49 protein-coding genes and 1 tRNA gene (1 of these 50 running past the window's edge) are annotated in these 56,666 nt (G+C 67.9%); 28 read left to right on the forward strand and 22 right to left on the reverse strand.

The window, feature by feature from the left end; genetic code table 11:
- Positions 1 to 350: 350 nt before the first annotated feature.
- The gene (locus G5V65_RS17115; protein ID WP_165052467.1) at positions 351 to 935 is read right to left on the reverse strand and encodes an NADPH-dependent FMN reductase; all 585 of its coding nucleotides are present in this window, start codon (positions 933 to 935) and stop codon (positions 351 to 353) included.
- A 224-nt stretch (positions 936 to 1,159) separates the two neighbouring features.
- Between G5V65_RS17115 and cobT the strand changes: the two genes are divergently transcribed.
- The 3 genes from cobT (at position 1,160) to G5V65_RS17130 (ending at position 5,341) form a co-directional block, all read left to right on the forward strand.
- Positions 1,160 to 3,028, forward strand: coding sequence for a cobaltochelatase subunit CobT (cobT, locus tag G5V65_RS17120; RefSeq protein WP_165052470.1), 1,869 nt, complete (start codon positions 1,160 to 1,162; stop codon positions 3,026 to 3,028).
- A gap of 74 nt (positions 3,029 to 3,102) precedes the next feature.
- Positions 3,103 to 4,899 carry an aminopeptidase P family protein gene (locus G5V65_RS17125; protein WP_165052472.1) on the forward strand — a complete coding sequence of 599 codons (1,797 nt, stop codon included), beginning with the start codon at positions 3,103 to 3,105 and terminating at the stop codon, positions 4,897 to 4,899.
- A gap of 100 nt (positions 4,900 to 4,999) precedes the next feature.
- Positions 5,000 to 5,341, forward strand: coding sequence for a DUF427 domain-containing protein (locus G5V65_RS17130; protein ID WP_165052474.1), 342 nt, complete (start codon positions 5,000 to 5,002; stop codon positions 5,339 to 5,341).
- On the opposite strand, the gene G5V65_RS17135 is transcribed toward G5V65_RS17130, so the two are convergent.
- Positions 5,338 to 5,751 carry a SufE family protein gene (locus G5V65_RS17135; protein WP_165052476.1) on the reverse strand — a complete coding sequence of 138 codons (414 nt, stop codon included), beginning with the start codon at positions 5,749 to 5,751 and terminating at the stop codon, positions 5,338 to 5,340. The genes G5V65_RS17130 and G5V65_RS17135 overlap by 4 nt on opposite strands.
- 124 nt (positions 5,752 to 5,875) lie before the next feature.
- Between G5V65_RS17135 and G5V65_RS17140 the strand changes: the two genes are divergently transcribed.
- The gene (locus G5V65_RS17140) at positions 5,876 to 6,328 is read left to right on the forward strand and encodes a hypothetical protein (protein ID WP_165052478.1); all 453 of its coding nucleotides are present in this window, start codon (positions 5,876 to 5,878) and stop codon (positions 6,326 to 6,328) included.
- Between the two features lie 46 nt (positions 6,329 to 6,374).
- Here G5V65_RS17140 and rnd read toward each other — a convergent pair whose 3' ends face one another.
- The 3 genes from rnd to purM form a co-directional block, all read right to left on the reverse strand.
- On the reverse strand, positions 6,375 to 7,532 hold the full coding sequence (rnd, locus tag G5V65_RS17145) for a ribonuclease D (protein WP_165052480.1): 1,158 nt from the start codon (positions 7,530 to 7,532) through the stop codon (positions 6,375 to 6,377).
- A 178-nt stretch (positions 7,533 to 7,710) separates the two neighbouring features.
- Positions 7,711 to 8,304, reverse strand: coding sequence for a phosphoribosylglycinamide formyltransferase (gene purN / locus G5V65_RS17150; RefSeq protein ID WP_165052482.1), 594 nt, complete (start codon positions 8,302 to 8,304; stop codon positions 7,711 to 7,713).
- A complete protein-coding gene (gene purM, locus G5V65_RS17155) occupies positions 8,301 to 9,341 on the reverse strand; it encodes a phosphoribosylformylglycinamidine cyclo-ligase (RefSeq protein ID WP_165052484.1) in 1,041 nt (346 codons plus the stop codon). Before purM ends, purN begins: the two co-directional genes overlap by 4 nt.
- A gap of 159 nt (positions 9,342 to 9,500) precedes the next feature.
- Between purM and G5V65_RS17160 the strand changes: the two genes are divergently transcribed.
- Both G5V65_RS17160 and G5V65_RS17165 read left to right on the forward strand, forming a co-directional pair.
- The gene (locus G5V65_RS17160; RefSeq protein WP_241250624.1) at positions 9,501 to 9,710 is read left to right on the forward strand and encodes a CTP synthetase; all 210 of its coding nucleotides are present in this window, start codon (positions 9,501 to 9,503) and stop codon (positions 9,708 to 9,710) included.
- 67 nt (positions 9,711 to 9,777) lie between these two features.
- Positions 9,778 to 9,850, forward strand: a tRNA-Ile gene (locus G5V65_RS17165).
- A gap of 56 nt (positions 9,851 to 9,906) precedes the next feature.
- Here G5V65_RS17165 and G5V65_RS17170 read toward each other — a convergent pair.
- From G5V65_RS17170 to G5V65_RS17200, 7 genes are read right to left on the reverse strand one after another with little or no spacing between them, the layout of a single operon-like run.
- Entirely contained in the window at positions 9,907 to 11,343 is a 1,437-nt protein-coding gene (locus tag G5V65_RS17170; protein WP_165052486.1) for an NAD-dependent succinate-semialdehyde dehydrogenase, read from the reverse strand.
- Entirely contained in the window at positions 11,340 to 13,280 is a 1,941-nt protein-coding gene (locus G5V65_RS17175) for a 3-hydroxyacyl-CoA dehydrogenase NAD-binding domain-containing protein (RefSeq protein ID WP_165052488.1), read from the reverse strand. The genes G5V65_RS17170 and G5V65_RS17175 overlap by 4 nt, the downstream gene beginning before the upstream one ends.
- 32 nt (positions 13,281 to 13,312) lie before the next feature.
- A complete protein-coding gene (locus tag G5V65_RS17180) occupies positions 13,313 to 14,563 on the reverse strand; it encodes a CaiB/BaiF CoA transferase family protein (RefSeq protein WP_165052490.1) in 1,251 nt (416 codons plus the stop codon).
- A 26-nt stretch (positions 14,564 to 14,589) separates the two neighbouring features.
- Positions 14,590 to 15,600: an ABC transporter ATP-binding protein gene (locus G5V65_RS17185; protein ID WP_165052492.1), complete on the reverse strand. Its 1,011-nt coding sequence runs from the start codon at positions 15,598 to 15,600 to the stop codon at positions 14,590 to 14,592.
- Positions 15,597 to 16,583, reverse strand: a complete 987-nt coding sequence (locus G5V65_RS17190) for an ABC transporter ATP-binding protein (RefSeq protein WP_165052494.1) — start codon at positions 16,581 to 16,583, stop codon at positions 15,597 to 15,599. Before G5V65_RS17190 ends, G5V65_RS17185 begins: the two co-directional genes overlap by 4 nt.
- Positions 16,580 to 17,416 carry an ABC transporter permease gene (locus G5V65_RS17195; protein WP_165052497.1) on the reverse strand — a complete coding sequence of 279 codons (837 nt, stop codon included), beginning with the start codon at positions 17,414 to 17,416 and terminating at the stop codon, positions 16,580 to 16,582. Before G5V65_RS17195 ends, G5V65_RS17190 begins: the two co-directional genes overlap by 4 nt.
- Before the next feature lie 3 nt (positions 17,417 to 17,419).
- Complete coding sequence (locus tag G5V65_RS17200) at positions 17,420 to 18,433, reverse strand: ABC transporter permease (RefSeq protein WP_165052499.1); 1,014 nt, start codon at positions 18,431 to 18,433, stop codon at positions 17,420 to 17,422.
- 163 nt (positions 18,434 to 18,596) lie between these two features.
- Between G5V65_RS17200 and G5V65_RS17205 the strand changes: the two genes are divergently transcribed.
- Together G5V65_RS17205 and G5V65_RS17210 are read left to right on the forward strand one after the other, a co-directional pair.
- The gene (locus G5V65_RS17205; RefSeq protein ID WP_165052501.1) at positions 18,597 to 19,415 is read left to right on the forward strand and encodes an IclR family transcriptional regulator; all 819 of its coding nucleotides are present in this window, start codon (positions 18,597 to 18,599) and stop codon (positions 19,413 to 19,415) included.
- Positions 19,416 to 19,440: 25 nt separating this feature from the next.
- The gene (locus tag G5V65_RS17210; RefSeq protein WP_165052503.1) at positions 19,441 to 20,736 is read left to right on the forward strand and encodes an acetoin dehydrogenase dihydrolipoyllysine-residue acetyltransferase subunit; all 1,296 of its coding nucleotides are present in this window, start codon (positions 19,441 to 19,443) and stop codon (positions 20,734 to 20,736) included.
- A 34-nt stretch (positions 20,737 to 20,770) separates the two neighbouring features.
- Here G5V65_RS17210 and G5V65_RS17215 read toward each other — a convergent pair whose 3' ends face one another.
- The 3 genes from G5V65_RS17215 to G5V65_RS17225 are packed head-to-tail and all read right to left on the reverse strand — an operon-like array spanning position 20,771 to position 23,817.
- Positions 20,771 to 21,415, reverse strand: a complete 645-nt coding sequence (locus G5V65_RS17215; protein WP_165052505.1) for a class II aldolase/adducin family protein — start codon at positions 21,413 to 21,415, stop codon at positions 20,771 to 20,773.
- Positions 21,412 to 22,671, reverse strand: a complete 1,260-nt coding sequence (locus G5V65_RS17220) for a four-carbon acid sugar kinase family protein (RefSeq protein WP_206526855.1) — start codon at positions 22,669 to 22,671, stop codon at positions 21,412 to 21,414. The genes G5V65_RS17215 and G5V65_RS17220 overlap by 4 nt, the downstream gene beginning before the upstream one ends.
- Before the next feature lie 3 nt (positions 22,672 to 22,674).
- Positions 22,675 to 23,817, reverse strand: coding sequence for an acyl-CoA dehydrogenase family protein (locus G5V65_RS17225; protein ID WP_165052508.1), 1,143 nt, complete (start codon positions 23,815 to 23,817; stop codon positions 22,675 to 22,677).
- 168 nt (positions 23,818 to 23,985) lie between these two features.
- Between G5V65_RS17225 and G5V65_RS17230 the strand changes: the two genes are divergently transcribed.
- The 5 genes from G5V65_RS17230 to pcaF are packed head-to-tail and all read left to right on the forward strand — an operon-like array spanning position 23,986 to position 31,297.
- Complete coding sequence (locus tag G5V65_RS17230; protein WP_165052510.1) at positions 23,986 to 26,160, forward strand: alpha-ketoacid dehydrogenase subunit alpha/beta; 2,175 nt, start codon at positions 23,986 to 23,988, stop codon at positions 26,158 to 26,160.
- Positions 26,161 to 26,202: 42 nt separating this feature from the next.
- Positions 26,203 to 27,801, forward strand: coding sequence for an ABC transporter substrate-binding protein (locus G5V65_RS17235; protein ID WP_165052512.1), 1,599 nt, complete (start codon positions 26,203 to 26,205; stop codon positions 27,799 to 27,801).
- 55 nt (positions 27,802 to 27,856) lie between these two features.
- Positions 27,857 to 29,101, forward strand: a complete 1,245-nt coding sequence (locus G5V65_RS17240) for an aminotransferase class III-fold pyridoxal phosphate-dependent enzyme (RefSeq protein ID WP_165052514.1) — start codon at positions 27,857 to 27,859, stop codon at positions 29,099 to 29,101.
- A gap of 14 nt (positions 29,102 to 29,115) precedes the next feature.
- Entirely contained in the window at positions 29,116 to 30,078 is a 963-nt protein-coding gene (locus G5V65_RS17245; RefSeq protein WP_165052516.1) for an aminotransferase class IV, read from the forward strand.
- A gap of 13 nt (positions 30,079 to 30,091) precedes the next feature.
- Positions 30,092 to 31,297, forward strand: a complete 1,206-nt coding sequence (pcaF, locus tag G5V65_RS17250) for a 3-oxoadipyl-CoA thiolase (protein WP_165052518.1) — start codon at positions 30,092 to 30,094, stop codon at positions 31,295 to 31,297.
- Positions 31,298 to 31,310: 13 nt separating this feature from the next.
- Here pcaF and G5V65_RS17255 read toward each other — a convergent pair whose 3' ends face one another.
- A complete protein-coding gene (locus G5V65_RS17255) occupies positions 31,311 to 32,204 on the reverse strand; it encodes a LysR substrate-binding domain-containing protein (protein WP_165052520.1) in 894 nt (297 codons plus the stop codon).
- Between the two features lie 157 nt (positions 32,205 to 32,361).
- Between G5V65_RS17255 and G5V65_RS17260 the strand changes: the two genes are divergently transcribed.
- From G5V65_RS17260 to gph, 5 genes are all read left to right on the forward strand, one after another.
- Complete coding sequence (locus tag G5V65_RS17260; RefSeq protein ID WP_165052522.1) at positions 32,362 to 33,585, forward strand: acyl-CoA dehydrogenase; 1,224 nt, start codon at positions 32,362 to 32,364, stop codon at positions 33,583 to 33,585.
- 196 nt (positions 33,586 to 33,781) lie between these two features.
- Positions 33,782 to 35,143 (forward strand): glutamine synthetase family protein, encoded by a 1,362-nt coding sequence (locus G5V65_RS17265; protein WP_165052523.1) that lies wholly within the window; start codon positions 33,782 to 33,784, stop codon positions 35,141 to 35,143.
- 7 nt (positions 35,144 to 35,150) lie between these two features.
- Positions 35,151 to 36,425, forward strand: a complete 1,275-nt coding sequence (locus G5V65_RS17270; RefSeq protein WP_165052525.1) for a flavin monoamine oxidase family protein — start codon at positions 35,151 to 35,153, stop codon at positions 36,423 to 36,425.
- Entirely contained in the window at positions 36,422 to 37,795 is a 1,374-nt protein-coding gene (locus tag G5V65_RS17275; RefSeq protein ID WP_165052527.1) for an NAD(P)/FAD-dependent oxidoreductase, read from the forward strand. The genes G5V65_RS17270 and G5V65_RS17275 overlap by 4 nt, the downstream gene beginning before the upstream one ends.
- Positions 37,795 to 38,460, forward strand: coding sequence for a phosphoglycolate phosphatase (gph, locus tag G5V65_RS17280; protein WP_165052529.1), 666 nt, complete (start codon positions 37,795 to 37,797; stop codon positions 38,458 to 38,460). The genes G5V65_RS17275 and gph overlap by 1 nt, the downstream gene beginning before the upstream one ends.
- A gap of 138 nt (positions 38,461 to 38,598) precedes the next feature.
- Here gph and G5V65_RS17285 read toward each other — a convergent pair whose 3' ends face one another.
- A complete protein-coding gene (locus G5V65_RS17285; RefSeq protein ID WP_165052531.1) occupies positions 38,599 to 39,279 on the reverse strand; it encodes a VOC family protein in 681 nt (226 codons plus the stop codon).
- A 244-nt stretch (positions 39,280 to 39,523) separates the two neighbouring features.
- On the opposite strand from G5V65_RS17285, the gene G5V65_RS17290 reads away from it, so the two are divergent.
- Positions 39,524 to 40,654: an efflux RND transporter periplasmic adaptor subunit gene (locus tag G5V65_RS17290; RefSeq protein ID WP_165052533.1), complete on the forward strand. Its 1,131-nt coding sequence runs from the start codon at positions 39,524 to 39,526 to the stop codon at positions 40,652 to 40,654.
- Positions 40,651 to 43,713: an efflux RND transporter permease subunit gene (locus tag G5V65_RS17295; protein WP_165052535.1), complete on the forward strand. Its 3,063-nt coding sequence runs from the start codon at positions 40,651 to 40,653 to the stop codon at positions 43,711 to 43,713. Before G5V65_RS17290 ends, G5V65_RS17295 begins: the two co-directional genes overlap by 4 nt.
- A gap of 171 nt (positions 43,714 to 43,884) precedes the next feature.
- On the opposite strand, the gene G5V65_RS17300 is transcribed toward G5V65_RS17295, so the two are convergent.
- Both G5V65_RS17300 and G5V65_RS17305 read right to left on the reverse strand, forming a co-directional pair.
- Positions 43,885 to 44,172, reverse strand: a complete 288-nt coding sequence (locus G5V65_RS17300; protein WP_206526856.1) for a DUF1330 domain-containing protein — start codon at positions 44,170 to 44,172, stop codon at positions 43,885 to 43,887.
- Positions 44,169 to 44,837 (reverse strand): GntR family transcriptional regulator, encoded by a 669-nt coding sequence (locus G5V65_RS17305; RefSeq protein ID WP_165052537.1) that lies wholly within the window; start codon positions 44,835 to 44,837, stop codon positions 44,169 to 44,171. The genes G5V65_RS17300 and G5V65_RS17305 overlap by 4 nt, the downstream gene beginning before the upstream one ends.
- A gap of 100 nt (positions 44,838 to 44,937) precedes the next feature.
- Between G5V65_RS17305 and G5V65_RS17310 the strand changes: the two genes are divergently transcribed.
- Genes G5V65_RS17310 through G5V65_RS17330 form a run of 5 tightly spaced genes read left to right on the forward strand, consistent with a single transcriptional unit; the run spans position 44,938 to position 49,793 of the window.
- Positions 44,938 to 45,540 (forward strand): amino acid synthesis family protein, encoded by a 603-nt coding sequence (locus tag G5V65_RS17310; protein ID WP_165052539.1) that lies wholly within the window; start codon positions 44,938 to 44,940, stop codon positions 45,538 to 45,540.
- Complete coding sequence (locus tag G5V65_RS17315; protein ID WP_165052540.1) at positions 45,512 to 46,342, forward strand: alpha/beta fold hydrolase; 831 nt, start codon at positions 45,512 to 45,514, stop codon at positions 46,340 to 46,342. Before G5V65_RS17310 ends, G5V65_RS17315 begins: the two co-directional genes overlap by 29 nt.
- Positions 46,339 to 47,271 carry a flavin reductase family protein gene (locus G5V65_RS17320; RefSeq protein WP_165052542.1) on the forward strand — a complete coding sequence of 311 codons (933 nt, stop codon included), beginning with the start codon at positions 46,339 to 46,341 and terminating at the stop codon, positions 47,269 to 47,271. Before G5V65_RS17315 ends, G5V65_RS17320 begins: the two co-directional genes overlap by 4 nt.
- Positions 47,268 to 48,305 (forward strand): LLM class flavin-dependent oxidoreductase, encoded by a 1,038-nt coding sequence (locus G5V65_RS17325; protein WP_165052545.1) that lies wholly within the window; start codon positions 47,268 to 47,270, stop codon positions 48,303 to 48,305. The genes G5V65_RS17320 and G5V65_RS17325 overlap by 4 nt, the downstream gene beginning before the upstream one ends.
- A gap of 21 nt (positions 48,306 to 48,326) precedes the next feature.
- Positions 48,327 to 49,793 carry an aldehyde dehydrogenase gene (locus tag G5V65_RS17330; protein WP_165052547.1) on the forward strand — a complete coding sequence of 489 codons (1,467 nt, stop codon included), beginning with the start codon at positions 48,327 to 48,329 and terminating at the stop codon, positions 49,791 to 49,793.
- Positions 49,794 to 49,961: 168 nt separating this feature from the next.
- Here the strand turns inward: G5V65_RS17330 and G5V65_RS17335 are convergent, their stop codons facing one another.
- Positions 49,962 to 50,588, reverse strand: a complete 627-nt coding sequence (locus G5V65_RS17335) for a response regulator transcription factor (protein ID WP_165052549.1) — start codon at positions 50,586 to 50,588, stop codon at positions 49,962 to 49,964.
- On the reverse strand, positions 50,585 to 52,555 hold the full coding sequence (locus G5V65_RS17340; RefSeq protein WP_343162860.1) for a PAS domain S-box protein: 1,971 nt from the start codon (positions 52,553 to 52,555) through the stop codon (positions 50,585 to 50,587). Before G5V65_RS17340 ends, G5V65_RS17335 begins: the two co-directional genes overlap by 4 nt.
- 204 nt (positions 52,556 to 52,759) lie before the next feature.
- On the opposite strand from G5V65_RS17340, the gene G5V65_RS17345 reads away from it, so the two are divergent.
- From G5V65_RS17345 to G5V65_RS17355, 3 genes are all read left to right on the forward strand, one after another.
- Positions 52,760 to 53,764 (forward strand): TRAP transporter substrate-binding protein, encoded by a 1,005-nt coding sequence (locus G5V65_RS17345; RefSeq protein WP_165052551.1) that lies wholly within the window; start codon positions 52,760 to 52,762, stop codon positions 53,762 to 53,764.
- A gap of 99 nt (positions 53,765 to 53,863) precedes the next feature.
- Positions 53,864 to 54,493 (forward strand): TRAP transporter small permease, encoded by a 630-nt coding sequence (locus G5V65_RS17350; RefSeq protein WP_165052553.1) that lies wholly within the window; start codon positions 53,864 to 53,866, stop codon positions 54,491 to 54,493.
- Positions 54,490 to 55,812, forward strand: a complete 1,323-nt coding sequence (locus tag G5V65_RS17355; protein ID WP_165052555.1) for a TRAP transporter large permease — start codon at positions 54,490 to 54,492, stop codon at positions 55,810 to 55,812. The genes G5V65_RS17350 and G5V65_RS17355 overlap by 4 nt, the downstream gene beginning before the upstream one ends.
- Before the next feature lie 51 nt (positions 55,813 to 55,863).
- On the opposite strand, the gene G5V65_RS17360 is transcribed toward G5V65_RS17355, so the two are convergent.
- Positions 55,864 to 56,666, reverse strand: partial view of a PfkB family carbohydrate kinase gene (locus G5V65_RS17360; protein WP_165052557.1) — the 3' portion only. Its footprint extends 70 nt past the window's final position; the window shows 803 of its 873 coding nt (coding positions 71-873); the start codon falls outside the window, past its right edge — the gene reads right to left on this strand; it ends in the stop codon at positions 55,864 to 55,866.

A 56,666-nucleotide genomic window follows, 5' to 3' on the forward strand; every position in this document is an offset into this window, starting at 1 on the left:
GCCGTCAACGCCATGATTTATATGCGAAATATCACGATTACGACAGCGAAATCAGCGACTTACTTGGAGAATGTGGGTTGAACCTGTGATCCCAGGCGGTCAAACCTTTCTTGGTTTTACGGCATCCAGATCGCACAGACTCACCCCCACCCCTTACCCAGACGTTAACCTTAACGCCACAACACCGTGCGCTGCGTGCATACGCCTGTCTGCACTGCACTGCTGCACTACGCTGCTGCACGCCCTTATCCGGCCAAACCCTTGTGTTAACAACGCAATTCCCGCGAAACAAAAAGAAAAGGGGCGGCCAGAAAGCCACCCCTTTCCCCGACAGGGAGATGTCGAAGATATCAGCCGCGCGCGGCCTTGGTGGCCTTCGCCCACCACACCAGATCGTCAAGCGAGGCTTGCGCGGCGGGCAGCAGGTTCGCCTCCACATCCGCCATATTCCCCGAACCGCCCATGCCCGGATGGACCTTGAAGAAATCGCCCATCCCCAGATGCACGGCGTTCCGGGTGGGAACCATCTGCAACTCCACCCCGATATTGCGCAGATGCTCCAGCGCGCGGGTGCCGCCGACCGAACCATAGGCCATTGCGGTGAAAGGCTTTTTCGCCCATTCGACATAGGCCTGATCCAGCGCGTTCTTCAGCGCGCCGGTGATCGACCGGTTGTATTCGGCGACGACAAATATATAACCGTCGAATTCGCCGATCTTCTTCTGCCACTTCACCGCCGCCGCCGATTGCGACGGTGCCCATGCGTTCGAGGCCACCTCGTTGAACAGCGGCAGGTCATAGTCGCGCAGGTCGACCAGTTCCACCTCCATGTCGGTGCGGGCCTTGGCCTGGGCCAGCATCCATTGGGCGGGAACATCGGCAAAGCGCGAGTCGCGGGTGGAACCGATGATAAGGGCGATTTTCGGGGTGCTCATGGGATTATCCAGTTCATTCAGGGGGTTGAATTCTGCCTTGCATAAATGGCCATCCCCCCCGATCTTGCAATTCGGCGCGCTCGCAAGGCCCTTGTGCGCCCATGCACGAAGTTTGCCCCAGCCCCCCATATTTCCTGCGCCCGCCCCCGCACCCGCCCTTGCCCCCGCCCCCCCGCGGTGACACTCTGGCGCAAATCTCTGGCCGCTGTTTCAGGCATGACCCGATGACCAAACCGAACGACAACCCCGCGGATCCCTTCAAGAAAGCGCTGGCCGAAGCCACGCGCACCATGGCCGACGATCCCGAAATGACGGTGCAATATTCCGTCGATCCGCCGGGCATGAACCGCGAAGGCGTCCGCCTGCCGCAGGTCTCCCGCCGCATGACGCGGGATGAGGTGATGCTCGCCCGCGGCACCGCCGATGCCTTCGCGCTGCGCCGCAAGTTCCACGATGACACCGTCGCCGCCCGCTATGCCCCGCAAGGCAACCTCGCGCGCGAGATATACGAGGCGATGGAAACCGCCCGGTGTGAGGCTGTGGGCGCAAGATCCATGCCCGGCACCGCCGTCAACATCGACGCCAAGATCGCGCATGAGGCTGATCGCAAAGGATATTCCCAGATCACCAGCATGCAGGACGCGCCGCTTTCGGTGGCGGCGGGCTATCTGGTGCGCCACCTTGCGACGGGCCGCGACATGCCCAAGGGCGCGGGCAATGTCATGGATCTCTGGCGCGGCTTCATCGAGGAACAGGCCGGCGGCACGCTGGAAAACATCGACCATGTGCTGGAAGATCAGGCCGCCTTCGCCCGCCTTGCGCGCAAGGTGATCTCCGATCTCGGCTATGGCGATCAGCTGGGCGACGACCCCGATCAGGACGATCCCGACGATCAGGAAGGCGAGGCCGAGGAAGATCAGGACAGCCCCGAAAGCGCGGGCGAAGACGAACAGGACAGCGACGAGTCCGAAGCCTCCCCCGAACGCAGCCAGGAGGAGCAGCAGGATCAAAGCCAGGCGCAGGTCACGATGGAAGACAGCGCCGACATGGAACAGGGCGACGAGGCGGAATTGCCCGAGGGCGAGGCCCCGCTGGAGCCCCCGCCCCCTGCCCCCTATTCCGACGCCGATCCGAACTACACCGTCTATACCACCGATTTCGATGAGGAAATCCGCGCCGAAGAACTGGCCGAGGCTGCCGAACTGGAACGCCTGCGCGCCTATCTCGATCAGCAACTGGAACCGCTGAAAGGCGCGGTCAGCCGTCTTGCCAACAAGCTGCAAAGGCGGCTTCAGGCCCAGCAGAACCGGTCCTGGCTCTTTGATCTCGAGGAAGGCACGCTCGATGCGGGCCGCCTTGCGCGTGTCGTGGCCAACCCCACGACGCCGCTTTCCTTCAAGCAGGAAAAGGACACCGAATTCCGCGATACCTGCGTGACGCTGCTTCTGGACAATTCCGGCTCCATGCGCGGCCGCCCCATCTCCATCGCCGCGATCTGCGCCGATGTGCTGGCCCGCACGCTGGAACGCTGCAGCGTCAAGGTGGAAATCCTCGGCTTCACCACCCGCGCCTGGAAGGGCGGTCAGTCGCGCGAACGCTGGCTGGCGCAGGGCCGCCCGCAAGGCCCCGGCCGCCTGAACGATCTGCGCCACATCATCTACAAGGGCGCCGATGCCCCCTGGCGGCGGGCGCGGCCGAACCTTGGGCTGATGATGAAGGAAGGGCTGCTCAAGGAAAACATCGACGGCGAGGCGCTGGAATGGGCGCATCGCCGCATGCTGGCCCGCCCCGAGGCGCGCAAGATCCTGATGGTGATTTCCGATGGCGCGCCGGTCGATGATTCAACATTGTCCGTCAACCCCGCGAATTTCCTGGAAAAACACCTCCGCGACGTGATCGCCATGGTGGAACGGCGGCGGCAGGTGGAACTGATCGCCATCGGCATCGGCCATGACGTGACGCGCTACTACCAGCGCGCCGTGACGATCACCGATGTGGAACAGCTTGCCGGTGCCATGACCGAACAGCTTGCAGGATTGTTCGAGCTTGATCCGAAGAAACGGGCCAAGGCAGGGCTGCGACGGGCGGGGTAAGGGGGGCCGCCGCCCCCCTTTTGGGCCAGCGGCCCATGCACCCCAGAGGGATATTTGAAGAACGGATGACGCCCATGTTCCAGAGCTTTGAGTCGACCTCGGACCCTTCCGCCGGGCCGGGGCGCCTTGCCCGCCTGCGCGATCACCTGCGGGCCGAGGGGCTGGCCGGTTTCCTCGTGCCGCGCGCGGATGTCCATCAGGGCGAATATGTCGCCGCCCGCGATGAACGGCTCCAATGGCTGACGGGTTTCACCGGATCGGCGGGCTTTGCCATCTTGCTGCCCGATGTCGCGGGCGTCTTCATCGACGGGCGCTACCGCGTGCAGGTCAAGCATCAGGTGGACCTGTCCGCCTTCACCCCCGTCCCCTGGCCCGAGGTGAAGCCCGGCCCCTGGATCGCCGAACATCTGGCCGAAGGCGTGCTGGGCTTCGATCCCTGGCTGCACAGCGCCGATGAGATCGCCCGCCTCACCGCCGCGCTGGAAGGCCACGCCGTCACCCTGCGCCCCGTCGCCAATGCGGTGGATGCGATCTGGCCCGACCAGCCCGCCCCGCCCATGGGCGCGGCCTTTGCCCATCCCGTCTCGCTGGCCGGCGAAAGCTCTACCGCCAAGCGCGACAGGCTCTCCGCCACCCTGCGCCGCGACGGCCAATCCGCCGCCATCATCACCCTGCCGGATTCGCTCTGCTGGCTTCTGAACCTGCGCGGCGCGGATGTGCCGCGCAACCCGATCCTGCATGGCTTTGCCATCCTGCGCGATGACGGCACGGTCGATGCCTTCATCGCCCCCGCCAAACTGGGCGAGGCCGCGCGCCGCGCGCTCGATGCCGGTATCCGCCTGCACCCGGTCGAGGATTTCGCCGCCGCGCTGAAATCCCTGTCGGGCAAGGTCCGCGTCGATCGCGCCACCGCCCCCCTTGCCGTGCAACACCTGATCGAAGAAGGTGGCGCCACCGTCGCCTGGGGCGATGATCCCTGCCGCTTGCCCAAGGCCGCCAAGAACGAGGCCGAGGTGCAGGGCATGCGCGAGGCGCATCTGCGCGACGGCGCGGCCATGGCAGAATTCCTCTGCTGGCTGTCCGAGGCCGCGCCGAAGGGTGGGCTGACAGAGATCGACGTCGTCACCGCGCTGGAAGGCCACCGCCGCGCCACCAACCACCTGCATGACATCAGCTTCGACACGATCTGCGGCGCGGGGCCGAACGGGGCCATCATGCATTACCGCGTGACGCAGGAAACCAACCGCCCCGTGGGACTGAACGAGCTTCTCCTTGTCGACAGCGGCGCGCAATATGCCGATGGCACCACCGACATCACCCGCACCATGGCGGTGGGCGATCCGGGCGACGAGGCGCGCGATTGCTATACCCGCGTGCTGCAGGGCCTCATCGCCATTTCCCGCGCCCGCTTTCCGCGCGGCATCGCCGGGCGCGATCTCGACGCGCTGGCGCGCTTCCCGCTCTGGGTCGCGGGGCAGGATTTCGATCACGGCACCGGCCATGGCGTGGGGGCCTTCCTGTCGGTGCATGAAGGCCCGCAGCGCATTTCCCGCATCTCCGAAGTGCCGCTGGAACCCGGCATGATCCTGTCGAACGAGCCGGGCTATTACCGCGAAGGCGCCTTCGGCATCCGCCTGGAAAACCTGATCGTGGTGCAGGTCGCCCCCGAACTGGGCGACAAGCGCGATCAGCTCTGCTTCGAAACCCTCACCTTCACCCCCTTCGACCGCAGCCTGATCCGCGCGGACCGGCTCTCGCCCGATGAACGCGCCTGGCTTGACGCCTATCACGCCGAGGTTCTGGCCCGGATCGGCCCCCGCCTGTCGGCCCCGGCCCTTGCCTGGCTGCAGGCGGCCTGTGCCCCGCTCTGACCGCGTCGCATTCGGGCGGATGCCTGCCGATAGCAGATGGATCCCTTGTCACAAAGCCGTGCGAGGATCATGCTCCATCATCCGTTTGGGGGATCAGACCATGAGCGTGACCATCGAGATCAGGCCCGTTCCGGGCCGCTACATCGTGCGTGCCAGTGGGGCGATCATCGGCGAAACCGATCGCGCCCTCGAACTCGTCGAAGGCAGCCGCGCGCCGGTGATCTATGTCCCGCGCGAGGATGTCGCCATGGCGCTTCTGGATGCGACCGACCGGCACACCACTTGCCCCTTCAAGGGCGAGGCGCGCTATTTCAGCGTCGTCACGCCCGAGGCCCGGCTGGAAAACGCCGTCTGGTCCTATGAACATCCCCGCGCCGGGGCCGAGGCCATCGCCGGACACCTGGCCTTCTTCGATGACAAGGTCCGGGTCGAGCCGCGCTAGGCCGCCGCCTCTGCCGCCACCTTGCGGATGCGCTCCACCATGGCGCGCAGCCCGTTCGACCTTTGCGACGACAGGTGATCGGTCAGCCCCAGCCGCGCCAGTTCCGCCGGTGCATCGACGCGCGCCACCTCGGCCAGCGTCAGCCCGGCATAAAGCGCATGCAGCACCGCGATCAGCCCCTTCACGATCATCGCGTCGCTGTCGCCCTGGAAATCGAAGCGCCCGCCCTCGATCACCGGCTGGATCCAGACCTGGCTCGCGCAGCCCTGCACCTTGGTCGCGGGCACCTTCAGCGCCTCGTCCATCGGGGCAAAGGCCTTGCCAAGTTCGATGACATGGCGATAGCGGTCTTCCCAGTCATCGAGGAATTCGAAGGTTTCGGCGATCTCTTCAAAGGCGGGGCTTGCCATCGCGCTCTCCTGTGCAACGCGCATGACCTAGGCCCTTCCCGCAAAAAGGTCCACCCCGCGCGGGGGGGTGCTTTTCAAATGCCACGCCATCGGATACCCAAGGATCAGCAGACGGGGGACCGGGATGAGAAAGACAGTTCTGGCGGCTTTGGGCATCGTGCTGATGGTGGCAGGATGCGGCGCGATCCGGGAATCGCGGCTCAATCCGTTCAACTGGTTCGGCCGGGCAGAGCCCCGCGAAACCGTCGCCACCGCCGCCCCGCAGGATGAACGCCTGCTTGTGGCGCAGGTGGTCAGCCTTTCGGTCGATCCCTACAGCACCGGCGCCATCGTGCGCGCGCGCGGCATCCCGCCCAGCCAGGGCTGGTGGGATGCCGAACTCGTCGCCCGGCCGCTGGATGAAAACGGCGTGCTGGTCTTCGATTTCCGGGTCTTCCCGCCGATCACCAACACGCCCGAAGGCACCCCCCGCTCGCGCGAGATCACTGTGGCCGCGGCGCTCTCGAACGTGAAGCTGGATCAGGTGCGCGAAATCGTCGTGCAGGGCGCGACCAACGCGCTCTCCTCGCGGCGCTGACGAAAGGCGCGGCGGCCGGCAACCGGCCGCAGCCGCGGGGGCTGCGTCACAGACGCACCACCCGCACCTCGTTCCCCTTGGCCGACAGGGCAATCTCGCCCTTGCACAGCCGCAGCGCATCCTCGCCAAAGGCTTCCAGCCGCCAGCCGCGCAGCGCCTCCACGCCCCGCTCGCCCGCCGCGATGGCATCCAGATCGGCGGCCGAGGCGATCAGCTTCGACGCAACCCCCAACTGTTCGGATTTCGCCTTCAGAAGCACCCGCAACAGATCGGCCAGCGCCGGGTTCACCTGCAACTGCTCGCGGCTCAGATCGGGCTTGGGCATGTCCTCGGGCCGCATCTCCAGCCCCGCCTTGATCGCGGCAAGGATGCCTTCGGCGATCTCGGGCTTGCGCCCCTCGCGCAACAGCAGGCGCGACCGGCCCAGCTCTTCCATCGTCGTGGGCCGGGTCGAGGCCAGCTCCAGCAGCGCATCATCCTTCATCACCCGCGACCGCGGCACGTTCAGCCGCTGGGCATAATCCTCGCGGAACTGCGCCAGCGTCTTGACGATGGCCAGGAACCGGCCCGAATTGGTGCGCGTCTTCACCCGCAGCCAGGCCTCTTCGGGCTTGACCGTATAGGTCGCCGGATCCGTCAGGATCGCCAGCTCCTCCTCGACCCAGCGGGTCCGGTCATTCTTCTGCAACTGCGCCGCCAGCCATTCATAGATCTCGCGCAGATGGGTCACATCGGCCAGGGCATATTCCTGCTGCGCCGTCGACAGCGGGCGGCGCGACCAATCGGTAAAGCGCGAGGTCTTGTCGAGGTTCTGCCGCGCGATCTTCTTCACCAGCGTCTCATAGCCCACCTGCTCGCCAAAGCCGCAGACCATGGCCGCAACCTGCGTGTCGAACAGCGGATCGGGAAAGGCATTGCCCTCGACGAAGAAGATCTCCAGATCCTGCCGCGCCGCGTGAAAGACCTTCACCGTCGCCTTGTGGCGGAACAGATCATAAAGCGGCTCAAGGCTCATCCCCTCGCCCAGGATCGGATCGACCAGCACCGCCTCGCCCGTCTTGCCCGGCAGGGCCATCTGGATCAGGCACAGCTTCGACCAATAGGTCCGCTCGCGCAGGAATTCGGTGTCGATGGTGACATAGGGCTGGGTCTTGGCGGCTTCGCAGAAGGCGGCAAGGTCTTCGGTCGTCGTAATCGTGCGCATCTTGCGATCCGTTCTGCCAAAGGGGGCACGGGGTCATCCCGCGCCTTCCGCTATAACGGTTTGTGACGGAAATGAAAGACCCCCGCCGGAAAGGCTGCGTTGCGCGCGGATTGCGCGGGGCGCAGCGGGGGCAGGCCCCCGCACCCCCGGGGTATTTGGACCGAAACGAAGAGGCAGGTCAGAGGAAGAGGGGCGTCCGGTCGCCCGCCGCAAAGCGGCGCAGCACGGCGGGGTAGAGGCGGTGTTCCTGTTGCAGCACCCGCGCGGCCAGGCTCTCGGCCGTGTCGCCCGGCAGGACGGGAACGCGGGCCTGGCCCAGGATCGTGCCGTCGTCCAGCACCGGCGTCACCTCATGCACGGTGCAGCCCGCCTCGGCATCGCCCGCTTCCAGCGCGCGCTGATGGGTATGCAGCCCGGGATATTTCGGCAGGAGCGAGGGATGGATGTTCAGCATCCGCCCGGCGAAACGGTCCACGAAACCGGGCGTCAGCACCCGCATGAAGCCCGCAAGGCAGAGGATATCCGGCGCCGCCGCCAGAAGGGGCTCCAGCAGCGCCCGCTCGAAGGCCGCGCGATCCTTGCCGAAGGGGCGGTGATCCACCGCCGCCACCGCCACGCCCATGGCCGCGGCCCGCGCCAGCCCCGCCGCCGCCGGATCGTTCGATGCCACCAGAACGGCCCGCGCGGGGTGATCCCCCGCCGCCATGTCGCGCAGCAAGGCCAGCATGTTGGAGCCACCCCCGGAAATCAGGATGGCGACCCGCTTCGTCACAGCAGGCGGCCCTTGTAGACAACCCCCTCGCCCGCGATCACGCGGCCCAGCGTGCAGACCGTCTCGCCCTGCCCGCGCAGCAGCGCCGTCAGCGCCTCGGCCCGGCCCGCTTCCACGACAAGGATCATCCCGATCCCGCAGTTGAAGGTCTTCAGCAGCTCCGCCTCGGCCATCCCGGCGGTCGTCGCCAGCCAGCGGAACACCGGCGGCAGGTCCCATGCCGACAGGTCGATCTCGCAGGCCAGCCCCTCGGGCAGCACGCGCGGCGGGTTCTCGGTCAGCCCGCCCCCGGTGATATGCGCCAGCCCATGCACGCCCCCCGCCCGGATCGCGGCCAGCGCCTGCTTCACATAAAGCCGCGTCGGCGCCAGCAGCGCTTCGCCCAGCGTGACACCTTCCGCAAAGGGGCAGGCCGCATCCCAGCCCAGCCCCGACATCTCCACCACCTTGCGCACGAAACTGTAGCCGTTGGAATGCACCCCGTCCGAGGCCAGCCCCAGCAACACATCGCCCTCGGCCACGCCCGCGGGCAGATCGCCCCCGCGTTCCATCGCGCCCACGGCGAAACCGGCAAGGTCGAAATCGCCCTTGTGATACATGCCCGGCATTTCCGCCGTTTCGCCCCCGATCAGCGCACAGCCCGACGCCGCGCATCCCGCGGCGATGCCTTCGATGATCCGCGTGGCCTGATCCACATCCAGCTTGCCGGTGGCGAAATAGTCCAGAAACAGCAGCGGCTCCGCCCCCTGACAGACCAGATCGTTCACGCACATGGCGACAAGGTCGATCCCGATCGTGTCCACATTGCCGGTGTCGATGGCGATGCGCAGCTTGGTTCCCACCCCGTCGGTCGCGGCCACCAGGATGGGGTCGCTGTAGCCCGCCGCCTTCAGATCGAACAGCGCGCCAAAGCCGCCCAAGCCGGACATGCTGCCCGCCCGCGCCGTGCGCTTGGCCGCGGGCTTGATCCGCTCGACCAGCGCATTGCCCGCGTCAATATCCACCCCCGCCTGCGCATAGGTAAGGCCCTTCGTCATCGCGCTCGCTCCGCCACTGTGCCGCCGTTGCGCGCAGGCCATATACCACCCCCCGCCCCATCGCAACGGCCCAGCGCCGCACAATCCGCCCGGCAAACCCTTTGCCGATTGATGCGGATCAAGGTCCGGCCCGCAGGAAGCGGCTATCCTTTACCCACCATGAAAGAGGATATCGTCATGTCCCGCCTGTTCTTCCTGCTCTATGCCCTGATCGGGCCCAGCCTTGCCGGTGTCGGTGTCGTGATCGTGCTGACCATGGGGCTCGATACGCTGCGCCCGATCCTGACCTCCGCCGCCGTGGGCTTCGCGCTTGGCGTCCCTGCGGCCTGGATCGTGATGCGCCAGCTTGCGGGCGGGCCCGGTTCCTGACCGCCCCACCCCGCCCGCGCGCGCCCGGCTTGACCTGCCCGGACGGAAGGCTTAGGCCCTGTTGCAGGGGGCTGTAGCTCAATGGTTAGAGCCGGGCGCTCATAACGCCTTGGTTGGGGGTTCGAGTCCCTCCGGCCCTACTCGATTCCTCCCGGATGACGGCCGCCCGATGCCCGGGTCGCCGCGCGCGGGCCGATCACTCCCGGCGCGTCACCAGCCGCGTTTCCAGATAGGCCTCCAGCGCCTCGGATCCGCCTTCCGTGCCATAGCCCGACTCCTTCATGCCACCGAAGGGGATCTCGGGCAGGGCAAGGCCCAGATGGTTGATCGACAGCATGCCCGCCTCCACCTCGGCCGACAGCCGCGTGCTGGTGGCCGTGCTGCGGGTAAAGGCAAAGGCCGCCAGCGCAAAGGGCAGACGGTTCGCCTCGGCGATCGCCTCGTCCAGCGCGGAAAAGCGGTTGACGATGGCGACCGGCCCGAAAGGTTCCTCGTTCATGATCCGCGCCGAAACCGGCACATCGGCCAGCACGGTGGGTTCAAAGAACCAGCCCTCGTTGCCGATGCGCCGCCCGCCTGTCAGCAGCCGCCCGCCCCGCTCCACCGCATCGGCCACCAGCGCCTCCAGCGCGGGGATGCGGCGTTCATTGGCCAGCGGCCCCATCTCTGTCTCGGGGTCAAGCCCGTGGCCCACCCGCAGCTTGCGCGCAGCGGCGACGAAACGGTCGGCAAAGGCATCGGCCAGCGCCTCCTGCACCAGAAACCGCGTCGGCGACACGCAGACCTGGCCCGCATTGCGGAACTTGTTCGGGATGATGGTGGCGGCGGCAAGATCCAGATCGGCATCCGCCGCGATGATCACCGGCGCATGCCCGCCCAGCTCCATCGTGGCCCGCTTCATGTGCAGCCCCGCCAGCGCGGCCAGCTGCTTGCCCACCGGGGTGGATCCGGTAAAGCTGATCTTGCGGATCACCGGATGCGGGATCAGATATTCCGATATCTCGGCCGGAATGCCGAAGACCAGATTGGCCACCCCGGCAGGCAGGCCCGCATCGGCAAAGGCGCGGATCAGTTCGGCAGGGCTTGCCGGCGTCTCCTCGGGGGCTTTCACGATGATGGAACAGCCCGCCGCCAGCGCGGCCGACAGCTTGCGCACCACCTGGTTGATGGGAAAGTTCCACGGCGTGAAGGCCGCCACCGGCCCGACCGGCAGCTTCATCGTCATCTGCACGATCTCGGGCGCGCGCGACGGGATCACCTGCCCATAGGCGCGCGGCGCCTCTCCCGCGAACCAGTCGATGATATCGGCCCCGGCCAGCGTCTCAAGCCGCGCCTGCGCCAGCGGCTTGCCATTCTCGCGCACCATCAGGCTGGCCACCTCCTCGGCGCGCGCGCGCAGGATGTCGGCGGCCTTGCGCATCAGTCTGGCCCGGTCATGGGCCGCCGTCCTGCGCCAAAGCTCAAAGCCCCGCGCGGCGGCGGCCAGCGCCTGATCCAGATCGTCGCGGCTGGCATGGGCCACCGTTCCGATGCGCTCCGCCGTGGCCGGATCGACGACGGGGATCACGCGCCCGTCCGATGCGGGCCGCCAGACGCCGTCAATGAAAAGCTGGACATCAGGGTAGGTGTTCATGGGTTCTGCTTCCTGTCCTTCTGGAACATGGGTCCGCCCCTGGCGCGCGGAAATCCGTAGCCATGGACCTGCACAAGGTCGATATCGGCAGGGCTGGCGGCGATGCCTTCCGCAAGGATCGCCGCGCCCTCGGCCGCCAGGGCGCCGGTCAGCCGCTCCACGATGACCTCTGCCGCAACCGGGCGGTCCGCGCCCGCCAGGGCCGCGATGATGCGCGCCGCCTCGGTCGAGTGGCGCGGGCTGCGATCCCCCGGCGCATAGTCATACCACCCCGCCCCGGTCTTGATCCCCTTGCGCCCCGCGCGCACCAGCAGATCGCCGGGCGCCTCAGGCACATCCTCGCCCCGCGCCCGCGCGGCCTCGCGGTTCAGAAAGCTGATATCCAGCCCCGCCATGTCCTGCATCTCGAACGGGCCCATCGCATAGCCAAAGCCGCGCATCGCCGCGTCGATATCCGCAAAAGGCACGCCCTCGCGCAGCAGGGCCTCGGCCTCGGCCCGGTAGCGGCGCAGGATGCGGTTGCCGATGAAGCCCTCGCAGATGCCCGACCGCACCGGCACCTTGCCCAGCCGCCGCGCCAGATCGAAGACCGTCGCCAGCACAGGGGCCGAGGTTTCGGGCAAGGGGATGATCTCGACCAGCTTCATGATCTGCGCCGGGCTGAAGAAATGCATCCCCACCACCCGGTCGCCCGACACGGACCCCGCCACAATCCCGCGCGGGTCGATGTATGAGGTGTTGGTGGCCAGGATCGCATCCGCACGGCACAACCCGCCCAGATCGGCAAAGACCGCGCGCTTGACCGCCAGATCCTCGAACACGGCCTCGACCACCAGATCGCAATCCGCCAGCCCCTCCAGCCCGACACAGCCGCTCAGACCCGCGCGGCGCGCCTCAGCCTCTTCTGACGTGATCAGCCCCCGGCGCTCGGCAGCCTCGAACAGGGCCCGAACCGTGCCAAGCCCCTTTTCAAGCGCGGTCGCGTCACGTTCCGACATCACGACGCGCAGTCCCGCATTGCGGAAGGCGGCGGCGATGCCGCTGCCCATGGTGCCCCCGCCGACAACCCCCACCAGGCCGATCTCGCGCGGGGCGACCCCGCGCAGGTCCGCGGGGCGCAGCGCCGCCCTTTCGGCACGGAACAGATAGCGCAGCGCGGCAGACTCTTCGGAAGCCTTCAGCGCAAGGAAGGTCTCGCGCTCGTGGCGCAGCCCTTCGCGGATCCCCTGCTCCACCCCCTGCCGCACCGCCCGCAACGCGGCCAGCGGCGCAGCCGCCCCCTTGGCCGCCTTGCCGATGCGCGCCTCCGCCCGGTCCCAGAATTCCACGCCGGGATCGGCCAAGGGCCGTTGGCTTGCCGGCGGGACGCAGTCCGTCAGCGCTGCGGCAAAGGCCACCGCGCCCTCGGTCAAGTCACCCTCGATGATGCGGTCCAGAAGCCCCATCCGCGCCGCCCGCGCACTGTCCAGCATGTCGCGCTCGGCAATCACCGGGACCGCCGCCTCGATCCCCACAAGGCGCGGCAGGCGCTGCGTCCCCCCCGCCCCGGGGATGAACCCCAGCGTCACCTCGGGCAGGCCCAGCGTCGCACCCGGCAGGGCCACGCGGTGATGACAGCCCAGCGCAAGTTCCAGACCACCGCCCAGCGCCGGGCCATGGATCGCCGCCACCCAGGGCTTCCCTGCCGCCTCGATCCGCCGGATCACCTCCGGCAGGGTCGGTTCCTCGGGCGGACGGTCGAATTCCGCAAGATCGGCCCCCCCGACAAACAGCTTGCCCGCCCCCCGCAGGACAACCGCGGTGATCGACGGATCCGCCTCCGTCTCTGCGACAAGCCCGACCAGCCGCGCGCGCACCGCGGTGTTCAAGGCATTCACCGGCGGATTGTCGATCGTCAGCACGGCCACGCTGCCGGATCGTTCAACTGTGACGGTCATTTCGCCCCTTCCGCATGAATGATGCCTGCAGGTCAGGCCGTGGCCCCGGCCCGCCTGGCCGCGACGGCTGACGCGATGTCATGGCAGGCGATGACGCCCTTCGCCACAAGCTCCTCGATCCGCGCGCCGTCCAGCCCCAGCACATCGCGCAGGATGGCGCGCGTGTCCTCGCCCAGCAGGGGCGGCGCCTTCGGCACATGTCCCTCCTGCGCCGCCAGCCCCTGCGCCGGCCGCACCAGCGAGATCGGGCCAAGCTCGGGATGCTGCAGGGTCTGGATCACCTCACGCTCCACCACGGATTTTGCCTGCAGCGCCTCGGAGACCGATTTCACCGGCCCCGCCGGCACATCCGCGGCAAGGCAGGCGTCAAGCCAATGCGCAGAACTGCGCGTGCCGACGATCTCCTGGATCGTGTCCAGCAGGTCCTGTCGGTGCAGCGCGCGCTGATGCGAGGTGACAAAGCGCGGATCCTCGGCCAGATCGGGCCGCAGGATCACCTGCCTGCAGAAATCGGCGAACATCCGGTCATTGCCCACGGCCAGCGCGAAATGCCCGTCCGAGGCGTCGAACAGCTGATAGGGCACCACGGTCGGATGGGCATTGCCATAGCGCGTGGCCTCCACCCCGGCATTCAGATAGGCCGTCCCGACATTGACCAGCAGGTTCAGCGCGGAATCGAGCAGCGCCACATCTATGTACTGCCCCTGCCCGCTGTCGCGCCGCTGATGCAGGGCTGCCAAAATGGACTGGGTCGCCACCATCCCCGCCACGACATCGGTAAAGGCCACGCCCAGCCGGTTGGGCGGCCCGTCGGCGGCCCCCGTGATGGACATCAGCCCGCTTTCCGCCTGCATGATGAAATCATAGCCGGGCCGCCGCGCCTCCGGCCCCGTCTGGCCATAGCCCGAGATCGAACAATAGACGATCCCGGGGTTGATCTCGCGGATCTGCCGATAGCCAAGTCCCAGCCGGTCCACCGTCCCGGCCCGGAAATTCTCCACCACCACATCCGCCCGCGCCGCAAGATCCAGCACGAGGGCAAGCCCCTCGGGCGATTTCAGATCCAGCGCGATGCTGTGCTTGCCGCGATTGGCGCAGAGGAAATAGGTGCTGACGCCCTTGTAATTCGGCACCGACCAGGCGCGCGTGTCGTCACCGCCCTTGATGTTCTCGATCTTCCAGACTTCGGCCCCCATGTCGGCCAGGCTCATGGTCGTCCAGGGTCCGGCAAGGACCCGCGTCAGGTCCAGCACCTTGATGCCTTCCAGCGGCAGGGTCTGCATCGTCTTGGTCCTCCCTCGTTTCGCTCTCAGCCCGTCGTCGCCAGGCCCGTTTCCCGGGCACTTGGAAAATGGCAGGCGACGGCATGCCCTTCGGCCGTTTCGGCAAGCGGCGGTTCCCTTTCGGCGCAGATCCCCCTGGCAATCGGGCAGCGCGTGCGGAAATGGCAGCCCGATGGCGGGTTCATCGGGCTTGGCACATCCCCCGTCAGCACGATGCGCCTGCGCGCCCTCTCGCGCGGGGGATCGGCCAGCGGCACCGCAGACATCAGCGCCTGCGTATAGGGATGCTGCGGCGAGGCGTAGAGGTGCCGCTTGTCGGCGATCTCCACGATCTTGCCCAGATACATCACCGCCACGCGATGCGAGATATGCTGCACCACCGACAGGTCATGCGCGATGAACAGGAAGGCCGTCGAAAACTCGCGCTGGATATCCTTCAGCAGGTTCAGAACCCCCGCCTGCACCGACACATCCAGCGCCGATACCGGCTCGTCCAGCACCAGAAGATCGGGTTGCAGCGCCAGCGCGCGCGCGATGACGACCCGCTGGCGCTGGCCGCCCGAAAGGGCATGGGGATAGCGGCTGCCATGTTCCGGGTTCAGCCGCACCAGATCCAGCATCTCGGCCACGCGCCGCCTGCGCGCATCGGCGTCAAGCTCGCTGATCCGCAGCGGCTCGGCGATGTTCTCGGCCACCGTCATGCGGGGATGCAACGAGGAATAGGGATCCTGGAAGACAAGCTGGATCTTCCGGCGCAGCATCCGCATCTCTTCCTTCGGCAGCGCGTTGATGTCCTGCCCGCGAAACAGCGTCTGCCCCTCCGACGGTTCGATCAGCCGCAGGATGCACCGGCCCAGCGTCGATTTCCCGCAGCCCGACTCTCCGACAAGGCCCAGCGTCTCGCCCAGGCCCAGATCGAAGGACACGCCCGCCACCGCATTCACATGGCCGACATCCCGCTCGATCAGCAGCCCCCCCTTGACGGCAAAGCGCTTGCCCAGATTGCGGACCGAAAGGATCGGGTCAGGCCGGGTCATGCGATGGTCTCCGATGGCGCAAAGGCGAAATGGCAGGCGGCGGCATGCCCGCCCTCTTCCCGCATCGACGGCGCCTCGCGGCGACAGATTTCGCCTGCCGCGATGCAACGGGGATGAAAGGCGCATCCTGCCGGAAGCTGGCCCAGCGCGGGCGGCGTGCCGTCGATGGAAAACAGCCGGTCATTCTGCACCGTCATGTCGGGGATCGAGGCGATCAGCCCGCGCGTATAGGGATGCCCGGGCCGCGCGAACAGATCGTCCACCCCCGCCTGCTCCACCACCTGCCCCGCATAGACCACCGCCACCCGGTCGGCATGTCCGGCCAGCACGCCCAGATCATGCGTGATCAGGATCAGCCCCAGCTTCAGCCGCGCCTGCAACTCGGCCAGCACCTCCATGATCTGCGCCTGCACCGTCACATCCAGCGCCGTCGTCGGCTCGTCGGCGATCAGCAGATCGGGGTCGTTCGCCACCGCCATGGCGATCATCACCCGCTGCCGCATCCCGCCGGAGAATTCGTGCGGATACTGCGCCAGCCGCCGGTCGGGCTGCGGTATGGCCACCAGCGCCAGCAGGTCGCGCGCCCGGTCCGCCGCCGCGTGGCGCGACATGTCGGGATTGTGCAGGCGCACCGCCTCGATGATCTGCTCGCCCACCGTCATCACCGGATTGAGCGAGGACAGCGGATCCTGAAAGATCATCGCGATCCGCGATCCGCGCAGCTTGCGCAATTCGCGCCGCGGCAGCCCGACCAGCTCGCGCCCGTCGAACCGCACCGATCCCGTCACCCGCGCCCCCTCGGGCTGCAGTCCCAGCGCCGCCAGCATCCCCACCGACTTGCCCGATCCGGATTCCCCCACGATCCCCAGCACCTCACCCGGATCCACATGCAGGGAAATGCCCCGCACCGCCTCGGCATAGGTTCCGTTGCGCCCGAAGGCCACGCGCAGGTCGCGCACCTCGAATAGCGGAGAAGCGCTCATCTGGACCTCGGGTCAAAGTAATCGTGCAGGCCGTCACCGATGAAGTTGAAGCCCAGGACGATGGTCAGGATGGCCAGCCCGGGGCCAAGGGCCACCCACCAGGAATAGAACTGCGACGCCCCGTCCGAGATCATGGATCCCCATTCCGGCGTCGGCGGCGTGGCCCCCAGCCCGATGAACGACAACGAGGCCGCCAGCAGGATCACCTGCCCCAGATCCATCGTCGCGCTGATCAGAACGGGCGTCCAGCACAGCGGCAGCACATGTTTCCCCAGCACCCGGCCCTGCGTCGCACCCGAAGCGATGGCCGCCTCGACATGCTCGCGCTCGCGCACCTCCAGAACCTGCGCCCGCATCAGCCGGGCATAGACAGGCCACCACACGATCACCATCGCGATGGCCGCATTCTCCAGCCCCGGCCCCAGCGAGGCCGCCACCGCCATCGCCAGCAGCATCGGCGGAAAGGACAGCGTCACATCCACCATCCGCATGATGACGGTATCCACGAACCCGCCCACGAACCCCGCCACCGCCCCGAGAGAGGCCCCGATCGCCACGGCAAAGGCCACCACCGTCACCGCGATGGGGATGGAATGGCGCGCGCCATGCAGCGTCCGGCTCAGCACGTCGCGCCCCAGCGCATCGGTGCCCAGCAGATGATCCCAGCTTGGCGGCTGCAACCGTCGCCCCACCATGTCCAGCGGCGCATGGGCCGACATCCACGGCGCGGCCACCGTCGCCACCAGCCAGAACAGGATCAGCACGGCCCCCACGATCAGGGGCGGGGTCAGCCAGCGCGGACGTGCGGAACGGGAAAGGAAAAGGACGCTCATGGATCAGCCAAGCCTCACGCGCGGGTTGGCGACGACATAGGCCACGTCCGTCAGCAGGTTGGTGAACAGAAAGACGATGCCGCCCACGATCGTCACGCCGATGATGGCGGGAAAATCCAGCCCCCGCGCCGCCTCCACGGCATAGGATCCCATGCCCGGCCAGGAAAAGATCGTCTCGGTCAGCACCGCGCCGGTCAGCAGATAGGCAAAGGAATAGCCGATCACCGTCAGCGTGGGCACCAGCGTGTTGCGCAGCGCATGCCGGATCACCACCCGAAACTCCCCCGCCCCCTTGGCACGCGCCGTCAGGATGAATTCCCGCGACAGCACCTCCACCATATTGGCGCGCACCAGCCGCGATATGGTGCCCGCCACCGCCCAGCCCAGCACGAAGGCCGGCAGCAACAGATGCCACAGCGCATCCAGAAACAGCCGGAAATCCCCCGCGAACAGCGTGTCGATGGTCATGAACCCCGTCACCATCGGCGGCGCCGTCGCCCGCGCGTCCAGCCGCCCGGGTCCGGGCAGGATGCCCCATTGCACCGAAAAGACGTAAAGCAGCGCCAGCCCCAGCCAGAACACCGGGATCGAGGATCCGAACAAGGCAAACAGCCGCGCCCCGTGGTCGATGGCCGTGTTGCGGAAATAGGCGGCCAGCACGCCCAGGCTGATGCCGATGGTCGCCCCGACGATCATCGCCGCCACCACCAGTTCCATCGTGGCGGGCAGGCGATACAGCACATCCTGCGCCACCGGGCGCCGCGTGATGAAGGACGTGCCCATGTCGCCCGACAGCAGGTTGCCCACATAGATCACATAACGCTCTGGCAGGCTGCGATCGAGCCCCCAGCGCGCCTTCGCGGCGGCCACCACCTCGGGGTTGTTCATCTGCCGGTCCGATACGATGGCCGTCAGCGGATCGCCCTTGGTGACACTCGTCAGCAGGAAGGCCAGCGTGACGATTCCCAGCACCAGAAAGGGCATGGCGATCAGGCGGCGCAGGATATAGCGGGTCATGGCCTTGTCCTTCCCGGGATGTCTTGCGGATGGAGCGGTCCGGCATTCCTCGATAGTATTGACAACCGGAGAGGGCGCAGTCAACATAATTGAAATTAAGTTTCAAATATTGGCGACGCCTCCCGTGACGGAACCGGATAAACAGTAGCAACGGGTAACGAAGATGAGAAAACGGGCACTCCCCGCCGAAGGGGCCGATGTCGTGGAAGCCAGCAATCCGGCGGCGTCGCTGACGCGCGGGCTGGAAATCCTGCGCGCCTTCACGGCGGATGACACGACCCTCGGCAATCAGGAACTGATCGAACGCACGGGCCTTCCCAAGGCCACCGTATCGCGCCTGACGGCCACGCTCGTTTCGCTGGGCTACCTGCATTACGACACCCAGCTTGGCCGCTACAGCATCGGCCCCGCCACCATCTCGCTTGGTTATTCCGCGCTCAGCTCCAGCGCCGTCGTCCATATGGCGCAGCCCTTGATGCAGGAACTGGCCGACAAGACGGGCGTCGCCGTGGCGCTTGGCACGCGGGACGGGCTGGAAATGGTCTATCTGGCGAACTGCCGCTCGCAAAGCCCGGTCTCGCTGCGCCTGAACGTGGGCTCGCGCCTGCCCATCTGGCGCACGGCGATGGGCCTTGCCTATCTCGCCGAAATGCGCCCCGAAATCCGCGACGAGGTGCTGGCCGCCCTCATCGCGCAGGAACCCGGACAGGAACAGCGCATCCGCACCACCCTGGACGAGGCACTAGACTCCCACGCCCGGCAGGGATTCGTCGCCACCTTCGGCTCCTGGTACAGCTATATCAACGCCGTCGGCGTCGCCTTCCGCCCCACCGACGGCTCGCCCCTCGTGGCCGTCACCTGCGGCGGCATCGTCGACATCATCCCCCGCGATGTCTGCCTGTCGCGCGTCGGCCCCGATCTGGTGGCCACGATCGGCCGCCTGCGCGCCCGCCTTTCCGGCCAGCCCGACACCACCCGATAGCCCCACCGCAGCCCAAGGATCCGCCATGCCCACACCCGTCCTCTACCCCAAGGTCAGCCTGGAACTGCAGACGGGTCGGATCGCGCGCTGGCTGGTCGAGGACGGCGCGATGGTGACCGCCGGGCAGGTGATCTTCGAGATCGACAACGACAAGGCCGCGGTCGAGGTCGAGGCCCCCGCCCCCGGCCGCCTGCATCACCTCGCCCCGGAAGGGGCCGAGGTCGATGTGGGTGCCGAAGTCGCCCGCATCACCGCGGATGACGAGGTCGCCGTGACACCGCCTCAGGCCGCCCCGAAACCTGCCCCCGCACAGGCCCCGGAACCCGCCCTGCAGGCCAGCGCGGCGCGCGGTCCCCTCTCCGCCGCCCCGCCCCGCGCCGAAGGCGCGCGCCTGCCCAATCCCACCCCGCTCGCCCGCCGCATCGCGCGGGAAACCGGCCTCGATCTGGCAGGTCTTTCCGGCACCGGGCCGCGCGGCCGTGTCCAGAAATCCGATGTCATGGCGCGCCTCTCCGCGCTGGCGGCAACGCCCACCACATCGCCCGCCCCCGGCTCGGATGGCGATCTGAACGCCCTCTGGCTGCGGCGTGGCGAAGGGATGCCGGTCGTCCTGCTGCATGGCTACAGCGCCGATCTGAACAACTGGCGCGGCCTGTTCGCGGGCGCCCGCCCCGCCTTTCCCGTGCTGGCACTCGATCTGCCCGCCCACGGCGCCTCGCCCCGCGCGGTTCCCCCGGATGCCGATGCGCTTTGCGCTATGGTCGAACGCAGCCTCGCCCGCCACGCCCCCGGCCCCATCCTTCTGGCAGGCCATTCCTTCGGTGCCGCCATCGCCGCCCGCCTCGCCGCGCGCGGCGTCGCCGATCTGCGGGGCCTCTGCCTCTTTGCGCCTGCCGGGCTTGGCCCCGAAATCGACGACGCCTTCACCCGCGGCATCCTGCGCGCCCGGACTGCGGCCAGCCTCCGCCCCTGGCTGGAACGCCTGGTGCATGACCCCGCCGTGATTTCCGATGCCTTCGTCAAGGCCGTCGCCGCCCAGCGCCAGGACGAGGCGCTCACCGCCGCCATGGCGGCCTTTGCCGACCGTTTCTTCCCCGATGGCACGCAAGCACTATCCGTCCGGTCCGATCTGGCGCGCCTGCGCATCCCGGCCCGCATCGTCTTCGGCAGGCAGGACCGCATCCTTCCCTTCGCCACGACGCGCGACCTGCCCGCCCCCGTCGCCCTGCACGCGGTCGAGGCCTGCGGACACCTGCCGCATCTGGAACATCCCGATCTTGCCCTGCGCATCCTGACCGAGGTCTGGCGCAGCGCGTCCTGACGCGCGACCCGACTCGCGGCCTGACCGGGGTGCCTCAGCCCGGCTGCCTGCCATAGCTCGTGTAGCGCGCGGCCACTTCGGCCATCTCTTCCTCTGTCAGAAGCGCGGGCTCCCCGCCCGCCTTCGCCAGCAGATACTGCCGCGCCAGCGTCTCCAGCTTCACCGCCCGCGCCAGCGTGGCATCCAGATCCGCCCCCAGCGCGACCATGCCGTGATTGGCCATCAGGCAGGCGGTCAGCGGGGCCACCAGCGTGGCCGCCACCACTTTGGCAAGCTCCGGGCTGCCGAAACAGGCATAGGGCGCGCAGGGCACCGTGCCGCCCCCGAACCCCGCCACCATGTAATGAAAGGGCGGGATCGCCTGCCGCAGGCAGGACAGGGCCACGCAATGATCGGGATGGGCATGCACCACCGCCGCCGCATCGGGCCGCGCGGCATAGAGCCGGGCATGGATCGCCCATTCCGACGAAGGCCGCCAGTCCCCGCTCCATTCCCCGTCCGCCCCGACCCGCACGATCTGCGCTTCCGTCATCCGTTCCGGCGCAATTCCCGTCGGCGTGATCAGCATCCCCTCCCCGTGCCGCAGGCTCAGATTGCCCGCCGTCCCGCTGTTCAGCCCCAGCCTGACCGTCTCCCGCGCCGCCCTGACCAGCGCTGCCCGCGCCGCCTCTTCCGTCATCTCGCCCGTCCCTCGCCATGGCAGATCGCCCGCAACAAGGCGTCTTCCCCGCCCAGTTTCCCGGGCTTCAGGAACAGCCAGACCGGCCCACCCCCCGCCTGCCCCAGACATTCCCCCAGCCCGAGCGGCCCCTCCGGCAAGGCCCGCGCCGATCCCAGCCCGATCGCCGCCACCACCGCGCCCGAGGTTTCGCCCCCCGCCACGGCAAAGCGCCGCAGGCCCCGCCCATGCAGCCCGCGCGCCACCTGCCCCAGCACCTCTTCCGCCCGCCGCGCCGCCCCCGCCGCGCCAAGCGCGCCCTGACTCAGCGCCAGCCCCGCCGCATCCGTCGCGGTCGAGATGGCAAAGGAACCGCCCTGCCCCGCCGCCCAGTCCAGCGCCCGCGCCACCAGCGCAGCGGGATCCCCCTCCGCCAGCAGGTCCAGCGTCAGGACGGGATGCGCCAGCGCCGCAAGCTGGGCCATGACCACCGGCCCCGTGCTGCCCGCCAGCACCGCCACCGGCCCATGCGGTGGCGCCGCCGGGGCCTCTGCCGTTCCCTTCGGGCAAAGGCGCAAGGCAAGCTCCACGATCAAGGGATCGCTCGCCACCACCGGCAGGTCGCGCCCCGCGGCCAGATCGGCCGACACCGCGACATCCCCGTCATCGGACGCATCCAGCAGCACATGCCCCACGCCCTCTGCCGCCAGCGCCGACAGCGCCTCTTCCGCCGCAACCACCCCCCGCCGCAGCACCAGATGCCCCACGAGCCCCACCCGATGCGGGGTCTGGCGGCCCAGATGGCGCACCAGATCGGGGTCTTCCATCGGGGTCAGCGGATCCAGCCGCTTGATCGAATCCGACACAAGCCGCTGGCGATAGAACAGATATCCCTGATGCACCGTCGCGCCAAAGCGCGGAAATCCCGCGCTCATCAGAACCGGGCGGCGCCCCGCCCGTTCCGCCAGCAGATCCGCCGCGGGGCCGATATTGCCTTGGGCGGTGGAATCGAAACTGGCACAGGCCTTGTAGGCAATCCGCGCACAACCGGCCGCCACCAGCCTGTCATGCCACAGCGCGATCTCGTCCAGCGCCACGGCCGGCGGCACCGTCCGGCTGCGCGCCGCCGCGATCAGCGCACCGGCCCCGTCGCCCGCCCCGGCCTCCGGCCGGAACAGCACCGGGCAGGACACCCCGCCCCCTTCCAGCATGCCCGCCACCATCACCGCTCCGGTGAAGTCATCCGCGATGATGCCGATGGCGGGGGTCCGGGCCAAGGTTCACCTCTGGGCGCACATTTCGCGCGCGATGATGATCTGCTGGATCTGCGATGTCCCCTCATACAGCCGGAACAGCCGCACGTCGCGATAGAAGTGTTCCACCGGATAGTCCTGCATGTAGCCCGCACCGCCATGAACCTGCAGCGCGCGGTCAGCCACGCGCCCCGCCATTTCCGAACAGAACAGCTTGCAACTGGCCGCCTGCTGCACGATCCGCTCGCCCGCATCGAACCGCCGCGCCGCATCCGTCACCATGCACAGCCCCGCATAGGTTTCCGTGGCGCAATCGGCCAGCATGGCCTGCACCAGCTGATGCTCCGCAATGGGCTTGCCGAACTGCACCCGGCTTCTTGCAAAGCCCACCGCCTCGTCGCACAGCCGCTGCGCCTGCCCGACACAGACCGCCGCGATATGCAGCCGCCCCCGGTTCAGCACCTTCATCGCGGTCTTGAACCCCTGCCCCTCCACCCCGCCGATCACGGCATCGGCAGGCACGCGGCACTCCCGCAGGATCACGTCGCAGGTCTTCGTCCCGCGCTGCCCCATCTTTCGGTCCGGCGGCCCAAGGCTCAGCCCCGGACTGTCGGCAGCCACCAGAAAGGCCGTCACGCCCCCCGGCCCGGCCTCGCCCGTCCGCGCCATCAGGGTAAAGACATCCGCCACCGGCGCATTGGTGATATAGCGTTTCGTGCCGTTCAGGATGTAGTGATCCCCCTCGCGCCGCGCCGTCGTCCTGACGGATCCCGCATCCGATCCCACATCCGGCTCGGTCAGGGCAAAGGACCCGATCACCTCGCCCGAGGCCATGCGCGGCAACCAATGCGCCTTCTGCGCCTCGGTCCCGTCCACGATGATGCCCTGCGACCCGATCCCGTTATTCGTCCCGATCACCGACCGGAAGGCCGCCGATGTATAGCCCAGTTCCAGGGCCACCATCACCTCTTCCTCCATGGTCAGGCCAAGGCCGCCATAGGCTTCGGGAATCGACAGGCCGAACAGGCCCAGCGCGCGCATCTCGTCGATGATGGCGGGCGGAATGGCGTTGGTTTCCTCAACCAGCGCTTCGGCGGGAACCAGCCTCTCGCGGACGAACCGCCGGACCGTTTCCACAAGCCCGCCAAGGATTTCGGCGTCCCGGATCATCGCGGCCCCTGCCCTTTCCCACCGGGCCGACCCCGGCACCAAGATTTCTGTTGCACGGAAAGGCTGGCACGGCTTAGTGTTCGTTTCAAGAGAAAACGGAATTAATTTCCACAAAAGCAGAACCCGCCCTCCAGCCGCCTGGAAACGCGGATCATCAAAGGACCGGACATGCCGCAACGGACCCCTCTCCAGCCCTCGGCCCCATGGTTCCGCCTCGATGTGGACATGGCCGACTGGCAGGCGGAAAAGCCGACGGATCTGCTGCACTGGTATGCCCAGATGCTGCTGATCCGGCGGTTCGAGGAAAAGTTGCTGGAACTGGAAAAGGCGGGCCTCATCCACGGCCCCGCCCATGCCAGCATCGGGCAAGAGGCGGGCGCCGTCGGCGCGATCTCGGTCCTCGGCCCCGAAGATCGCCTGAACGGCACCCACCGCGCCCATCATCAGGTCCTGCTGAAACTGGTCAGCGCCGTCACCCCCCCGGAATTCGACATCCTGAACGACGATTTCACCCCCGCCATGGACGAGGCGATCTTCCGCTTCATGGCCGAAATCATGGGCCTCACCCCCGGCTATTGCGGCGGGCGGGGCGGCTCCATGCACATGCGCAACGCCGCGGCAGGCATCATGGGCACCTCGGCCATCGTGGGCGGCAACCCGCCCCATGCCGTGGGCTATGCGCTCGCCGACAAAATGCTGGGCCGCGATCACGTCTCGGTCGCCTTCTTCGGCGACGGCGCCGCCCAGAACGGCGCGACATACGAGGCGATGAACATCGCCGCCGCCCAGCGCACCCCCACGATCTTCTTCATTGAAAACAACCTCTACGGCGTCTCGACCCGCCTGAACGAGATCACCCGCGAAACCCGCATCACCTCGCGCGGGGCGATGTTCGCCATTCCGGCGATAGAGGTGGACGGCATGGATGTCGTCGCCGTCCACCGCGCCATGGCCGAGGCCCGCCGCATCATCGCAACCGAAGGCGGCCCGGTCGTGGTCGAGGCGCTGCTCTACCGCCATTTCCACCAGTCCGGCAGCCGCAAGGGCAGCGATTTCGGTTACCGCGCCCCGGCCGAGGAAGAGGAATGGCTGGCCCGCGATCCGGTCACCACCGCCGCCGCCCGCCTGCGCGAGATGGGCATCGCGGGCACCGAAGACCTCGCCCGCATCGACGCTTGCGTCACCGGCCGCGTCGCCGCCGCCGCCGCGCAACTGACCGAAACCATCCCCGGCGGCAATGCCCTGCGCATCCCCGAACGGCTCTGGCCCGATCCGGCCAGCCGCGACGACGGCATCCTCGGCGATCTGTCGGAACTGGCCGATGCCCGCGTGATGGATCACGACGCCCTCGCCACCACGCAGACCGAGCGGGTGAAATTCGTCACCGCCGCCTCTGAAACGCTGGCCGCCGCCATGGAACGCGACCCCCGCATCATCGTGATGGGCGAAGATGTCCACCAGATGCGCGGCGGTGTCTCGGGCTTCACCAAGGGCGCGCTGGAACGCTGGCCGGGCCGCGTGCTGCCCATGCCCATCGCCGAGAACGGCTTTACCGGCGTCGCCCTCGGCGCCGCGCTCAACGGCCTGCGCCCGGTGGTGGAAATCATGTTCGGCGATTTCTGCTTCACCGCCGCCGACCAGATCGCCCATGGCCTGGGCAAGGTCCGCCACATGTTCGGCTCGGGCTTTCCCGTGCCGCTCGTCATGCGGGTGCGCGTCTCGCCCCATACCGGCTACGGCTCCCAGCATTCCGCCGATCCCTCGGCCCTCTTCGCCCTCTTTCCCGGCTGGCGCATCGTCAGCCCCGCCACGGCGCATGATTACATCGGCCTGATGAACGCCGCGCTCCGCTGCGACGATCCGGTTCTGGTCATCGAACATACCGAACTTTACCAGCGCGAATTCGACGTCCCCGCGGGCGACCGCGATTTCATCATCCCCTTCGGACGCGCCCATGTGGTGCGCCCCGGCACCGCCTGCACCGTGCTTGCCACCTCCGTCATGGTCGAGAACGCCGTGAAGGCCGCCTCTGATACCGGCATCGACGCCGAGGTGATCGACCTGCGCAACCTCGATCACCACGGCATCGACTGGGAAACGATCGGCGCCTCCATCGACCGCACGGGCCGCGTCATCATCGCCGAACAGACGGCCCGCAGCATGTCGATGGGCGCCCTCTGGGCCGATGGCATCCAGAGCCGCTTCTTCGACAGCCTCGACCACGAAATCCTGCGCGTGACGGGCGGCCTTGCCGCGCCCACCGTCTCGGCAGTCCTCAATCGCGCTGCCCTCGCTTCGGTGGCGGATATCCGCGATGCGCTCCTGCGCATCACCGGCAACTAGAAGACGGACCGGTCCCGGTCCACCAACAAGGAGGACGGACAAATGACACTCAAGGGGTTCAGACCCAAGGCGATGGTTCTGTCGCTTGCGGTCGCGGCGGCGGCCTACGGCCTTTACGTGCCGCAGGCTTCCGCGCAGGAAAAGGCGCTCGTGATCGCCCGCGACATGGATGTCAACGCGCTCGATCCGCACCGTGCCTGGTGCGACACCTGCCAGATCTACAACACCTCGGTCTATGAACAGCTTGTCACGCTGGACAAGGACAACAAGATCCAGCCGCTTCTGGCGACAAGCTGGTCGGCCAATGCGGATCAGACCGAATTCACCTTCACCCTCGATGCGGCGGCGAAATTCTCCGACGGCTCGCCGGTGGAATCGAAGGATGTCAAATGGTCCTTCGAACGGCTGAAGAACCTCAAGGGCAACGCGGCCTTCCTCGCCGATCCGATCACCGCCATCGACACGCCCGACGCGCAGACCGTCGTGGTCAAGCTGGCCTCGTCCAATTCCGAATTCCTCAACCAGGCGGCGGCGGGCTTTCTTGGCGTGATCAACAGCGATGTCGCCATGGCCAATGGCGCCGTGGCCGATGAAACCGCCGCCGAGGCAGACACCTCGGAAACCTGGTTCCTGTCGAACTCGGTCGGCAGCGGGCCTTTCGTTCTGACCACCTATGAACCCAATTCCGAACTGCGCCTGACCCGGAACGAGAATTACTGGCGCACCAAGCCTGCCCTGCCCGAGGTGATCTTCCGCCAGGTCAAGGATGCCGTGGCCCAGGCCCAGATGCTGCAATCGGGCGATGTCGACATCGCCATGCAGATCGACCCGGAAACCGCCAAGTCGCTGGAAGGCTCGCCCGCCATCGTGGAACGGGTGCCCTCCTACAACTTCGTCTACATCGCCCTGTCGCCGGGGGCCAAGGCCACCCCCATCGACATGACCCCCGAAGTGCGCGAGGCGATCTCCATCGCCATCGACCGCACCTCGCTGATCGACTTCACGCTGGGCGGGGCCGGCCGGCCGCTGGCCGCGCCCATCCCGCTGGGCTTCCCCGGCGGCGACGGGCACGCGGTGCCGGAATACAATCCCGACAAGGCCAAGGAGATGCTCGCAGCCGCCGGCCATCCCGACGGCTTCACCCTGCAGACGATCTATCCCGACATGAATGTCTACGGGGTGGACTTCAACCTGATGATGCAGAAGATCCAGCAGGATCTCTCCAAGGTCGGCGTCACGCTGGAACTGCAGCCCGTCCCCTTCGCCAACTGGCGCGAGGCCGCGAATGGCGATCACATCCCGCTGACCGCCGTCTTCTTCGCCCCCGATTTCTACGGCACCTCGCAATATGTCGATGTCTTCGGGATGCAGGAAGGCTCGGTCTGGGCCAATCGCGCGGGCGGCGACACCGTGCCGGGCATCATCAACCCCCGCCCCGGTGAGTTGAAGACCGCAGCCCTCGCCGCCTCCACCGTGGAAGAGGCCAACGCCCTCTGGAACGAGGCCGCGCAAGAGATGATCAACAACAAGATCATCATTCCGATGGTCAGCCCCGATCTGATCCTCGCCTATGGGCCGAATGTGAAGGGCGTGCGCTACAGCGCCTGCTGCAACCTGCCGCTTGCGGAAATCACCAACTGATGCCTTCGGCGGGGGCACGCTGGCGTGCCCCCGCCCCCAACCGGAAAGCCCGATCATGACAGCGACCCTTGCAAATTCCCGCGACATCGCCCTTCAGGACAGGGCGCGCCGGGTCATCCCCAACGGCATGTGGGGCCATATGGCCACCCGCTCCATCGCGCCGGGCTATCCGCAATTCTTCTCCCGCGCCGATGGCTGCCGCGTCTGGGATGCCGACGGGAACGAATACATAGATTTCATGTGCGCCTGGGGCCCGAATGTCCTGGGCTACCACCACGAGGCCGTCGATGCCGCCGCCCTCGCCCAGTTGCGGGTGGTGGATTCCGGCAATGGCCCGACCGAGACGCTGGTCGAACTGGCCGAGGAACTGACCGCCACCCTCGATCATGCCGACTGGTGCCTGTTCCAGAAGAACGGCACCGATGCCACCACCGCCTGCATCACCATCGCCCGCGCCGGAACCGGCCGCCGCAAGATCATCCATGCCCGCGGCGCCTATCACGGCGCGGTGCCCTGGTGTTCGCCCTCTGTCGTGGGCGTCACCGCCGAAGACCGCGCCCATCTGATCCCCTTCGACTGGGGCGATGCCGCCAGCCTCGATGCCGCCGTCGCCCAGGCGGGCGACGATCTGGCCGCCATCATCCTGACCGCCTTCCGCCATGACGTGGCCCGCGATCAAGAGCTTCCGACAACCGCCTTCCTGCAAGCCGCCCGCGCCCATTGCGACAGGACCGGCGCGATGCTGATCTGCGATGACGTGCGGGCGGGCTTCCGGCTCGATCTGCGCGGCAGCTGGGCGCGCCATGGCGTGAAACCCGACCTCGCCGCCTATTCCAAGGCCATCGCCAATGGCTGGCCGCTGGCCGCCATCGCAGGCGCCGACCGCGCCCGCGCCGGGGCCGAAAGCATCTTCACCACCGGCTCCTTCTGGTATGGCGCTGCCGCCATGGCAGCGGGCCTCGCCACCATCCGCATCCTGCGCGACACCGACGCCCTCGCCCATACCGAGGCGATGGGCAACCGCCTGAGGAAGGGCCTCGACGAGGCGGCCTCCCGCCACGGCTACCGCCTGCGCCAGACCGGCCCCGTGCAGATGCCCATGGTTCTTGTCGATGGCGACAGGGATCTGGCCATCGGCAACGCGCTCTGCCTCGCGGCCCTGCGCCACGGCGTCTACCTGCATCCAAGGCACAACATGTTCCTCTGCGCGGCGCATGGCCCGGCGGATATCGACCGCGCCGTCGAAGCCGTCGACCGCGCCTTCGCCGACATCGCCGCCGCGGGCCTCCGGCCCGCCTGACCACAGGAAATCCCATGTCCTACACGGATCACATCTTCCCCGCCTACCGGCGTCGCTGCGCCGAACTCGCGGCAAGCACCAACCCCTTCGCCCAGGGCATCGCCTGGGTCGGCGGCGATTACGTCCCTGTCGCCGAGGCGCGCATCCCGCTTCTCGACCAGGGCTTCCTGAAATCCGATCTCACCTATGACGTCCCCGCCGTCTGGGATGGCCGCTTCTTCCGGCTCGACGATCACCTCGACCGGTTCGAGGCCAGCATGAAGAAGCTGCGCATGACCAGCCCGATCCCGCGCCAGGAAATCCGCGACCGTCTGGTGGAGATGACGTCCCTCAGCGGCATCCGCGATGCCTATGTGATGATGTTCATGACCCGCGGCCTGCGCTACGTGCGCCAATACGCGCCCGAGGATTGCCCCAACCACTGCTATCTGATGGTCACGCCCTATCTCTGGGTCATGGGCGAAGAGGTGCAGAAGACCGGCGGTTCCGCCGTCATCGCCCGCGGCGTGCGCCGCGTCCCGCCCGGTGCCATCGACCCTACGGTGAAGAACCTGCAATGGGGCGATTTCACCCGCGCGATCTTCGAAGCCCGCGACCGCGGGGCGATGTATCCCATCCTCTCCGATGGCGACGGCAACCTGACCGAAGGCTCGGGCTTCAACGTCGTGCTGGTCAAGGACGGCCACCTCTACACCCCGCGCCGCGGCGTCCTCGAAGGCGTCACCCGCAAGACCGTCCTCACCCTGGCCGAACGGCTCGGCCATGCCTGGACGATCGACGACATCCCCGTATCGCTCGCCTATGACAGCGACGAGATCCTGTTCGTCACCACGGCAGGTGGCGTCATGCCGATCACCCTGCTGGACGGCGCGCCCGTCGGCAATGGCGAGGTCGGCCCCGTGACAAAGGCCCTCTGGCAGGCCTATTGGGACGCGCATTCCGACCCGGAATTCAGCTTCCCGATCAACTACCGCTGACCGGGGGCACGGCATGGCGACCCGGGCGGCCTATCTCTGCGACTATATCCGCACCCCCATCGGCCGCTTCGGCGGCGCGCTTGCTGCCGTCCGCCCCGACGACCTCGGCGCGATCCCGCTCCGCGCCCTCATGGCCCGCAACCCGGGCCTGGACTGGGACGCCGTCGATGACGTCATCCTCGGCTGCGCCAATCAGGCGGGCGAGGACAACCGCAACGTCGCCCGCATGTCCGCCCTGCTGGCAGGGCTTCCCGTCGCCGTCACCGGCACCACGATCAACCGCCTCTGCGGGTCCGGCATGGACGCGATCCTCACCGCCGCCCGCGCCATCGCGGCGGGCGAGGCCGATCTGATGATCGCAGGCGGCGTCGAATCCATGTCCCGCGCCCCCTTCGTCATCCCCAAGGCCGACAGCGCCTTCTCCCGCAACGCCGAAATATACGACACCACCATCGGCTGGCGCTTCATCAACCCCGCCATGGACAAGGCCTACGGCACCGACTCCATGCCCCAGACCGGCCAGAACGTCGCCGATGACTACGGCATCAGCCGCGACGCACAGGATGCCATGGCGCTCGCCTCTCAATCCAAGGCCGCCGCCGCCCAGTCCAATGGCCGCCTTGCCCGCGAAATCACCCCCGTCACGATCCCGCAGCGCAGGGGCGACCCCCTCACCATCGACCGCGACGAACACCCCCGCACCACCACGATGGAGGCGCTGGCCAAACTCAAACCCCTCTTCCCCGACGGCTCGGTCACCGCAGGCAACGCCTCGGGCGTGAACGACGGCGCGGCGGCCCTCCTCATCGCCTCCGAAACGGCGATAAAGCAGCACGGCCTGACCCCCATAGCCCGCATCCTCGGCGGGGCCACCGCCGGCGTGCCGCCCCGCATCATGGGCATCGGCCCCGCCCCCGCCAGCCAGAAACTCATGGCCCGCCTCAACCTCACCCCATCCGATTTCGACGTGATCGAGTTGAACGAGGCCTTCGCCGCCCAGGGCATCGCCACGCTCCGCCAATTGGGCATCAAGGACGATGACCCCCGCGTGAACCCCAATGGCGGGGCCATCGCGCTGGGCCACCCCCTCGGCATGTCCGGCGCGCGCCTCACCGGCACGGCGGCCCTCGAACTGGCCCTCACCGGCCGCCGCCGCGCGCTTGCCACCATGTGCATCGGCGTGGGCCAGGGCATCGCCATCGCGCTGGAACGCCCCTGATCACCCCCTCCCCCTACCGCTCCGCCCCCACCTGGCCCGCAATCCAGCCGTGAAAGGCCGCCAGCGCCGGGCGCTGCGGCAGGCCGCGCGGCCAGACCAGCCAATAGCTCGCCGCAGATCGCACCGCCCCGCCCCAGGCGGTCACCAGCCGCCCCGCCGCCAGATCCGCCTCGATCAGGAACCGCGGCAGCAGCGCCACCCCCAGCCCATGCACCGCCGCCTGCTGCATCGTGGCGAACTGGTCGAACATCATCCCCCCCGGCCGCTGCCCGGCCAGCCCCTGCCCCGCAAACCAGCGCCCCCAGTCGCCCCGACGGCTTTCGATCTGCAACAGCGGCAGCGACAACAGCGCCTCCGGCCCCGCCAGCGGCGCAGGCAACAGGCCCGGCGCGCAGACCGCCTGCACCTCTTCCTCCATCAGCAGCAGGTGATCGGCCCCCGGCCAGTCGGCCCGCCCGTAATGGATCGCCGCATCCACCCCCTCGGCCTCCATGTCGAAGGGCCTGAGCCGCGTTGTCAGCGTCAAGGCCACCTCAGGATGGCAGGCCCGGAAATCCGCCAGCCGGGGCGCCAGCCAATGCATCCCGAAGGCCGGCAGGATCGCCAGCGACAGGCTCCTGCCCCCGCCCCCCGCACGCAGCCGCAGCGCCGCCTGCCCCAACAGGCCCAGCGCCCGGCGAACCTCGGCCACGTAATCCCGCGCGGCAGGCGTCAGCCGCAACCGCTGCCGGTCGCGGATCAGCAGGGCCACGCCCAACTGCCCCTCCGCCTCCTGCAGGGCCCGGCTGATCGCGCCCGGCGTCAGGTTCAACTCCGCCGCCGCCGCCGTCGCCGTGCCCAGGCGCTCCACCGCCTCCAGCGCCAGCAGGCCGGAAATCCCAGGCAGATGCCGCCGCGTCGGGATCATGTGCGCTTTCCTCAAAACAGATGCAGTATATTTCGCTATTCAGTCACAAACCTTTGCGCCACACAAGGCCAGACGCGGCATGGCGCGACTCGCGCGGCGCTGCCACACTGATCCGAACCACGCCCCAACAACCGCCCGCCCCTTCAAAGGACCCGACATGAGCCTCGACAGCCCCAAACTCAAAGCCAAGGACGCCCCGGATCTGGGCCGCTTCGACTGGGAGGATCCCTTCCGCCTGAACGACCAGCTGACGGAAGAGGAACGCATGCTGCGCGACGCCGCGCGCGCCTATGCGCAGGAAAAGCTGCAACCCCGCGTCATCTCGGCCTATCGCGAGGAAACCACCGATCCCGGCATCTTCCGCGAGATGGGCGAAATGGGCCTTCTGGGTGTCACCATCCCGGAAGAATACGGCGGCCTCGGCGCCTCCTACGTCGCCTACGGCCTCGTCGCGCGCGAGGTGGAGCGGGTGGATAGCGGCTACCGCTCGATGATGTCGGTGCAAAGCTCCCTCGTCATGTATCCGATCTACGCCTACGGGACCGAGGCGCAGCGCGCGAAATACCTGCCCAAGCTGGCAAGCGGCGAATGGATCGGCTGCTTCGGCCTGACCGAACCCGATGCCGGGTCGGACCCTGCGGGGATGAAGACCGTCGCGAAGAAGACCGCCAACGGTTATGTGCTGAACGGCGCAAAGATGTGGATCTCCAACGCCCCCATCGCCGATGTCTTCGTCGTCTGGGCGAAATCCGAGGCGCATGGCGGCAAGATCAAGGGCTTCGTGCTGGACAAGGGCACCAAGGGCCTGTCGGCCCCCAAGGTCGGCGGCAAGCTCAGCTTGCGCGCCTCGATCACGGGCGAGATCGTGCTGCAGGATGTGGAAGTGGGAGAAGACGCCCTGCTTCCCAATGTCGAAGGCCTGAAAGGCCCCTTCGGCTGCCTCAACCGCGCGCGCTATGGTATTTCCTGGGGGGTTATGGGGGCTGCGGAATTCTGCATGCAGGCCGCCCGCCAATACGGCCTCGACCGCAAGCAGTTCGGCAAGCCCATCGCGGGAACCCAGCTTTTCCAGCTGAAACTCGCCAACATGATGACCGAAATCTCGCTCGGCCTGCAGGCCAGCCTGCGCGTCGGCCGCCTGATGGATGAGGCCAATGCCGCGCCCGAGATGATCTCGATCATCAAGCGCAACAATTGCGGCAAGGCGCTGGAGGCGGCCCGCTGGGCCCGCGACATGCATGGCGGCAACGGGATCCAGGAAGATTTCCAGATCATGCGCCACATGGTGAACCTCGAAACGGTCAATACCTACGAAGGCACGCATGACATCCATGCCCTGATCCTCGGCCGCGCCATCACCGGCGTCCAGGCCTTCTTCTGACCCCAGCCAAGGCGGGAAAACTTTTCCAGAAAAGTTTTCCCGCCACCTTCCACAAAACTCTTCAAGAAGAGTTTTGTGGTCATCTGGCCGAAAATTCTTTGCAAAGAATTTTCGGCCTCTCCCGTCACGACATTCCGGACAGACCTCCGTCGTTTTCGGGGATGACAGGGCGATTTTGCCCGCTACGCTCGTGCCCATGACACATGCGCCCCTTCCGCCCGAACTCGACGCCTATCTGACAGCCCATCCCGGCACGCGCTTCCTGGATGCCGTGATGTTCGATCTCTGCGGCACCGCCATCGGCAAGCGCTTTCCCATCCGCGATGCCGCCAAGGTCTGGTCCTCCGGCGTGGCCTTCTGCGCGGGCATCACCACGCTCGATGCGCTGGGGGCCTGCTGGGATGTCGAAGGCATCGGCTTTTCCGACGGCGACCCGGATGCCGTCTCCTATCCGATCCCCGGCACGCTGGCCCTCGTGCCATGGCTGCCTGACACTGCGCAGGTCCTCATCGCGCCCGCCCCGCCCGAAGGGCTGGCGCAATGGTGGTTCGACCCGCGCAGCATCCTGGCCTCCGTTGTCGCCCGTTTCGCCGAACTGGGCCTGACCCCCGTCACCGCCTGCGAGCTTGAATTCTACCTCGTGGATCCCGCGCGGGACGCGGCGGGCCGCGTCGCCCCCGCCCGTCCCGCAAGGTCCGGCCGCGCGCCCGAGGCGCCGCGCGTGCTGGCCTTCGACAAGCTGGACGAATGGGCCGGGATCCTGGCCGAAATCGACGCGGCCTGCCTCGCGCAGGGCGTCCCCGCCGGGGCCGCGACGGCAGAATATGGCGGCGCGCAATTCGAGGTGAATCTCGGCCACCTGCCCGATCCCGTCCGCGCCGCAGACCATGCGCTGATGCTGCGCCGCATCGTCAAGGGCGTGGCGAACCGCAATGGGCTGGACGCCACCTTCATGTCGAAACCCTTCGCTGATCAGTCCGGCTCCGGCCTGCACATCCATCTCAGCGTCCTCGACGCGGACGGCCGCAACATCTTCGACGACCGCCTTCCCACCGGCGATGCCATGCTCGGCCATGCCATCGCAGGGCTGCAGGCGACGACGCATGACGCCATGGCGATCTTCGCGCCCAACCTCAATGCCTATCGCCGCTTCGCCCCCAACCAGTTCGTCCCCGTCAACACCTCATGGGGGACCAACAACCGCTCCGTCAGTTTCCGCATCCCGGCGGGCGGCGGCGCCGCGCGGCGGATCGAACACCGCATCGCCGGGGCCGAGGCGAACCCCTATCTCGTCATGGCCGCCATCCTTGCGGGCCTCCATCACGGGCTGTCGCAGCGCCTGACGCCCACGCCCCCCTCCACCGGCAATGCTGGCGAAGAGGCCGATCCCGCCATGCCCCTCAAACTCTGGACCGCGCTTGACCGGCTGGAAGCCTCCACCCTCATGGCCCGCTATCTCGGTCCCCGCTACCCCGCCGCCTATGCCACCATCAAGCGGGCAGAGTTCGAGGCCTTCATGGCCGATGTCCTGCCGCGCGAATATGACTGGTATCTCTGAGACCCCGATGACGGATGTCCTCATCATCGGGGCGGGTCTGGCCGGAACGGCGGCGGCGCTCTGGCTCGGCGATCACGGCCATGACACAACCCTTGTCGAAGCGCGCCCCCGCATCGGCGGGCGCGCCCTCTCCCGCCCCTGGGGCGCGGGCGACCCGGTGGAATTCGGCGGCGGCTGGCTCCGCGCCGATCATGCCCGCATGATCGCACTTGCCGCACGGCTGGGCGTGCCCCTGATCCCCCGCGCCCCCGCCATCACAGGCCAGCGCTGGTTTCAGGACGGCAAGCCCCTGCCCGCACCCTCGCCCGACATGGCCACCCATGAGGGCGGCATGGCCCGCCTGCGGGTCGACGCCGCCCTCATGGCCCGGGGCGGAGAGGAAGCCACCCAGCTTTCCACCCTCACCGCCGCCGCCTATCTCGATGATCGCCGCATGCCCCCCTCCGTCCGCCGCGAATTCCTCGCCTGGTGGGCGATCTCGGGCTCGGGCGATCCCGCGCGGATCGGCGTCACCGAACTCCTCACCCCGAAACTCGCAGGCGGGCTGCAGGTCAAGCTGGACGAACTCGCCCTCACGGTTCAGGGCGGCGCCTCCCGCCTGGTCGAGGCCGCAGCTCGGGAAAGCCGCGCCGCCCTCCTCACCGGCGATCCGGTCGAACGGCTGGAGGATTGCCCCGATGGCGTGCAGGCCATCCTTGCCAGCGGGCGCGTCCTGTCGGCCCGCGCGGCCCTCGTCACGGCGCCCCTCAACACGCTCTCGCAGATCCGCTTCACCCCGCCCCTTGCCCCGCCACAGGCCGCCCTGCGCGCCGCGGGCCACCAGGGGCAGGCGATCAAGCTCCTCATCCGCGCGCGGGGCGTCCCCCCCGGCCTTCTCGCTACAGGCGAAACGGCGGGCCTGCGCTGGCTTTATGCCGATCACCTCTGCCCCGATGGCAGCACGCTGATCGTGGCCTTCGGCCTTTTCGCGGAAACCGGCGAACCGTCCGAGGCCGCAATCCGCTCAGCCCTCGCCGCCGCCTTCCCCGAAGCGCGGTTCGAAGGCTTCGACTGGCATGATTGGGTGAACGACCCCTTCGCCCGCGGCACCTGGGTCTCGCCCGCCCTCGCCACCCTGCCCCTTTACGATCCGGCCCATTGGACGGCCCATCCCCGCATCGCCTTCGCGGGCTCCGATCATGCCAGCGCCGAACAGGGCTGGTTCGAAGGCGCCCTCCTCTCCGCCGAGGCCGCCGTCGCCTCCCTGCACCGCCACCTCACCCAAGGATTCCCCGCACCATGACGACGATCGGCGACATCTCCTTCTGGTATGCCGATATCGGCCTGCCGCAAACCCGCCGCGCCCCCCTGCCCGGCGACACAACCGCCGATATCTGCATCATCGGCGCGGGCTATACCGGCCTCTGGTCGGCCTTTTACCTGAAAAAGGCCGATCCCTCCCTGCGAATCGTGATCTGCGAAAAGACCTTCGCAGGCTTCGGCGCCTCGGGCCGCAATGGCGGCTGGCTGACCGGGGGCTTCGCCTGGAACCACGACCGCTACCTCGCCACCTCCACCGAATCCGCCGTCCGCGCCATGGTGCAGGCGATGAACGGCACGGTGGATGAAATCATCCGCGTGGCCGAGGCCGAAGGGATCAGCGCCGACATCCTGCGCACCGACGAACTCATGGTCGCCACCACCCCCGCCCAGCTTGCCCGCTGCGAGGCCGAAACCGCCCATCGCCGCCATTGGGGCGAGGATCGCGTCCACATGATCGGCGCAGGCCAGACCGCCTCCCGCGTCAACATCCCCGGCGTCCTCGGCGCGATGGTGGTGGAAGGCGTGGCCCGCATCCAGCCCGCCAAACTGGTGCGCGGCCTCGCACAGGTGGTGGAGGCGATGGGGGTCACGATCCATGAGGAGACCGAGGTCACCGCCCTCGCCCCCGGCCGCGTCACCACCCATCGCGGCACCGTCACCGCCCATACCATCCTGCGCTGCACCGAAGGCTTCACCGCCACCCTGCCGGGGCTGAAACGCGAATGGCTGCCCCTCAACTCGGCCCAGATCGCGACCGAACCCCTCCCGCCCGAGGTCTGGGCGCAGATCGGCTGGCAGGGCCATGAAATCCTTGGCGATTTCGCCAATGCCTATTGCTATTGCCAGCGCACGCGCGAAGGCCGCATCACCGTGGGCGCGCGCGGCGTGCCCTACCGCTTCGGCTCGGCCATCGACACGTCCGGCATCCCCGATCCCGAAACCATCCGCCGCCTGACCGCCATCCTTCACACCCATTTCCCCGCCGCGAAACCCTACCGCATCGACCATGCCTGGTGCGGCGTCATCGGCGTGCCGCGCGACTGGTGCGCCACGGCGGGGCTCGATCCCGTCACCCGCATCGGCTGGGCGGGGGGCTATGTCGGCGTCGGCGTCTCCACCTCCAACCTCTCGGGGCGCACGCTGGCCGATCTCACGCTGGGCCGCCAGACCGATCTCACCCGCCTTCCCTGGGTCAACCGCCGCGTCCGCAAATGGGAACCCGAACCCCTGCGCTGGCTGGGCGTGCATAGCATGTATGGCCTCTACGGCATGGCCGACCGGCGCGAGACCGCCCGCCGCGGCCCGCCCTCGCGGCTGGCCAAATTCGGCAACTGGCTGACGGGGCGCTGATGGTCTCCGCGCTCATTTTCGATCTCGACGGCACGCTCGTCGACAGCGCCCCCGAAATCCACGCGGGCGTCACGCAACTCCTGGCGGAAGAGGGCCTGCCCCCCCTTCCCTTCGCCACCGTGCGCGGCTTCATCGGCGGCGGCGTCCCCACGCTCATCACCCGCGTCATGCGCGCGCTCGCCCTGCCCGAGGATCCCGCCCGCCACGCCGATCTCTGCGCCCGCTTCGAACGCCGGTATGAGGACAGCCCCGATGATCTCACCCGCCCCTATCCCGGGGTCGAAGCCGCGCTCGATGCGCTCGACCTGCCGCTCGCCCTCTGCACGAACAAACCCGAAGGCCCGACCCGCGCGCTGCTCGCCCGGCTCGGCTGGTCGGCGCGCTTCCCCGTCCTCGTCTGCGGCGACAGCCTGCCCAGCCGCAAACCCGATCCCGCCATGCTGCACCATGCCATCGCCGCCACGGGCGGCGGCCCGGTGCTTTTCGTGGGCGACAGCGAGGTGGATGCCGAAACCGCCGCCCGCGCCGGGCAGCCGCTCCTGCTCTACACGCAAGGCTACCGCAAGACGCCGCTGGCAGACCTGCCCCATCTTGCCGCCTTCGATCACTGGGACGCCCTGCCCGCCCTCGTCAGCCACCACCGAAAGGGGCACCCCCCCGCCTGACCCGCGCCAGAACCCCGCGCGCGCCAGGCCCCCCAGGGGCCTGCCCCGATTTTTCGCAGAAAAATCGCCCTCCGCCGCCCGATACCCGCGCAACGGTTCCCAAAGGCCACCGCCCCGATTTTTCGCAGAAAAATCGCCCTATTCCACCGTCACGCGCAGCCCGTCCGGCCCGCTGCGCAGCCCGGCCTCCAGCCCGCTGCCCCAAAGCCGCAGCCCGCGCCACAGGCCCTCGGCGGCAAAGGGCGCGGGGCGGCCGCGCAATTCGGGCGGCTCATAAAGCTCCACCACGCTTTCGCCCAGGCGCAGGAACCGCACCAGCGTCATCCCCTCGGGCCGCTGCAGATCGACCGCCGCCAAGGGCTGCAACCCGAAACCCTTCAGATAATCCTCGGTGGCCGAGATGTTGCTGCAGGGGATGCCGATATGGTCATGCCCCGCCCCCGCCACCCGCGCCGGGCCCGCGCGCCGCGCGCAAAGCTCGATCCGCGCCCCCTCCGGCCCCGAGAGAAAGACATAGCGCACGCCTCCCTCCCAGAATTCGGCAATCTCGCGCGGCCCCTCGGGCGTCGTCGCCTCCAGCCGCGCCCCGCGCGCCAGAAACCCGGCCAGCGCCACATCCACATCCGCCACCGCCAGCGCCAGATGGTCGATCTTGCCATGCCCCGCCGGCCGCTCGGCCTGCACCAGCGCGACCGCCTGATCGCCCAGATGCATCACATCGCCCTCGGCCGCAAAGCCGAAGACCTCCGCCAGCATCGCCGCCGCCGCCGCCCGGTCGGTCACGGCCAGTTCCGGCACGATCCCTGTCGCTCTGGCCATGATGCGCGCCCGTTCCCTGCCTGCCCGTCCTGCCACAGCCTGTGGCAGAAGCCCGTCCCGCAATCAACCCGGCAATGCGGCCCCCGCCCCCGGATGCCGCCACTTTCCGCTGCGGCAGGCCGGATGCACAGCCCCCTGTGCGGCCCGTTCTGCCGCCCCCTTCCTTGACTTTGCCTCAACAGAGGTGAATTCAGGACACAGCATTTAAGCCAGCCCGTCCGTTCATTCGAGGAAGACCCTTCCCATGGTCAAACGCTTCATCATCGCCATTCTTCTTCTCGGCCTTGTCGGCGGCGGTCTCGTCGGCTTCAACCTCTTCCGCGACAACATGATCGCGCAGATCTTCGCCAACATGCCCCAGCAGCCCGCCACCGTCTCCACGGTCGAGGCGCAGCCCGCCACCTGGACCCCGGCGATCGAGGCGATCGGAACGGTCAACGCCGCCCAGGGCGTGGATCTGACCGTGGAAACCGCAGGCGTGGTGAAGGAAATCCTCTTCCAGCCCAACACCCAGGTCGCCGCAGGCGCGCTGCTTCTGCGGCTCGATGACGTGGTGCAATCCGCCGATGTCGAGGCCGCGCGCACCCAGGCGGAACTGGAACGCTCCAACCTCGTCCGCGCGCAGGATCTCACCCGCCGCGGCGTCACCACCAATGTCTCGCTCGATCAGGCCCAGGCCAGCGCCCAGGCCGCCGAGGCACAGCTCGCCCGCGCCATCGCCGTGCTGGAACAGCGCCAGCTCTCCGCCCCCTTCGCGGGCGAAATCGGCCTGCCGCGCGTCGATCTGGGCCAATATGTCTCGCCGGGCACCCTCGTCGCCACCCTGCAGGATCTCTCCACCATGCGGGTGGATTTCAGCCTGCCGGAACAGGAACTGCCCAATCTCACCGTAGGCCAGCAGATCGAGGTCCGCATCGAGGGGCTGGATGAAACCTTCCCCGGCACCCTTACGGGCATCGACCCGCGCGTCGATCCGGCCACCCGCCTTGTCGCGCTGCGCGGCGCGATCACCAATGCCCAGGGCAAGCTCACCCCCGGCCAGTTCGTCCGCATCCGCGTCATCCTGCCGGCCGAGGACGGCGTCATCGCCCTGCCCCAGACCGCGCTCTCGACCAGCCTCTATGGCGATTACGTCTATGTCGTCCGCCCGACCGAGGCCGATCCCGAAAAGCTCGAACTGCGGCAGGTCTTCGTCAAGCCGGGCCGCCGCTCGGGCGGCGTGGTGGAAATCGCCGAAGGCGTCGCCCCCGGCGATCAGATCGTCTCGGCGGGCCAGAACCGGCTGTCCTCCGGCCAGCCCGCCATCATCGACAACAGCGTGAACCCCGCCGCCACCGCCACCGGCGCCGCCCTGTCGCAGGGGTCCGATCAATGAGCCCGTCCGACATCTTCATCAAGCGCCCGGTCCTCTCCACCGTTCTGGGCCTGCTGATCCTGCTTCTCGGCCTGCAGGGCTTCTTCAACCTCCAGATCCGCGAATACCCCGAGGTCGAGGAAACCGTCGTCACCATCACCACCGTCTATCCCGGTGCCTCGGCCGATCTGATCCAGGGCTTCATCACCTCGCCCATCGCCGCCGCCGTGGCGACGACCGAGAATGTCGACTACATCACCTCCACCTCGCGCCCCTCGGCCTCCACCGTCACGGTGAACATGCGGCTCGGCGCCAATCCCGATGTCGCGCTGACCGAGGTGATGTCCAAGGTCCAGCAGGTCCGCTCGCGCCTGCCCTCGGAATCCGAGGATCCCACCATCGTCAAGGGCACGGGCATGACCTTCGCCACCATGTATCTGGCGATGCAGAACCCCAACATGACCTCGGAACAGGTCACCGAATACATCGAACGCGTGATCCGCCCCCGCATGTCCACCATCCCCGGCGTGGCCGAGATCCAGGTGCTGGGCGGCCAGACCTATGCCATGCGCATCTGGATCGACCCGATCCGCCTCGCAGGCCGCGGCCTGACCGCGGCCGAGGTGCTGGGTGCCGTCAACAGCGCGAACTTCCTCGCAGCACCGGGCAGCACCAAGGGCGAATACACCGCCTATTCCATCACCATGGAAACCACCCTGCAAACGCCCGAGGCCTTCGCCGCCCTGCCGATCTCGGGCACGGGCGACGATGTGGTGCGCCTTGCCGATGTGGCGCGCGTGGAACTGGCCGCGGCCTCCACCGACACGATCGTGAACTTCAACGGCGAACCCGGTACCTTCATCGGCGTCTTCCCCACGCCCGGCGCCAACCCGCTCGACATGTCCGCCGCCGTGCTGGCCGAACTGCCGCTGATCCAGAACAGCCTGCCGCAGGGCATGACGCTGACCCTGATGTATGACGCCACCGAACAGATCAGCGCCTCCATCGACGAGGTCTTCAAGACCATCGCCGAGGCCGTGGCCATCGTCATCCTGATCATCCTGCTCTTCCTCGGCTCCTTCCGCTCGGTGCTGATGCCCGTGGTGACGATCCCGCTCTCGCTTCTGGGCGTGCTCTTCATCCTCTATCTGGCGGGCTATTCCATCAACCTTCTCTCGCTTCTCGCCATGGTCCTTGCCATCGGCCTCGTGGTCGATGACGCCATCGTCGTGGTGGAAAACATCCACCGCCATATCGAGGAAGGCTTCCGCCCGATCCAGGCCGCCTTCATGGGCATGAAGGAAATCTTCGGCGCCGTCGTGGCCATGACCATCACGCTGGCCGCCGTATTCGCGCCGCTGGCCTTCACCGGCGGCCTCACCGGCGCGCTCTTCCGCGAATTCGCCGTCACGCTGGCGGGCGCGGTGATCATCTCGGGCCTTGTCGCCGTGACCATCACCCCCATGATGTCGGCCCGCCTCCTGCAGAAGGGCGGCCATTCCCGCTTCCAGATCGCGGTCGACCGCGGCTTCGACCGCCTCGCCGGCTGGTATGAACGCCGCGTCTCCTCCTCGCTCGACTACCGCCCCGTCACCATCCTTCTCGTCGTCGTGCTGATGGGCCTCACCGGCTATCTCTTCACCAAGACCTCCACCGAACTCGCGCCTGAGGAAGACAGCGGCGCGCTCTTCTCCTTCGTCAACGCGCCCCCCTATGCCACCTCGGCCTATACCCGCACCTATGTCGACCAGATGCGCGACCTGACCAAGGACCTGCCCGAGCTTTCGGCCAATTTCTCGGTCGTGGGCTTCGGCGGGGCCACCAATTCCGGCATCGCCCTCTGGGCCTTCAAGGACTGGGCCGAACGCGACCGCAGCCAGGCCGAGATCCAGGCCGATCTGCAGGGCAAGCTTGGCGCGATCACCGGCGTGCAGGCCTTCGTCTTCGCGCCCCCCTCGCTCCCCGGCGCGGGCGGCGGCCTGCCCGTCAGCCTCGTGCTGCAATCCACAGGCCCCTCCGACCGCATCTTCGAAGTGGCCGAGGAAGTGCGCGCCGCCGCCATGGCCTCGGGCCGCTTCATCGTGGTGCAGAACTCGCTTTCCTACAATTCCTCGCAGGTCGTCCTGCGCATCGACCGCGACCGCGCCGCCGCCCTCAACCTGCCCGCCCGCGACATCGGCACCACGCTGGGCCTGCTCGTCGGCGGCGGGGCCGTCGCGCAATTCGACCGCGACAGCAACAGCTATGACGTGATCCTCCAGGTGCCCGAGGAATACCGCAACAACCCCGAACGGCTGACCGATTTCTACATCCGCTCCGCCACCGGCCAGATGGTGCCGCTCTCGGCGGTGGTGACCGTGGAAACCCGAGTCGCCCCTGCCGCCATCGAACAGTTCAACCAGTTGAACTCCACCACCCTCTCGGCCTTGCCCATCCCCGGCGTCAGCACGGGCGACGCCCTGCAGGTTCTGGTGGACGAGGCGGAAAAGGCCATGCCCGACGGCTTCTTCATCGACTATTCCGGCCAGTCCCGGCTGGAGGTGACCGAAGGCAACACCATCCTTCTGGCCTTCGGTCTGGCGGTGGTGGTGATCTACCTCGTCCTTGCCGCGCAATTCGAAAGCTTCCGCGATCCGCTGATCATCATGATGTCGGTGCCCCTGTCGATCTTCGGGGCCATCGTGCCCCTGAACCTCGGCCTCGGCACGCTGAACATCTATACCCAGGTGGGGCTGATCACCCTGATCGGGCTGATCACGAAACACGGCATCCTGCTGGTGGAATTCGCCAACCAGGCCCGGCGCGAGCGGGGCCTTTCCGCCCGCGAAGGCATCGTCGCCGCCGCCAAGACCCGCCTGCGCCCCATCCTGATGACCACCGCCGCGATGGCGCTTGGGGTGATCCCGCTGATCATCGCCGATGGCGCGGGGGCGGCCGCGCGCTATTCCGTGGGTCTCGTGATCTTCTCGGGCATCACGGTGGGCACGCTCTTCACCCTCTTCGTGGTACCCGCCTTCTATACGCTGATCTCGCGCAAGGAGCTTGCGAAGCCGGTCGAAGACCCGGTCGCCGGCCATTGAGCCCAGCCGCAGCGGGCACGAATTTTCTGCGAAAATTCACCCGCTGCGCGCCCCGCGCGGCACCGAAGGTGCCCGAATTTTCGCAGAAAATTCGCCCCTCCACGCCACCCGAATTTTCTCAGAAAATTCGCCCCCCGCACCCCCAGAATTTTCGCAGAAAATTCGTGGCCCTCACAGCCCCGCGACGATCACCACCGCCACATCCGCCGCCCCCGCCCGCGCCGCCCGCGCGGCGCGATACTCGGCGCTGTCATAGCAGGCCCGCGCCGCCGCCAGATCGGGAAACTCGATCACCACATGGCGCGCATGGGCGGGCCCTTCCAGAACCTCCGCCTCGCCCCCCCGCGCCAGGAACCGCGCCCCGAACCGGGCAAAGGCCGCAGGCGCCAGCGCCTGATAGCCGCCATAGCGTTCCGCATCCGTCACCGTGACATGGGCAATCCAATAGGCCGCCATCATTCCCCCTCCAAGGCCCGCTGCGCCAGCCTTGCCGCCTCGTCCAGATGCGCCTCCACCGCCCGCCGCGCCGCCGCGCCGTCGCGCGCGGCAATCGCCGCCGCGATCCGCGCCATCCGCTCCGGCCCCGGCACCGCCCGATCCGCCGCCGCCAGCGTCAGCGCCCGCAACCGGCTGATCCGCCCGTTCAGGCGCTGCACGATCTCCCAGGCGACCTCATGCCCCGCCGCGCGGAAGATCACCTCGTAAAACCGCGTCGTCGCCGCGAAAAGCCGCGCCTCGCCGCCCGCCCGGATCTCCTCCAGCGCAGCCGCCAGCGCCACATCCACCCCGGCATCCGCCACCCCGGCACAGGCTTCCGCCGCGCTGGCCTCCAGCTGCCGCCTGATGTCATAGACCTGCCGCGCCAGCGCCCAATCCATCCGCGCCACCACCGGCCCCCGGTTGGGCAGGCTCTCCACCAGCCCCTCCGCCTCCAGCACGCGGATCACCTCTCGCACCACCGACCGGCTCACCCCCAGCTGATCGCACAGGCTGCGCTCCACCAGCCGCGCGCCCCCCGGGAACCGCCCCGCGATGATCGCCCCGCGCATCCGCTCCAGCACGATCTCGCGCAGCGTCTGCGGCGGGCGGTCTATCTTCAATCCGGGATGCGATGCCTGTTCCATGACCCGATCTTATCCCCTGCCCCGCCTTCGGGCAACGACTCATTGACATTCCGTCTTATGGTATACCAACATACAACCAACGCACAGACCCGAGGTTCCCATGTCCGCCCAGATCCGCAAGACGCTTCTTCATGTCGAAACCACCCTTATCGAAGGCGGCCGCAGCGCGCCCCGCCCGCTGAAGCTGATCGGTGCCGCGGCGGTGGTGAAGAACCCCTGGGCCGGGATGGGCTTTGTCGAGGATCTGAAACCCGCGATCCACGATGTCGCCCCCGAACTCGGCGCCCTGCTGACGGGCATGATCCTCGATGCCGCAGGGGGCGGGGACTTGGTCGAAGGCTATGGCAAGGCCGCCATCGCGGGGCTGGACGGCGAGGTGGAACATGCCTCCGCCCTGATCCACACCCTGCGCTTCGGCAACCATTACCGTCAGGCCGTGGGGGCCAAGACCTATCTCGCCTTCACCAATATCCGGGGCGGGGCCAACACGCCCGTGATGATCCCCCTGATGGACAAGAATGACGAAGGCCGCCGCTCGCATTACCTGACGGTGCATTTCGCCATCCCCGACGCCCCGGCGGCGGATGAGATCGTGGTTGCCCTCGGCGCCTCCATCGGCGGACGCCCGCATCACCGCATCGGCGACCGCTATCAGGATCTGAAGGATCTGGGCCATGATGTCGCGAATCCTGCCGCTGTCTGACGGCGCCCTCGTCGGGCTGATCGAGGTCGGCCCCCGCGATGGCACGGGCGAGGCGCTGGTGCTGATCCATGGCGTCGGGCTGAACGCCCGCGCCTGGGCCCCCCAGATCGCGGCCCTGGCCGCGACCACCCGCATCTTCGCGCTCGACATGCCGGGCCATGGCCGCTCCAGCCCCCTCGCCCCGGGGGCCGACCTGCCCGCCTATGTCGACTGGGCCGCCCGCGCGATCCTCGCGCTGAACCTGGGCGCGGTGAATGTCGCGGGCCATTCCATGGGCGCGCTGATCGCCACCGGGCTTGCCGCCGATTACCCCGAACTCGTCCGCCGCGTCGCCGTGCTGAACGCCGTCCACCGCCGCACGCCCGAGGCCCGCGCCGCCGTCACCGCAAGGGCCGAGGCGATGGCGAACGGCATCTTCGATGCCCAGGCCCCGCTTGCGCGCTGGTTCTCCGACAGCCCCGCCGATGCCGCGCCCCGCGCCCAGACGGCGCAATGGCTGGCCGAGGTCAGCCCCGCAGGCTATGCCGCGGCCTACCGCGCCTTCGCCACCGGCGACGATGTCTATGCCGATCGCTGGGCGGGGATCACCTGCCCCGCCCTCGTCCTCACCGGCGATGGCGATGCGAACTCCACCCCCGACATGACCCGCCTCATGGCCGCCACCGCCCCGCGCGGGCGGGCCGTCGTGATCGACGGCCACCGCCACATGGTCAACCTCACCGCCCCCGAACGGGTGACGGCGGCGCTGCGCGACTGGCTCGCGACGCCGCTGATGGCGGCAAGCGAAGGGCTGCGCGCATGACCGATACCCCCGATCCCCGCCGCGCGCTGCGCGATGCCTTCGGCACCTTCATGACCGGCGTCACCGTCGTCACCACCCTTGACGCCACCGGCAAACCCCTGGGCTTCACCGCCAACAGCTTTGCCTCCGTCTCGCTCGATCCGCCCCTCCTTCTGGTGCAGATCGCCCGCGCCTCGGCCAATTGCGGCCCCTTCACCACCGCCCCCGGCTTTGCCGTCAACATCCTGTCGGAAGGCCAGAAGGACATCTCCTCCACCTTCGCCCGCCCCGTCCCCGACCGCTTCGCCGGGATCGACTGGCAGCCCGGCCCCCAGGGCAGCCCCCTTCTGCCCGGCGTCTCGGCCTGGTTCGACTGCACCACCCACCAGATCGTCGAAGCGGGCGATCACGTCATCCTCATCGGCCGCGTCGCGGCCTTCCACGCCACCGCGGCCCCCGGCCTCGGCTACTATCGCGGCACCTATTTCACCCCCGTCGCGACCCAGGCCACCCTCCCCACCGGCCCCGACATCATCGTCTCGGCCATCCTCGAACGGCTGGGCCAGGTCCTTCTGGTGGATGACGGCTTCGGCGGCCTGACGCTGCCCACCGCCCGCGTGGGCCGCGACGGCACCTTCGCCGCCCTTGCCGCCCTGATCGCCGACAGCGGCATCGAGGCCGCGGCAGGCCCGCTCTATTCCGTCTACGAAGACGTCGCCCGCGGCCAGCAGCACATCGCCTTCCGCTGCCCTGCCACCCCCACCGGCACGCCCCGCCGCGGCGCCTTCGTCGACCTCGCCCCCGCCTCCTTCACCGAAGTCACCGATCAGGCGCTGCGCACCATGCTCGACCGTCTCGCCGATGAATCCCGCATGGGCAATTACGGCATCTATTTCGGCAACCAGAATGCAGGCCGCGTCACCCCCGTCGCGCAGGAGAAGACCAAATGAAATTCTCGCTCTTCCTTCACATGGAGCGTGTCAGCCCCGACGACAGCGAACTCCGCCTCTATGACGAGATGCTGGAGCTTTGCCACATGGCCGATGAAGGCGGCATGTCCACCATCTGGACAGGCGAACATCACGGCATGTCCTTCACCATCGCGCCCAACCCCTTCCTCAACCTCATCGACATCGCGCGCCGCACCAAACATGTCCGCCTTGGCACCGGCACCGTCATCGCCCCCTTCTGGCACCCGATCCGCCTTGCGGGCGAGGCCGCGATGACCGACATCATCACCGGCGGCCGGCTGGAACTGGGCATCGCGCGCGGGGCCTACAGCTTTGAATATGAACGCATGCTGCCGGGCTTGGATGCCTGGAACGCAGGCGGGCGGATGCGCGAACTGATCCCCGCGATCAAGGGGCTCTGGCAGGGCGATTACGCGCTCGATGGCCAATACTGGCAATTCCCCGCCACCACCTCGGCGCCGAAACCCCTGCAACAGCCGCACCCGCCGATCTGGGTCGCCGCGCGCGATCCGAACAGCCACGAATTCGCCGTCGCGCAGGGCTGCAACGTGCAATGCACGCCGCTGCACAATCCCTTCTCGGAAATCGAAAGCCTGATGCAGCGCTTCAACGAGGCCTGCGCCAAATCCCCCGAAACCCCGCGGCCAAAGATCATGGTCCTGCAACATGGCTATGTCGCCGCCGACCGCGCCGATGCCGACCTCGCCGCCGAGGAACTCAACCGCTTCTACGCCTATTTCGGCGCATGGTTCCTGAACAAGCGGCCCATCCGCCAGGGCCTCATCGAACCGCTCACCGACGCGGAAATCGCCGCGCATCCCTTCTATTCCCCGCAGGTCATGCGCGACAATCTCCTGATCGGCGACAGGCACGAAGTCATCGACAAACTCCACCGGATCAAGGCATTGGGCTATGACGAATTCTCGCTCTGGATCGACAGCGGCCAGAGCTTCGAACGCAAGCGCGCCAGCCTGAAACGCTTCATCGAAGACGTGATGCCCGCCTTCCAGTAACGACGACAGGGGAACCCGGCGATGGACCGCTTCCAGCTCTATATCGACGGCGCCTTCCATGACGGTGCCGCCCGCTTCCCCAGCCTCGACCCCGCCACCGGCACCCCCTGGGCCGACATGCCCGAGGCCCGCGCCCCCGAAGTCGATGCCGCCGTGCAGGCCGCCCATCGCGCCTTCACCTCTGGCCCCTGGCCGAAGATGACCGCCAGCCAGCGCGGCAGGCTGCTGCTGAAACTCGCCGATCTGGTGGCCGAAGCCGCCCCCGATCTCGCCCGCCTCGAAACCCGCGACACCGGCAAGATCATCCGCGAAACCACCGCCCAGATCGCCTATGTCGCCGAATACTACCGCTATTACGCTGGCCTCGCCGACAAGATCGAAGGCGCGCACCTGCCCATCGACAAACCGGACATGGAGGTCTGGACCCGCCGCGAACCCGTGGGCGTTGTGGCGGCCATCGTGCCGTGGAACAGCCAGCTCTTCCTTTCCGCCGTGAAACTCGGCCCCGCGCTGGCCGCAGGCTGCACCGTCGTCCTGAAGGCGTCCGAGGATGGCCCCGCCCCCCTCCTGCATTTCGCCCGCCTGATCCATGCTGCGGGCTTCCCCCCCGGCGTGGTGAACATCCTCACGGGCTTCGGCCCCACCTGCGGCCATATCCTCACCACCCATCCACGCGTCGCCCATATCGCCTTCACCGGCGGCCCCGGCACGGCGCGGGCCGTTGTCCGCAACTCCGCCGAAAACCTCGCCTCCACCTCGCTGGAACTGGGCGGCAAATCGCCCTTCATCGTCTTCGACGATGCCGATCTCGACTCTGCGGCCAATGCGCAGGTCTCGGGCATCTTCGCCGCCACCGGCCAATCCTGCGTCGCAGGCTCGCGCCTTCTGGTGCAGGCGGGCATCAAGGATGCCTTCCTCGCCCGGCTGAAAGCCAAGGCCGAGGCGATCCGCATCGCCTCCCCCGATGAGATGGAAACCGAAATCGGCCCCCTCTGCACCGCCCGCCAGCGCGATCACATCGCGGCCACCATCGCCGCCTCCGTCGCGCGCGGGGCAAAACTCGTCACCGGCGGCGCCGCCCTGCCCGGCCCCGGCTTCTACTTCCCTCCCACCATCCTCGATTGCTCTGCCGCGCCCGATGCGCCCGCACTGGCCGACGAATTCTTCGGCCCCGTCCTTTCCGTCACCACCTTCGAGACCGAGGATGAGGCGCTGGCAAAGGCCAATGACACAGCCTATGGCCTCGCCTCCGGGGTATTCACCCGCTCTCTGACCCGTGCGCATCGCATGATCCGGGGCATCCGCACCGGGGTTGTCTGGGTGAACACCTACCGCGCCGTTTCGCCCATCGCGCCCTTCGGGGGGCATGGCCTTTCCGGCCATGGCCGCGAAGGGGGGCTAGCGGCGGCGCTGGACTACACCACGACGAAAACCGTCTGGCTCCGCACCTCCGACGACCCGATCCCCGACCCGTTCATCATGCGTTAGGAATTCCCCTTTCCCCTCGGGAAAAAGGGGCCTCGCGTATGCACAGCCGTCTGCACTGCGCATCTGCACCGGCTGTGGCACGCCCCTTTTGGCATTATCGCAGGATTTCAACCGCTTGCCCGGCACGGCGCGGCCGGGTTTACCGCCGGTTAACCCTGCCCTGCGCCCTCACTCCAGCCGCGCCTGCAACCGCGCCAGTTCCACCGAATTCCGCGCCCCGGTCTTCTGCAGGACCCGCGCCCGATGCACCTCCACCGTCCGGACCGAAATGCCAAGCCGGTCGGCGATCTGCTTGTTCAATTGCCCCTCCAGGATCAACTGCATCACATCCACCTCCCGCGCCGAAAGCGACGCGAACCGCGCCACCAGATCGGCCCGGCTGGTGCTTTCCGTGGCGCGGCTCTGATGCAGGTCCATCGCGCGCAGGGCAAGTTCGACGATCTGATTGTCATTGAAGGGTTTTTCCAGAAAATCGAAGGCCCCGCCCTTCAAGGTCTGCACCGCAAGGGGCACATCGGCATGGCCTGTCAGAAAGATCACCGGCGGCAGGGCCGCACCGCCCCCCTCGGCCTGCATCAGCGCATCCACCAGTTGCGGCCCGGTCATCCCCTCCATCCGCACATCCAGGATGATGCAGCCGCAATCCGATTGCGGCCAGGCCGCGAGAAAGGCCTCCCCCGAAGGCCAAAGCCGCGTCGCGATCCCGCGCGAGGCAAAGAGAAAGGCCAGGCTGTCGCGCAAAACCTCTTCATCATCAACAACATGCACGGCAAAGCCGGGTGGTTCTGCGCTCATGCCCTCTCCCCCTCTGCGGCCCCGGCAACAGGCTCTTCGGGCAGGTCCTGCACCACCGGCAGGCGGACCGTGAAGATCGTCCCGCCCCCCGGATTGGGCTGATGCGACAGGCTGCCTTTCAGCATCTCCATGATCGACCGGCAGATCTTCAACCCCATCCCCATGCCCTGGCTCTTGGTGCTGGTGAAAGGGTCGTAAAGCTGCGTCACGATCTCTTCCGCGATCCCCGGCCCCTGATCCGCCACATCCAGCCGCACCATCCCCCCCTCGGAGCGCAGCCGCACCTCCAGCCGGTCCCCCGCCCGCGGCCCCTGCGCCATGGCCTCAAGCCCGTTGCGGATCAGGTTCACCATCACCTGCTCGATCAGGATGCGGTCCGCCATCACCGGCGCCACCCCCTCTGCGGGCAGGTCCAGCACCAGCCGCGCCCGCAACTCGCGCGCCTCCGCCGCCATCAATTCGATCGCATCCGCCGCCACTTCGCCCAGGTCCAGCGCCACCAGCCGCGGTTCGCGCTTTTTCACAAAATCCTGTATTCTCCGTATGATAAGCCCCGCCCGCCGGGCCTGCGCCGACAGCTTTTCAAAGGCCAGCCGCACCTGCGGCGAACCCTGCTGCCCCGCCTCGATCAGGTTCATCCCCCCCGCCGCATAAGAGGCAATCGCCCCCAGCGGCTGGTTCAATTCATGCGCCAGGGTCGAGGCCATCTCGCCCAGCGTCACCAGCCGCCCGGTGCGGGCCATGCTCTCATCCTGCGCCCGCGCAAGGCGCGCCGCGGCCTTGGCCTCGGTGATGTCGATGATCGACCCCATCCACCCCTGATGCCGCCCCGCCGGATCCATCAGCGGCGCCTCATAGACCTGCACGTCGATCTCGGTCCCATCCGCCCGGCGGAACCGCGTCTCAAAGCTCTGCGGCACCAGCGCGCCTTCGGCCAATTGGCGCTGGCGGTCCAGCGTTTCCTCGATCCGGTCCGGCGCCCAATAGGGCATGGGCGGCGCATGCCCGATCAGCGCCTCGGCGGGCAGACCCACCAGCTTTGCAAAGGCCGCGTTGACATAAAGGATCCGCCCCGCATGATCCTTGGCCCGCAGGCCCACCGTCAAGCTTTCCTCCATCGACCGGCGAAAGGCCATCTCCGCGCTCAGCCGCGCCTCGGCCCGGCGGCGATGGGCGGCATTGCGCTGCACCACCAGCAGGGCAAGGATCGAAAAGGTCGCCAGCCCCACGATGGCGATCAGCAGGGCCGAATTGCCAAAGGCGGGCGGGCTGTCATAGGCGGTGATCGTCAGATGCGTGCCGGCCAGCGGCGGATCGAAGCTGATGCTATGCGCAGGGGCCGCCTCCGCCAGCGGGCGGCGGCTGCGCTCTGCAAGTGTCTGGGAAGGATCACTTATCCGCACGGCATATTGTTCTGCGATCCACCAGGGCACATGCCGTTCCAGCATCAGCGGCAGCGAAATCGCGGCCACCACCACCCCGCCATCGGCCCCCGACTGGCGCAGCGCCATGGGCACCACGCCCCCGGTCACCGGGCCATAGACCGGGCGCGCCGTGCTGCCCGCCCCGCGCAACAGCGTCTCGACAAGCGCCTGCCCCACCGGCGCAACCCCCGCCGGAACCGAGGCCACACCCCCCCCCTCGCGGTCGAACCACTGCACGCTCAGCACTTCGGGATTGCTGGCCACATGCACCCTTGCCCGCGCCTGCAGCGTGCCCGCCGCCGCGCCGCTCGCGGCATCCAGCGCAAGGCGCACCAGCATGTCCTCATCCACCGCCATCTGGAAACGCAGGCTCTGCTCCACCCACAGCGCATCCGTGGCCAGCGTCGTCTGCGCGCGCTCCGCATCGGCCCGCGCCAGCACCCAGACCAACGTCCCCACCAGCGCCACCAGCGCCACGATCGCCACCAGCGGAATAAGCGAAAGCATATCCCAGCGCCGCGAGCGCATCAGGCTCTCGGTCACCCGGATATCCGGGCCATACCCCGGGGCGGGGTCCGGTGTCGTCGGTCTGGACGTGCCCCTTCCTCCCATGGCTGGACACAGGCCTTTTGTGGCACCCTGCCCCCCGGCCTGTCCATTGTGGAAAGCCACAATAGCGCGCCTGGCGCTTTTGCGTCACCAAGGATGCATTCCGCCGGGGAGGGCGGACTTACGGAGGAGAAGAACATGCTGACCCGTCGCACCCTTGGTGCCCTCATGGGCGCCACCACGCTGGCCCTGTCGCTGGCCGCCCCTGCCCTGGCGCAGGACAAGATCATCATCAAGTTCAGCCATGTCGTCGCGCCCGACACGCCCAAGGGCAAGGCCGCCGCACGGTTCGAGGAACTGGCCGAGCAATACACCAATGGCGCCGTGGATGTCGAAGTCTATCCCAACAGCCAGCTCTACAAGGACAAGGAAGAGATGGAGGCGCTGCAACTCGGCGCGGTCCAGATGCTCGCCCCGTCGCTGGCCAAGTTCGGCCCCCTCGGCGTGCAGGACTTCGAGGTGTTCGACCTGCCCTTCATCTTCGCCGATTATGACGCGCTCCGGAAGGTGACGCAGGGCGAAGTCGGCCGCATGCTGCTGGCCAAGCTGGAAGACAAGGGCATCACCGGGCTTGCCTACTGGGACAATGGCTTCAAGATCATGTCGGCCAACAGCCCCTTGAAATCGCCCGATGATTTCCTCGGCCTGAAGATGCGCATCCAGTCGTCGAAGGTGATCGAGGCCTATATGAACGCGCTTGGCGCCGTGCCGCAGGTCATGGCCTTCTCCGAGGTGTATCAGGCGCTGCAGACGGGCGTCGTGGACGGCACGGAAAACCCGCCCTCGAACATGTATACCCAGAAGATGAACGAGGTGCAGACCCATGCCACGGTGTCGAACCACGGCTATCTGGGCTATGCGGTCATCGTGAACAAGCAGTTCTGGGATGGCCTTCCGGAAGATGTCCGCGCCGGTCTGGAAAAGGCCATGGCCGAGGCGACCGATTATGCCAACTCCATCGCCAAGGACGACAACGATCAGGCGCTCGCCGCGATGAAGGCCGCGGGCACGACGGAATTCCACGACCTCACGCCCGAGGAACGCGCTGTCTGGGTCGAGGCCCTCACCCCGGTGCATGACGAGATGGCCGATCGCATCGGCGCCGATACCATCGCCGCCGTCAAGGGCGCGCTCGGCATGTGATCCCGCCAAGGGGCCAAGGGGGGCGCGGCCCGCATGCCGCGCCCCCGTTCTGCCTTTCGTTCCGAAACATCCCCCCATCCGAACCCAGCGAGGTGTGCCATGCTGCGCCTTCTCGACCGGCTGGAAGAGATCCTGATCGCCGCGCTGATTGCCGTGGCGACGGGCCTGATCTTCCTCTCCGTCACCCACCGCTTTGCCATCGGCTTCGCCGCGGATCTCGTCGCCTTCGGGCGCGGCGCCGAGATGGAGGCGCTGACGGCCTTTGCACGGTCCCTCTTCAAGTCGATCAATGCGCTCAAGATGACCTGGGCGCAGGAGGCCTGCATCTATCTCTTTGTCTGGATGGCGAAATTCGGCGCGGCCTATGGCGTGCGCACCGGCATCCATGTGGGCGTGGACATCCTGGCCGAACGCCTGCAGGGCCGCGCCCGCAAGACGATCACCATCATCGCCATGTCCGGCGGCATCGTCTTCACCGCGATCATCACCTGGATCGGCACCGATTTCGTCTGGCATGTCCGCAACGGCGGCCAGACCTCGCCGGATCTCGAGATGCCGATGTGGATCATCTACCTCGCCGTGCCGCTGGGATCGGCGCTGATGTGCTTCCGCTTCATCCAGGCGCTCCATCGCTATCTGACCACGGGCGAGATTGCCCATCACGATCACGGCGCCGTCGATGGCCTCGATGACGAGGCCGAGGATCTTGCCAAGGGGGGCCACGCATGACCGCCATCATCATCTTCCTGATCCTCGCGCTCCTGCTGATCACCGGCATGCCGGTCTCCATCGCGCTGGGGCTGACGGTCTTCACCTTCCTCTTCACGCTTTCCGATGTGCCGATGGATGCCATCGCGCTGAAGCTTTTCACCGGGATCGAGAAGTTCGAGATCATGGCGATCCCCTTCTTCATCCTTGCCGGGAACTTCCTCACCCATGGCGGCGTGGCGCGGCGGATGATCCGGTTTGCTTCCTCCATGGTGGGGCACTGGTATGGCGGGCTGGGGCTGGCCTCGGTCCTGTCCTGCGCGCTTTTCGCCGCGATCTCGGGCTCCAGCCCGGCCACGGTGATGGCGGTGGGTTCCATCCTGCTGCCGGCCATGGTGCGGCAGGGCTACCCGGCCCAGTTCGGCGTGGGCACCATCACCAGTTCCGGCGGCCTCGGCATCCTCATCCCGCCCTCCATCGTGATGGTGATGTATGCGGTGGCCACCAGCGGCATGGTCGTGCAGGGGCCGAACGGCGATCCCGTCATGTCCGCCTCCATCGGCGACCTGTTCATCGCGGGCGTCGTGCCGGGGCTGATCCTTGCCATGATGCTGGCCGGGACCACCACCTTCCGCGCCTGGCGCAATGATTATCCCCGTCAACCCCGCGCCTCCTTTGGCACGCGCTGGCAGGCCTTCCGCGAAAGCATCTGGGGGTTGATGCTGATCGTCATCATCATGGGCGGCATCTATGGCGGCATCTTCACGCCCACCGAGGCCGCCGCCGTATCCGCCGTCTATGCCTTCATCGTGGCGGTCTGGGTCTACAAGGACATCAAGCTGTCCGAAGTGCCGAAGGTCCTGCTTTCTTCGGCCGCCATGTCGGCGATGCTGCTTTACATCATCACCAATGCGGTGATGTTCGCCTTCATCCTGACCTCGGAACAGATCCCGCAGACGCTTTCGGAATGGATCGTCTCGCTGGGTCTCGGCAAGGTGGGCTTCCTGCTGGTCGTCAATGTGCTGCTTCTGCTGATCGGCATGGTGATGGAACCCTCGGCCATCGTGCTGATCATGGCCCCGATCCTTTATCCCGTCGCCATGGCGCTGGGGGTGGATCCGGTCCATTTCGGCATCATGCTGGTGGTGAACATGGAAATCGGGCTCTGCACGCCACCTGTCGGCCTCAACCTCTATGTGGCCTCGTCCCTGTCCCGCCTTGGCCTGACAGAGGTGACCCGCGCCACCTGGCCCTGGCTGCTGACGATGCTCACCTTCCTGATGCTGATCACCTACATCCCCGAGATCACGCTCTTCCTGCCGCGCCTTCTGGGGATGTGAGGGGGAGAGACAGGAAGCGGGGCCGCGCGGGATCCGCGCGGCCCCGCCTGCTCACGCGCCCTGCCCCTCCACATGCCGCGCCGCCGCGTCCGAGGCGATGCGGCACGCCTCCTCCAGCGACCGTCCCGCGGCAAGGGCCGCGGCCAGCGTGCCCGTCAGGCAATCCCCCGCGCCATGGGTGCTTGCGACCCGCACCTTGCGGGCGGGAACCCGGATCTCCCCCGCCGCGGATGCGCAGGCCGCCAGCCCCGCCCCCCCTGCCGTCACCACCGCGCTATCGAACCGCGCCGCCAGTTGCCGCGCCGCCGCCTGCGCCGTGTCCAGGTCGCAAACCGCCCCGGCCCCGAACATCTCGGCCTCGACGGCATTCACCACCAGCACATCCACCACCGCCTGCAGCGCCGCCGGGATCGCCCGCGCCGGGGCGGCATTCAGGATGACCGTCACCCCCCGCGCCCGCGCGGCCCTGGCCGCCGCGATGTTCATCTCCTCGGCAATCTCGTTCTGCAGGACCAGGGCGCGCACGCCCTCCCACAAGGCCGGATCCTCGACCCCGGCCGGATCCAGCGCCAGGTTGGCCCCTGAAACGATGGTGGCGGCATAGTCACCCGCCCGGTCCTGGATTGCCACGCTCATGCCCGATCCCACATCCGGCAGCACCGCGACGAAGCGGCGATCCACCCCGCCCCGATCCAGCGCCGCCAGCAGGAACCGGCCGAAATCATCCGCGCCCACCGCCCCGAAGATCCGCGCCCCGGCCCCCGCCGCCCGCGCCGCCACGGCCTGATTGCCGCCCTTTCCGCCAAACTTCGGATACCAGCGATGCCCGACCGCCGTTTCATCGACCCGCGGCA

Origin of the sequence: Paragemmobacter kunshanensis (genome assembly GCF_011059185.1) — a bacterium.
Taxonomy (GTDB): domain Bacteria; phylum Pseudomonadota; class Alphaproteobacteria; order Rhodobacterales; family Rhodobacteraceae; genus Paragemmobacter; species Paragemmobacter kunshanensis.

Excerpts from the sequence above, each read along its gene's own strand:
- G5V65_RS17115 (WP_165052467.1), bottom strand. The coding sequence starts at position 935 with ATGAGCACCCCGAAAATCGCCCTTATCATCGGTTCCACCCGCGACTCG.
- cobT (WP_165052470.1), top strand. The coding sequence starts at position 1,160 with ATGACCAAACCGAACGACAACCCCGCGGATCCCTTCAAGAAAGCGCTG.
- G5V65_RS17125 (WP_165052472.1), top strand. The coding sequence starts at position 3,103 with ATGTTCCAGAGCTTTGAGTCGACCTCGGACCCTTCCGCCGGGCCGGGG.
- G5V65_RS17130 (WP_165052474.1), top strand. The coding sequence starts at position 5,000 with ATGAGCGTGACCATCGAGATCAGGCCCGTTCCGGGCCGCTACATCGTG.
- G5V65_RS17135 (WP_165052476.1), bottom strand. The coding sequence starts at position 5,751 with ATGGCAAGCCCCGCCTTTGAAGAGATCGCCGAAACCTTCGAATTCCTC.
- G5V65_RS17140 (WP_165052478.1), top strand. The coding sequence starts at position 5,876 with ATGAGAAAGACAGTTCTGGCGGCTTTGGGCATCGTGCTGATGGTGGCA.
- rnd (WP_165052480.1), bottom strand. The coding sequence starts at position 7,532 with ATGCGCACGATTACGACGACCGAAGACCTTGCCGCCTTCTGCGAAGCC.
- purM (WP_165052484.1), bottom strand. The coding sequence starts at position 9,341 with ATGACGAAGGGCCTTACCTATGCGCAGGCGGGGGTGGATATTGACGCG.
- G5V65_RS17160 (WP_241250624.1), top strand. The coding sequence starts at position 9,501 with ATGAAAGAGGATATCGTCATGTCCCGCCTGTTCTTCCTGCTCTATGCC.
- G5V65_RS17170 (WP_165052486.1), bottom strand. The coding sequence starts at position 11,343 with ATGAACACCTACCCTGATGTCCAGCTTTTCATTGACGGCGTCTGGCGG.
- G5V65_RS17175 (WP_165052488.1), bottom strand. The coding sequence starts at position 13,280 with ATGACCGTCACAGTTGAACGATCCGGCAGCGTGGCCGTGCTGACGATC.
- G5V65_RS17180 (WP_165052490.1), bottom strand. The coding sequence starts at position 14,563 with ATGCAGACCCTGCCGCTGGAAGGCATCAAGGTGCTGGACCTGACGCGG.
- G5V65_RS17185 (WP_165052492.1), bottom strand. The coding sequence starts at position 15,600 with ATGACCCGGCCTGACCCGATCCTTTCGGTCCGCAATCTGGGCAAGCGC.
- G5V65_RS17190 (WP_165052494.1), bottom strand. The coding sequence starts at position 16,583 with ATGAGCGCTTCTCCGCTATTCGAGGTGCGCGACCTGCGCGTGGCCTTC.
- G5V65_RS17195 (WP_165052497.1), bottom strand. The coding sequence starts at position 17,416 with ATGAGCGTCCTTTTCCTTTCCCGTTCCGCACGTCCGCGCTGGCTGACC.
- G5V65_RS17200 (WP_165052499.1), bottom strand. The coding sequence starts at position 18,433 with ATGACCCGCTATATCCTGCGCCGCCTGATCGCCATGCCCTTTCTGGTG.
- G5V65_RS17205 (WP_165052501.1), top strand. The coding sequence starts at position 18,597 with ATGAGAAAACGGGCACTCCCCGCCGAAGGGGCCGATGTCGTGGAAGCC.
- G5V65_RS17210 (WP_165052503.1), top strand. The coding sequence starts at position 19,441 with ATGCCCACACCCGTCCTCTACCCCAAGGTCAGCCTGGAACTGCAGACG.
- G5V65_RS17215 (WP_165052505.1), bottom strand. The coding sequence starts at position 21,415 with ATGACGGAAGAGGCGGCGCGGGCAGCGCTGGTCAGGGCGGCGCGGGAG.
- G5V65_RS17225 (WP_165052508.1), bottom strand. The coding sequence starts at position 23,817 with ATGATCCGGGACGCCGAAATCCTTGGCGGGCTTGTGGAAACGGTCCGG.
- G5V65_RS17230 (WP_165052510.1), top strand. The coding sequence starts at position 23,986 with ATGCCGCAACGGACCCCTCTCCAGCCCTCGGCCCCATGGTTCCGCCTC.
- G5V65_RS17235 (WP_165052512.1), top strand. The coding sequence starts at position 26,203 with ATGACACTCAAGGGGTTCAGACCCAAGGCGATGGTTCTGTCGCTTGCG.
- G5V65_RS17240 (WP_165052514.1), top strand. The coding sequence starts at position 27,857 with ATGACAGCGACCCTTGCAAATTCCCGCGACATCGCCCTTCAGGACAGG.
- G5V65_RS17245 (WP_165052516.1), top strand. The coding sequence starts at position 29,116 with ATGTCCTACACGGATCACATCTTCCCCGCCTACCGGCGTCGCTGCGCC.
- pcaF (WP_165052518.1), top strand. The coding sequence starts at position 30,092 with ATGGCGACCCGGGCGGCCTATCTCTGCGACTATATCCGCACCCCCATC.
- G5V65_RS17255 (WP_165052520.1), bottom strand. The coding sequence starts at position 32,204 with ATGATCCCGACGCGGCGGCATCTGCCTGGGATTTCCGGCCTGCTGGCG.
- G5V65_RS17260 (WP_165052522.1), top strand. The coding sequence starts at position 32,362 with ATGAGCCTCGACAGCCCCAAACTCAAAGCCAAGGACGCCCCGGATCTG.
- G5V65_RS17265 (WP_165052523.1), top strand. The coding sequence starts at position 33,782 with ATGACACATGCGCCCCTTCCGCCCGAACTCGACGCCTATCTGACAGCC.
- G5V65_RS17270 (WP_165052525.1), top strand. The coding sequence starts at position 35,151 with ATGACGGATGTCCTCATCATCGGGGCGGGTCTGGCCGGAACGGCGGCG.
- G5V65_RS17275 (WP_165052527.1), top strand. The coding sequence starts at position 36,422 with ATGACGACGATCGGCGACATCTCCTTCTGGTATGCCGATATCGGCCTG.
- gph (WP_165052529.1), top strand. The coding sequence starts at position 37,795 with ATGGTCTCCGCGCTCATTTTCGATCTCGACGGCACGCTCGTCGACAGC.
- G5V65_RS17285 (WP_165052531.1), bottom strand. The coding sequence starts at position 39,279 with ATGGCCAGAGCGACAGGGATCGTGCCGGAACTGGCCGTGACCGACCGG.
- G5V65_RS17290 (WP_165052533.1), top strand. The coding sequence starts at position 39,524 with ATGGTCAAACGCTTCATCATCGCCATTCTTCTTCTCGGCCTTGTCGGC.
- G5V65_RS17295 (WP_165052535.1), top strand. The coding sequence starts at position 40,651 with ATGAGCCCGTCCGACATCTTCATCAAGCGCCCGGTCCTCTCCACCGTT.
- G5V65_RS17300 (WP_206526856.1), bottom strand. The coding sequence starts at position 44,172 with ATGATGGCGGCCTATTGGATTGCCCATGTCACGGTGACGGATGCGGAA.
- G5V65_RS17305 (WP_165052537.1), bottom strand. The coding sequence starts at position 44,837 with ATGGAACAGGCATCGCATCCCGGATTGAAGATAGACCGCCCGCCGCAG.
- G5V65_RS17310 (WP_165052539.1), top strand. The coding sequence starts at position 44,938 with ATGTCCGCCCAGATCCGCAAGACGCTTCTTCATGTCGAAACCACCCTT.
- G5V65_RS17315 (WP_165052540.1), top strand. The coding sequence starts at position 45,512 with ATGATGTCGCGAATCCTGCCGCTGTCTGACGGCGCCCTCGTCGGGCTG.
- G5V65_RS17320 (WP_165052542.1), top strand. The coding sequence starts at position 46,339 with ATGACCGATACCCCCGATCCCCGCCGCGCGCTGCGCGATGCCTTCGGC.
- G5V65_RS17325 (WP_165052545.1), top strand. The coding sequence starts at position 47,268 with ATGAAATTCTCGCTCTTCCTTCACATGGAGCGTGTCAGCCCCGACGAC.
- G5V65_RS17330 (WP_165052547.1), top strand. The coding sequence starts at position 48,327 with ATGGACCGCTTCCAGCTCTATATCGACGGCGCCTTCCATGACGGTGCC.
- G5V65_RS17335 (WP_165052549.1), bottom strand. The coding sequence starts at position 50,588 with ATGAGCGCAGAACCACCCGGCTTTGCCGTGCATGTTGTTGATGATGAA.
- G5V65_RS17345 (WP_165052551.1), top strand. The coding sequence starts at position 52,760 with ATGCTGACCCGTCGCACCCTTGGTGCCCTCATGGGCGCCACCACGCTG.
- G5V65_RS17350 (WP_165052553.1), top strand. The coding sequence starts at position 53,864 with ATGCTGCGCCTTCTCGACCGGCTGGAAGAGATCCTGATCGCCGCGCTG.
- G5V65_RS17355 (WP_165052555.1), top strand. The coding sequence starts at position 54,490 with ATGACCGCCATCATCATCTTCCTGATCCTCGCGCTCCTGCTGATCACC.